This is a genomic window from Bacillus sp. FSL K6-1338, from assembly GCF_038006965.1.
In the GTDB taxonomy this organism is placed as follows: Bacteria; Bacillota; Bacilli; order Bacillales; family Bacillaceae_G; genus Bacillus_A; species Bacillus_A thuringiensis_S.
In genome coordinates this window covers 4,394,555-4,452,225 of the sequence record NZ_JBBOWI010000001.1, presented here as the reverse complement: position 1 = coordinate 4,452,225, position 57,671 = coordinate 4,394,555, and the positions used below count along the sequence as shown (strand labels likewise).

Sequence of the window (57,671 nt, the reverse complement as noted above, 5' to 3'; positions counted from 1 at the left end):
AAAAGCTGAAGAGGACGGCGGACTAGATAATAAAATTATGGCGCAACTTGACAGTATTGGGGAACTGATAAAAAGGCTTCAAAAAGTTCATACTATCGTTAAAGATTTTCTCAAACGAGTGAAAATCAATGGTTGGAAATGGCATACGCAAATTGGAGCAGGCGACGCAGCTAGTACTGGAATTGTCACTGGATATGCATGGGGGACAAAAGGTATGGCTGCTGGAGTTGTCGGACAATATATGCATATTGTCGATGTACCAGAATTTGAAATTACTCCTGTTTTTCAAGGGAAGGGATTTGCATCAAGATGCGAGTTAACAGCATCTTTTCGTATATTCCGCACTATAAAAACAGCGATGAAATTGCTCATATTTATGAGGCAGCAAAAATCTGGTATGACAGAAAAATCTGTTCAAGCATAGGGGGGATATAGAATGGACCATCCAATTCAAGGTTTAATGACAACAGCAATGCAGCATTTAAAACAAATGACTGATGTAAATACAATTGTTGGTGACCCAATTAAAGCGGCAGATGGAAGTGTAATTCTTACTGTTTCGAAAGTAAGTTTCGGATTTGCTGCTGGTGGAAGTGAATTTGGTAGAGTAGAACATTCAGGCCGTCATCCATTTGGCGGGGGAAGTGGTGGAGGAGTTTCTATTAATCCTGTTGCCTTTCTTGTTATAAATGGAGATGGTGTGAAAGTATTGCACTTAGATAAACAAACACACGTCATCGATAAAATAATTGAATTAGCGCCACAAGCTGTTGATAAAGTGAAAGAAATGATGGATAAACGAAAAGAAGATGATCCTGAATTTCAAATTTAACGAATAAAGAAGCTAATCAATAGGTTAGCTTCTTTTATTTTTTTGTAAATAAAGCGATTTTATTTGCATTATCGATAGGGACAAACTATCATTTACATTGTACATATTTTGTTTAAATAAGGGAGGATTTTCAAGTGGCAAACGTAACTTTTAAAGGTAATCCAATGACTTTAGTTGGAACAGAAGTTAAAGTTGGCGATCAAGCGCCAAACTTCCAAGTATTAGCAAACGACTTATCTCCAGTAAGTTTAGAAACATACAAAGGCGAAGTAAAATTAATTAGTGTTGTACCTTCAATCGACACAGGTGTGTGTGATGCACAAACACGTCGTTTTAACCAAGATGCAGCAGGTATTGAAAACGCAAAAGTATTAACAATTAGCGCTGATTTACCATTCGCTCAAAAACGCTGGTGTGCAGCAAACGGTTTAGAAAATGTTGTAACACTTTCTGACCACCGTGACCTTTCATTCGGTGAAGCTTACGGCTTAGTAATGAAAGAACTTCGTTTACTTGCTCGTGCAGTATTCGTAGTAGATAGCAATGACAAAGTAGTTTACGTAGAATACGTAGGCGAAGGTACAAGCCATCCAAACTATGAAGCAGCATTAGAAGCAGCTAAATCTGCAAAGTAATGTGAAGGAAATGACCTCTTATAAAGAGGTCGTTTTTTCTCATATATCGCTACGTAACGGTGCCGATATATGAGAAAAAACGTTATATCATATATAACTTGAGAGGGAGCTCTTTACAGGAGGTCGCTTTTTCTTTTTGGAAAAAATCACTTTGTGGTATGATATAAGTTATGTGTAAAAGAGAGAAGGAGGAATGTACGTGAGTCAGACAGTGGAAACATTATTTTCTATTTTTGATTCTTCTGCGGTAGTTTTACGTAAAGAATTAGATGTGACATATTTAGAGGCGCTTGTAGAAACAGGTGATAACTTGTTTGAGGGAGCGATTTTACAAGAGGAATTATCCGAATCAGCAATTGAAAGGCTGAATCGTGAATATAGTACGTTTAATGAAGAAACATATAAAGGTGAAGAAATTCGTAAAGCATTTCAGTTAGCCATCTTAAAAGGAATGAAAGAAGGCGTACAAGCGAATCATGAAATGACGCCTGATGCAGTTGGGATGTTCATGAGTTACTTATTCCATAAATTTATGCAAGGTCAAAACGAAATTACAGTTTTAGATCCTGCAATTGGAACAGGAAATTTAATGACTACAGTGTTTAATAGCGCCAAAGAAGGACTAACAATGAGTGGATTTGGTGTAGAAGTGGATGAAGTGCTAATTAAACTTGCTTTAGTAAATGCAAATTTACAGAAGCATGCAATCGAATTCTTCCATCAAGATGGACTAGCACCACTTTATATCGATCCAGTTGATGCAGTCGTTTCAGACTTACCGATTGGTTACTATCCAAACGAAATCGGTGCCAGTGAATATAAATTAAAAGCAGATGAAGGAATGTCGTATGCTCATCACTTATTTATTGAACAAAGTGTGAAACATACGAAAGAGGGCGGGTACTTATTCTTCTTAGTACCAAACTTCATTTTTGAAAGTGATCAGGCACCAAAATTACATGCATTTATTAAAGAAACATGCTTTATTCAAGGGTTATTACAGCTTCCTGTTTCCATGTTTAAAAACGAGAAAAATGCAAAAAGTATATTTGTTCTCCAAAAGAAAGGCTCTAATGTAACAATGCCAAAACAGGCGTTATTAGTGGAGTTGCCTAAATTCTCTAACATGAAGGCGATGGAGAACATTATGGATCAATTAAATACTTGGTTTGCAACACATAAATAAAGCTGGGTATATGTAACAGAGTTAGTGATTCATGTAGTACAGTTTTATATAATATGTCATATTTTTAAATATATACTAGATTTAACTGAATTTTTTTGAAATCTGTAATATATATTTTTTCTTGGTGTTACAATTTTTTCACTTGAAATATATGTCGGACGATGTTTAAATTAAAATCGTGAGTATAAAATTTGCTAATGATGAAACGTTTTCATATTTAGTAAATTTGATTAGATAAAATCGAGCGGTTTGTGGAAACATCCACACAACTACCAAGAGAAAAAGGGGCGAAAGACTAGATGTCAAAAATCATCGCGATTAACGCAGGAAGCTCTTCCTTAAAATTCCAATTATTTGAAATGCCAAGTGAAACAGTATTAACAAAAGGTTTAGTAGAACGTATCGGTTTAGAAGATAGTATCTTCACTATTACTGTAGATGGCGAAAAACAAAAAGAAATTACAAACATCCCAGATCACGCAGTAGCAGTTAATATGCTTCTTAAAAAATTAACTGAAAACGGAATCGTTAAATCTCTAGATGAGATTGGCGGTATCGGTCACCGTGTTGTTCACGGCGGCGAAAAATTTGCTGACTCTGTTTTAATTACTGATGAAGTATTAGCTGATATCGAAGAATTAAGCGATTTAGCACCACTTCATAACCCAGCAAACGTTGTTGGTATTAAAGCATTCCGAGAAGTATTACCAAACGTACCAGCAGTAGCAGTATTCGATACAGCATTCCACCAAACAATGCCGGAATCTGCATTCCTATACAGCTTACCATATGAGTACTATGAAAAATTCGGCATCCGTAAATACGGTTTCCACGGAACTTCTCATAAATATGTAACTGAGCGTGCGGCTGAATTATTAGGTCGTCCAATTGAAAGCTTAAGCTTACTTTCTTGTCACTTAGGTAACGGTGCAAGTATCGCAGCAGTAGAAGGCGGTAAATCTATCGATACTTCTATGGGCTTCACTCCACTTGCTGGTGTAACAATGGGTACACGTTCTGGTAACCTTGACCCTGCGTTAATTCCATACATCATGGAAAAAACAGGCCAAACAGTAGAAGAAGTAGTTAACGTATTAAACAAGAAGAGTGGTATGTTAGGTCTTACTGGTTACTCTAGTGACCTACGTGACATCATTGCGAAAGAAGAAGAAGGCGACCACCGTGCGAAAGTAGCACTTGATGTATTCGTAAGCCGTATCCACAAATACATCGGTTCTTACACAGCTCGTATGAAAGGTGTAGACGCAATCATCTTTACAGCTGGTGTAGGTGAAAACAGTGCGATTATTCGTGAGCGCGTATTAGAAGGCCTTGAGTACATGGGCGTATACTTCGATGTAAAACGTAATAACGTATTCGGTGAAGAAGCATTCATCAGCTTCCCACACTCTCCAGTAAAAATTATCGTAATTCCAACTGACGAAGAAGTTATGATTGCTCGTGACGTACTACGTCTTGGAGATATTGGTTAATATATAAAAAGAAAGACGAGATCCTATAGGATTTCGTCTTTTTTCTTTTGGATGTATTTTAAAACACCATCCGGATATAATATTTTTTCTTTCTGAATGAATGCCTTAATAGGAATCCATTTCGCATACGTTACTGCTTGCTCATCTTGTATATTTAATATTTCCATTTCATATAGTGAGGTGTCTAATAAACGCAAAGAATATAGTTGAATGATTTCATGACCAATGCCCCCATCTAGATGAAAGACATTTTCTAAGCAACCTAAATAATTGGTGATTTCTATCTCCGTATGAAGCTCTTCTTTAAACTCCCGAATAACAGTATGTGCTGATTTTTCACCAAGTTCAATGGAACCGCCAAGAGGACGATAATATGTTTCGCCTTCTGTATAATATTCTTGTACGAGAAGGCGATCTTGATGTACAGCAAGACCGAAAGCTTTTGCACGTGGATACATAATAGAATCACTCCTTATTTGTTTTGTATAAGGAAGATTATAATGTATGGTGTGATAAAAGTATTCTGTATTTAAGTGTGCGGTCTAACTGTAATTCCATCAAATAAGTCTTTCCAAAATGCTTCATTGTATTGGTATACATCCATAATCGGGCATTTCATAACGCAAGTATGTTGTAATCCCCAATCTTCTTGAGTGATAGTTGGTATATCGGCAGGAATTAGTAACAGGACAGAGAATGTATGTGTAATTATTTGAGATGAAATTTGTTCTAGGGAACATGCTTCTTCGTATGTTCCTCCAGTTCGAATAAATAATATGGATTCTGCCGTTTCAATTGTAGTTAGAAAACGATTAGTTCGATGTTCGTAGTTTAACTTAATTTCTGTATAAGAAGGCCAAGTAGTTGGTGTGTTTACATCTGTTTTAAAGTCATGACAGGAGTCAATTTCATAAAGGTTGCCCCTTCATCTTAATTTTGCATCATCATCCCAAAATGAGATGAAGGATAAATTTTCTTAATTTAAAAAGCGGTCAAATCGATTTTGGAATAATAAATTTACTTTCGCTAATGAAGGACTTAGCATAAAATCAATAACGCCAAAAAATGGTGATAATTCTAATTGATATAATGCCCAAGTAGGCCAGCAGTTTTTTCCTAAGCTGAATTCTGCGTTATAATTTTGTTTTAGATTGGATAGATTCATGTGAAGCATCTCATCCTTTTTGCTATTATTTTATGTCACTCATAAAGGGTATATAAAAAGAGATATACAAGCATATTTGTAAAGAATAAGCAGAAATATGTTACAATAGAAAAAAATCGAACGAGGTGGTTGTTACGATGCGATCGAAGCGAGAACAAGCCATTTTAGACAATATAAAAGAATGGGAAGCGCAATTAGTTGAGCAAGAAGCGACCGATTTTCAAAAAGTGTTTGATAAATGGTTACATACTACAGTTGCGAAATTACCTGAGAAAAAGCGAAAAGAATTCTTCACGAAAGCAGATGGATGGCTCTTTCATTTGCATGCATTTATTCAAAGTTCACAAGCACAGTTAGATGCACGTAATCGGATTTTAGGAACATCGAGATTATTTGATGAATCGATTGAACAGCTTGAAGATTTGAAAGCATTATCTATTGATCAGTTAACATACATAGCAGAGCAGCAAACAGCACGTCATCGTCTATATTCGTTTGTGCAAGGCGGGGCGACAGGTGCTGGAGGTTTATTATTATTAACGGCAGATTTTCCGGTTATGATCGCGTTAAATGTGAAGGCAGTCCAACTTATTGCAACATCATTTGGGCATGATGTGAACAAGCCTTATGAAATGATGCTTGCGTTAAAGGTGTTTCATGCGTCATTACTACCAGGAAGACTTCAGCAATACGCATGGTACAATTTATTGCAAGAGCTGGAGCAAGAAGATTCGTTCTTTTATGAAGGAGACGAAGCAGTGTTGCAAACAGCTTCTACTGAAGTTGTGTTAAAACAAATTTTGAAGACATTTTCGATTTATGCTCTTCGTCGTAAATTATTCCAAGGTATTCCGGTAATTGGAATGGCAATTGGATCTACAGTGAACTATCGTTTAACAAGAAACGTTACTGAATTTGCAAATAGATTTTATCAAGTGCGCCATATAGTCGAGAAAGAAAAAAGAGCATAAAAAAAGCGAGAGGCCGAAGCCTTTCGCTTTTTTAATTTGTTGCATGTTTTTTGGACATTGGAACAGATACTGGCTGCTTTTCTGCTGTTTTTTCTGTTTTTGGATAATAAATTAAATCCAATGTTTTTGCCTGTACGGCAATCGAAAGAATAGTAAAAGCAATTTCTGTCCAATTTAAATAATATAATGAAAGCGCAAGAACAATCGCGTCAAAGACGAAGAAAATTTGCCCAATTGTAAAACGAGTTCGTTTACTTAATACAATTGTTAAAATATCGTCTCCACCGGTTGCACCGCCAAATCGCAATATAAAACCGAGTCCAATACCAGCTAACGCACCGCCAACTATTGCAGCTATAAATAAATTATTTGATAAATCTACCGTAAATGGAGAATAATTTTCCATTAAGGAATAAAATAATCCGAATGAAATAGAACCTAAGAATGAATAGCCAACCATTTTTCTACCCAAAAATGAAGCACACAGTAAAATAATTGGGATATCCATTAATACAGTTGAAATAGATGGTGAAATATCATAAAAGTTTTGAATGAATAGTGCAATTCCTACAAAGCCACCTTCTGTTAAGTGGTTTTGGAAGTGAATGTGATATAGCGCTGCTGCTAAAATAAATGAACCGATTAAAACCATAAAAATTTCTTTAATAATTTGCCGACTTTGGATGTTCCTCATCGTTATTCCTTCTTTCCGTAGTTAGTAGTCCTTTTTGTGTTGTAAACTAACTACGAGCTCACATGTAGCTTTCAGTTAGTTTACGAAAAAACTAACTACGCTATATGTCGCTGAAGAAATAACGAATAATCCTCTCGTCCATCAATTCTCCCTACCTTCGTTTTAGTTTAAGTCTTAAAACGACTAAACAAAACGTGGAGTAGGATTCGTCATTTAGCAATCCTGCTCTTCTTTGTTTTGTTTAGTTAGTAACAATTAAGTCCTAAACAAAACGCTATGTGTAAGAAGAGTCTTTTTTTTGCCAAATTATCCTTCGGGCAATCATAATTTCCCCACTCTCGTATTTTTTTCGCTAGACTAAAGTATCTGAGCTGAAAAATACGCTACGTGTATGATTCGTCAATACGATGCCACATGCTCCTTCGAGCGATCATGATATCAAAATCCCTTCCTTCAAGATTTATACTATTATATCATACTTTTAAAAAATGTATGCGGATGGAAACCGACAATAAACGGAGGGAATCTACAAAAAATGTTATGTTTAAATATTTTTGTAGCAAAGCCTAAGTTATTTCAGAGGATTGGACAGTTTGTAACGGTTTGTCCAATAAGCAAGAAAAAAAGGGTTTTATTCCGTTGTGTTCTTTTCATCACTTTTATCTTTAAAAAACGCATCCCAACTAATTACACTTAAAAAAGTTAAAGCGATAATAACGAAAGCACGCATAAGCTTTAGACCTCCTTTTGTACATAGTATATGAATCATTCGATTCGAAATGTGTCATTTTTTTACAACTCTTAACTATTATGAGAGTATATTAATATAGATAGATGAAGGGGAGAGTGAAGATATGCTAAAAGACATGTTCAAAAGAAAAGAATTAATATGCGTTTCATGTCAGAAAAAAATTCAATATGAAGAAGAACTTGTTGCTTTTGTAAAGTTGCCGAAAGAAAGAAGTATATTAGTTGGTCCATTTGATGTGTGTTTGGCGAAAACAGCACAAGAGATATATTGTAAATCATGTTACGACAAAAAAGCATGACCCAAAGTAATTGAGGGGCATGCTTTTTTCATTGGTGTGCTTTCCCCTCAGATACATTTTGAGTGAGTCGATACCAAAGCCAAAGGTCATTAATGATGGAAGCAAGATCGGCAATTTCTGAATTTAGTTTACAAGAAACTTCGAAGTCTTCTTCGTTATTTAAATGATGTTGTTTTGTATTAATATAGTGCTCAAGTTCTTTTATACGATCAGGAATTTTCCCGCGAATTTGTTCCCATTTTAGTAAAATAGCATGCTGCATTTTTTCGGGGATATCTTCCCAATCTTCTTGTAAATGCGGAATTTCAATTCCTAGATGATTATCGTATAAGAAATACTTTTCCATAAGTTCACCCCCGTTTTCCTGCTTATATTGTACAGAAAAACAGAAAGAAGTTCGACGAAATTGTTTGAAAAAATTTGAAAATGACTCTTGATACATTTTGTAAAAGGTGTTAAAGTTTGAATTAATATAAAAGAAAATGAATATTTATTCTTTAGGGGGATGCAAAATGGAGAAGAAAAAAGTTGTATTAGCATATTCCGGAGGTCTTGATACTTCCGTTGCAATTAAATGGTTACAAGAGAAGAATTATGATGTTATCGCACTTTGTTTAGATTTAGGGGAAGGAAAAGACTTAGGGTTTGTGAAAGAAAAGGCACTTTCAGTTGGTGCAATTAAATCATATATGGTGGATGTCCAAGAAGAATTTGCGAATGAATATGCATTGATGGCGATGCAAGCACACACATTATACGAAGGGAAATACCCTCTTGTCTCTGCATTATCTCGTCCGCTTATTGCGAAGAAATTAGTAGAAATCGCAGAACAAGAAGGTGCAACTGCAGTTGCACATGGATGTACAGGAAAGGGAAATGACCAAGTTCGTTTTGAAGTTTCTATCCAAGCATTAAATCCTTACTTAGAAGTGATTGCGCCTGTACGTGAATGGAAGTGGTCACGTGAAGAAGAAATTGCATATGCAAAAGAAAACGATGTACCAATTCCGATTCATTTAGATAGCCCGTTTTCAATCGATCAAAACTTATGGGGACGCAGCAATGAATGTGGAATTTTAGAAGATCCATGGGCAGCACCACCAGAAGAGGCATATGAGATGACATTAGCATTAGAAGATACACCGAATAAACCAGAGTTTGTAGAAATCGGATTTGAAGCAGGTGTACCGACGACTTTGAATGGTACTGCATATTCACTTGCAGAATTAATTAAAACGTTAAATGCACTTGCTGGAAAACATGGCGTTGGACGTATCGATCACGTAGAAAATCGTCTTGTCGGTATTAAATCTCGTGAAGTATACGAATGTCCAGCAGCAATGACGTTAATCACTGCACATAAAGAGTTGGAAGATTTAACACACGTAAAAGAAGTAGCACATTTTAAACCAGTGATTGAACAGAAAATAACAGAACTTATTTATAACGGTTTATGGTTCTCTCCTTTAAAACAAGCGCTTCATGCATTTTTACAAGAAACGCAAAAGAATGTAACAGGTACAGTGCGTGTAAAATTATTTAAAGGTCATGCGATTGTAGAAGGACGTAAATCTGAATACTCTTTATACGATGAAAAATTAGCAACATATACTGCTCAAGATGAATTTAATCATGATGCAGCAGTTGGATTTATTTCATTATTTGGTTTACCGACGAAAGTATACAGCCAAGTGAATCAAAAGAAGGTGGAAGCGTGAGCAAACTTTGGGGCGGACGTTTTACGGAAGAAGCGGAAGCGTGGGTTGAAGAGTTTGGAGCATCCATCTCCTTCGATCAACAATTAGTAAATCAAGATATAAAAGGGAGTATTGCACACGTAACGATGCTAGCAAAGCAAGGCATCGTTACGAAAGAAGAGGCAGAGAAAATAAAGATAGGTCTTCAATATTTATTAGAAGAAGCGAAACAAAATAAATTACATTTTTCGATTGAAGCTGAAGATATTCATTTAAATATTGAAAAGATGTTAATTGAAAAAATCGGTGAAGTAGGAGGGAAACTTCATACAGGCCGAAGTCGTAACGATCAAGTGGCGACAGATATGCATTTGTATTTAAAAGAAAAGGTAGAACATATTATAAAGGCTACAAAACAATTGCAAATTGTTCTTGTTCACCAAGCAGAAAATAATATTGAAACTATTATGCCGGGCTATACGCACTTGCAGCGTGCCCAGCCGATTTCATTTGCTCATCATATTCTTGCTTACTTTTGGATGTTAGAGCGTGATGTGAATCGTTATGAAGATTCATTAAAGCGTATTAATATCTCCCCATTAGGAGCAGGAGCGCTAGCTGGGACGACATTCCCGATCGACCGAGAATATAGTGCGGAACTTCTTGGGTTTAATGGAATCTATGAAAATAGTTTAGATGCAGTAAGTGATCGTGATTTCATACTGGAGTTTTTAAGTAACTCATCTATGCTTATGATGCACTTATCACGCTTTTGTGAAGAACTTATTTTATGGAGTAGCCAAGAGTTTCAATTTATTGAAATGAGCGATCAATACGCGACAGGAAGCAGCATTATGCCGCAAAAGAAAAATCCGGATATGGCGGAACTAATCCGTGGTAAAACAGGCAGAGTATACGGTAATTTATTCAGTTTACTTACAGTAATGAAAGGATTACCACTCGCTTACAATAAAGACTTACAAGAAGATAAAGAAGGAATGTTTGATACAGTCAAAACAGTAGAAGGATGCCTTCATATTATGGCGGGCATGCTTGAAACGATGACTGTAAACAAAGAAAAAATGGGGCAAGCTGTGACGCAAGATTTCTCCAACGCAACAGAAATTGCCGACTACTTAGCAAACAAAGGACTACCATTCCGTCAAGCTCATGAAATTGTTGGGAAGTTAGTGCTACATTGCACACAAAAAGGAATTTATTTATTAGATGTCCCGCTTGAAACATATCAAGAAATGAGCTCTTTATTTGAAGAAGATTTGTATGAAGTTCTTTCACCATATGCGGCTGTAAAGCGTCGTAATAGTGCTGGTGGGACAGGGTTTGAACAAATCAAAAACGCTTTGGAGAAGGCGAAGGGGTTAACGAAAGAAGTTATTAAGAATTGAGTTGGGAAGTACGCCAGTCTAGTAAAGTCTGGCGTACTTTATTTTTTACTAGCATTTAAGTTACAATGTAGTAAAAAATAACAATTTAGGGGAAGTCTATGAAAAAAATAGTGTTTATCATTGTACTGTTAATTAGCTTAATTGCAAATACTAAAGTGTTTCTTTTGGACAAATATATGTATGTTGGTGAAAAAGAAAAGCGAGAAGAAGCGATTATCGCAACGATGTGGCATTTGCAAGATAAAGGATATAAAGAAAGTGATATTGCATACATAAAACCAGCCTTTTATAGCAAAATTGGTTCATACGGTATGAATGTGCAGTTTAAAGATGAACCAAATGAATCATATACATATAGAGTTTTAAAAGATGAGAAAACAAATAAACTAACTGTACACCAAGATAGTAATGAGCCAGGTGGTATGGGCGGGAAGCATCAAGAGCTTAAATAAAAAAACGACTGATGGCATTCGCCTGCAGTCGTTTTTCTTTTAATCATACTTATGTCGATCTTCTGTAATTCGAATATACTCAATATCCATCAAATCACGAAGTAATGCACCATTACTTAGTTCAACGCCATGTTTTTCTTTAAAATGAGTGCGAATCTTATCTAGCATTTCAATTTCTTTGCCGTTCACGTCTAAAATAATGCGTTCAGAATCATCCATATAGCATCCTCCTTTTTTACACATATATATTTTGTCCGTCTATTTCTAAAAAATGTATGTTAACGTAATGTTAGGAAATAAGAAAGGGATGAAAAATGAGACGTATTTATCCCGCACTAACGGGCAGTAAGACCCCCACCTCAAAATTTAGCGAGAGCAAAGAAGTTAGGTGGGGATCAACTGCCCGTAAAAGCCCGATTGGTTCAACTAATAATCAGTGGGGGATGAACAAAACCCCCCACTGATTAAAGTTTCACTTTATTTTATAGGGCTAATTTTGTACACGCTAATTGTATTGTATGTTGCATTCCCAAACGTATTTTCATTTGGAAATGTAGAAACAGTACACGTTGCGATATTTATTTTTTCTCTATTTCTAGTAGATTGCTGTATTTCAATATGGCTTTCGAAAAGAAAACATGTACAAGATAAAAAAGAAATGGAACGGAAAAAGAGAAAACGTTCATTTTGGATGATGACGTACTGTTTGTCTTTAGTGCTTACTGCAGCTTTTTTTAGTGAGCATATTCCATTAGAAAGATTAAATATTGGATTTGGAGCGTTCGTATTCGCATACTATTTTTTTATGCACTTTCTTCCTTATATGAAAGAAAAGCGAGGAGAAGAGGAAAATCCGCTTGTAGAAGAAGCGAGAGAACAAGATCATAAGAGAATAGAAGGGGATATAAAGAAACTTGGAGAACAAAAATGGTATTTAAAATCAAAAATCATATATGTTCTTTGCTTCATTACGCCGCCAATTGGCTATTTGTCCGTCTTCTTACTTCGTAAAAAAATGACAGAAGATGCAAAGCAAACGTATTTAACAGTTGCGACGATTATGATGGCATTATGGTCTTTGAAGTTTCTTCCTTCCTATGTATTAGCAATTACTGTTGTTATTGTGGCTTGTCTTGTATTTATAGTGAAATATGTGAAATGAAAAACACCAAGCCCATGTGGACTTGGTGTTTTATCTATAAATTAAAGATCACCTTGCTCCTCATCACCACGAACAACAAGGACATCGCATTTCGCATAGCGAATAATATGTTCAGAGACGCTACCGATTAGGAAGCGTTCAACAGCATTTAAACCAGTCGCACCACACATAATTAAATCTACTTTATGGTTTGGAGCGATTTCTTTTGAAATTTTAGATTTAGGGTTACCAAATTCTAATACAGTTTCAATTTTTTCAAGACCAGCTTCAAGCGCAGTTTTTTTGTAGTCTTCTAATAAGTCTTCTGCAAATAGATTTGCACGTTCAGCAATTGCACGGCTATAAGCCTCTACTGCTGAGTACGCTTTTACATCAACGATATGAGCGATTGTTAATGTTGCATTGTTGCGCTTTGCGACTTGAATTGCTTTTTTAAAGGCTTTTTCTGCTTCTTTAGAACCATCCACCGCGATTAAAATATTTGTATATGTATTATTCATAGTAAATTCCTCCCAATCTGTTTTATAACTGTTTACAACTTAATTATAAAACAAATTTTGGTAACGTGCTTGCCAGAAACGTTACAGAATTTTGAAAACTCTGTTTCAATTCATTTTAGTTGTAATTGGAGCGAGAACTTGTTACATATGAAGTATAGCAATTTAAAAGGAGGCATGTTTGTGAGACACGCGCTCATTACAGCCGGTACGAAAGGTTTAGGAAAGCAAGTAACAGAAAAGTTATTGGCTAAAGGATATTCAGTAACAGTAACGTATCATAGCGATATCACGGCTATGGAAAAGTTGAAAGAAACATATAAAAATATGGAAGAGCGTCTACAATTCGTGCAAGCGGATGTCACGAAAAAGGAAGATTTACATAAAATAGTAGAAGAAGCGATAAGCCGTTTTGGCAAAATTGATTTCTTAATTAATAATGCTGGTCCATATGTATTTGAACGAAAAAAGTTAGTTGATTATGAAGAAGATGAATGGAATGAAATGATTCAGGGAAATTTAACAGCGGTATTTCATTTATTAAAACTTGTCGTTCCGGTCATGAGAAAACAGAGCTTTGGCCGTATTATTAATTACGGATTTCAAGGGGCGGATAGTGCACCGGGATGGATTTATCGTTCAGCTTTTGCAGCGGCCAAAGTAGGACTTGTTTCATTAACGAAAACAGTTGCTTATGAAGAAGCGGAGTATGGTATTACTGCGAACATGGTATGTCCTGGTGATATTATTGGCGATATGAAAGAGGCAACTATTCAAGAAGCACGTCAGCTAAAAGAGCATAACACACCGATTGGTAGATCTGGAACAGGTGAAGATATTGCAAGAACCATTTCGTTTTTATGTGAGGACGATTCCGATATGATTACCGGTACAATTATTGAAGTGACTGGTGCAGTGGATGTTATTCATAGACATCGATAGAATAAAATAAGATGAAGTTTCAAATAATTGGACAGTTTATCCATTGTGCTGAGAGGTGCGGATAATACTGTCTTTTAATATAAAATTAAATCTATCGGAAAACTTGTATTATTTTTTTGTCAAATATTGAGATATTATGTTAAAATATAAGAGCGTAGAAAGCGCTTTAAAAAATGATTCAGGGGTCATTTCATAACTCAAGGGGGAACTAATCATGCGTATCGGTATTCCAACAGAAATTAAAAACAATGAAAACCGTGTGGCAATGACGCCAGCGGGAGCAGTACATTTAGTACAAAATGGTCATGAAGTTTTTGTTCAAAAAGGAGCAGGTTTAGGATCTGGTTTTACGGATGAAGAATACGTACAAGCTGGTGCGAAACTTGTAGAAACTGCTGAAGAAGCATGGAATCAAGATATGGTTATGAAGGTAAAAGAGCCAGTAGCAAGTGAATACGGCTATTTCCGTGAAGGTTTAATTTTATTCACATACTTACACTTAGCTCCAGAACCAGAATTAACGAAAGCATTAATCGATAACAAAGTTGCATCAATTGCATACGAAACAGTACAATTAGACAATCGTTCTTTACCATTACTTGCACCTATGAGTGAAGTAGCTGGTCGTATGTCTGCACAAATCGGTGCACAATTCCTTGAGAAAAACAAAGGCGGTAAAGGTATTTTACTTGCAGGCGTTCCAGGGGTAAAACGCGGCAAAGTAACAATCATCGGCGGTGGTCAAGCTGGTACAAATGCAGCTAAGATTGCAGTAGGTTTAGGTGCAGATGTAACAATCATTGACTTAAGTGCAGAACGTCTTCGTCAATTAGATGATATTTTCGGTAACCAAGTAAAAACATTAATGTCTAATCCATACAACATTGCAGAAGCTGTTAAAGAATCTGACCTTGTTATTGGAGCAGTATTAATTCCAGGTGCAAAAGCGCCAAAACTTGTAACTGAAGAAATGATTCAATCAATGGAACCAGGTTCTGTCGTTGTAGATATTGCGATTGACCAAGGTGGTATTTTCGAAACAACTGATCGTATTACAACTCATGACAACCCAACTTACGAAAAACATGGCGTTGTTCATTATGCAGTTGCTAATATGCCAGGTGCGGTTCCACGTACGTCAACTCTTGCATTAACCAACGTAACAGTACCATATGCAGTACAAATTGCTAACAAAGGCTATAAAGATGCTTGCCTAGGCAACTCTGCATTATTAAAAGGTATTAACACATTAGATGGATATGTAACATTCGAAGCAGTTGCAGAAGCTCACGGCTTACAATACGCTGATGCGAAAGAGTTACTTGAAAAAGCTCCTGCTTTATCATAATAGAAATACAATTGAGACCTTCCTTTTCATAAGGAGGGTCTTTTTTATATGGGGAAATAACATGTGAATAATTGTTATTTATTGGTGTAAATCGATTTTTATTATGATAATTTAGAATTATATAATAAAAGAGGGGATTCAATGGGGAGTAAAAAAAGGAAGCAAAAGCAAGCTAAAAGACAAAAGTACATAAAGAAAAAACAGGAACAGAACATACCTTTTTCACAAAAAGTAGTCATTATGATAGAAAAAACATTCCGGTATATTTGTATGGCTCTGTATGTAATTTTGTGTATGTATTCATTTGGAGTGTTTTACAGTTTTGGGATAACTCCCAATATTATTGAGAGCATTCTAGAATTTATACTTGTTGTAATAGAATTAGCCTTATTCGTTATACTCTTTGCTACAGTATGGCCTAGTCATGAAAGTAAAAAAGATAGAAAAAGAAGCAAAAAATCTTCATACGCTTCAAGCTCATCAAGTGGATTCGGTCACTACAATAGCAGTGATTGTAGTAGCTCAAGTGATGGTGGAGATTAAGTTAATTTTTCAGAAGAACGACTAACGAAAGGATGGGATGAAATATGGAAACTGTGAACTTAATAGAATTAACAAAAGACATTCAAGATCAACATAAAAACTTCGTCGTTTCAAATATAAACAGTCATTGTTTACGAATCGCTGTATTTACTGGTGAATATGATTGGCACTATCATTCTAATTCGGATGAATTATTTATTGTGCTAGAGCGAGAATTACTTATTGATTTTGAAGATGGAGAAACAGCGGTTTTAAAGCCAAATAATTCTATTTTAATTCCAGCATGTACGATTCATAGAACAAGAGCATTAAAGAGAACGGTAAATCTTTGTTTTGAACATATAGAGGCTGATACGATTAAAGTGGAGCAATTATGAAAAAATTATCTGTAGCCGATTATAGAAAAGTTCTTCCGGTTTTAGAAGGTAATACAAGAACGACGACGTTTGCTTATGCGGTATGTGATCAAATGATAGATGGTGAGGTTTTTATAAACGGGCAATTAACAGCAGGATTAATTATTACAGCTAATGGTATCTATTATTTATTTGGTGATACGGATGATCAAAATTATAACGAAGAGTTATTTTCATATTTAAAAACGGCTATTGAAAAAACAGAGAAGAGATTTACACTGTTCACTTCGAGTGAAGAGTGGGAAATGATGATAGAAGAGCGTTTTAGTAATGTACTTCGGAACATCCCGCGAATGAAATTTCAAAGCGTAGCCTTTGAAGAGAGTCAACGAGATTTTAACAAAAATACATATGAAGTGAAGCGTATTGATAGAAGAGATATAGAGCGCAGCAGTGAATTTAAAGAGGAGTACTACAAAGAGTATTGGGGATCAAAAGAAACGTTTTTGAACAGTGGTTTTGGATTTTGTATAGAACAAGATGGGATAATTGTAGCTGAATGTGTCTCAATATTTAACGGGAATGGTTTTGCTGAAATAGATATTGCAACACATGAAGCGCATCAAGGGAAAGGATTAGCTCAAGCTGTTGCGACAAGGTTCATTGAACATTGCATGCAAAATGACATTATACCGAGCTGGGATTGTTATGTAGACAATATTCCTTCGCGAAAATTAGCTAGTAAATTAAGTTTTTATCATCCAATAGAATATAGTTTGTTTGTACGTAAGAAAACGGGGGAATAAAAATGAATGTAGAATTAACAAGATTTAAAGTTAAGCCTGGTAAGAGTCATCGAGTAGATGAATGGATGCAGCTTCTTAATGACAATTTGAAAGAAGTGCTTTTGACATTAAACGACGAAAAAATGTACGTTGAGACAATTTTCCGGGAAATAAGAGATGGAGAAGAGTACTTATATTGGTATTCTGTGCAAGGAGAAGGTGGTATTTTTGTCGAAAATTCGCATCATGAAATTGATAAAAAGCACTTAGCATTTTGGTATGAATGTATCGATGAAGAAGCACCGTCTATTGATATGAAAACAGAAGTTGTTATGATTCAAGATGTTGTGAAGGAAGCGATGAAATAATAGATTGTTATTTTATAACCGTAAAATGATCTTCTTTTTTGTTGTAATATATATTATTGGAGATGCTGTAGGATGAAAATTAGTAATAAATATATCACTCTCGGTGAAATAGAAATAATAAGAGAACCTTTAAATAAATTACATGAATATCATAATAATAAATCAAAACATTTTTCTGGTGATTATCCAAGAATGACATTTGAGGAACGTATTGAAAATTATAAACAGAATTCAAATTACGGAGAATATAGAATTGAATTATTAGTTGAGGCGGAAACAGATGATATATTAGGGTTTTGTATAGCGTATAGTAAAAGTGTAAGCGGAAAGATTGAAGTTTTATTCGTTGATGAAAAATACCGAAGAAACGGATTTGGCTTAAAATTAATGAATAGTGCAGTGGAATGGTTTAAAGCGAAGAAGATAGATGAAATTGAATTAACAGTAGTGTATGGAAATGAAGCTGTATCGTTTTATGAAAAGTTGGAGTTCTATCCTCGTTCAATTATTATGGCAACTAAGTCATAACGATAGTATGGGGAGAGAGGAGTGGGAGTTTTTGCTTCAAAAAAATGATTCATATTTTACTAAAATATATGTGAAAAGCGCATCAAAATGGATGTGCTTTTTATTATGAAAAAATTTATAAAAGCTGCATTTGAATATCTTTAAGTGAAAATAAAGAGGGATATCGAGAATATTTTAGGATAAACTATAAAGTGAAACTTTAATCAGTGGAGTGGTTCATCCCCCACTGATTATCAGCCCTCACCAATCGGGCTTTTACGGGCAGTCCGCCCCCCACCTAATTTCTTTGCTTCCGCTGAATTTTGATGTGAGGTCTTACTGCCCGTTAATGCGGGATAAAGAAATAAAAAACACCAAACCAAAAGACTTACCAATATACGGTATAGTCGTAACAGGAAAAACAGAGGATTTACAAAGTTTACAAGGGTCACCGTATATTAAGGCTGCTGTAAGAGGTGTAACAGTTGAGAAATATTGATTACAAGTAATTAATGTGAATAATCAGAAAATTTATGTTATAATATGGGAAAAGGAGGTTTATATGAGGCAAATACATGGAGCAATTTATATTTACATAACAATGTTTTTCGTGGCGATATCCTATGGATTGGGGCACGTGTATTCGCATCCTATACTAACTTTTTTAAGTGGAGCATGTATGGCGTTTGCGCTTCTTGTCCACCTTTTCTCAGTTTGGATCGTGAAATTTCAATTAAATATTAGTGAAATAGAAGAAGGCACTTTTTGAGTGGCCTTCTTTTTTAATAATATTTTGGAAGCTCTTGTAGCAATTTTTCAATTTCGTATTCAGTTTCTTTACATATAGACATTGTACGTAATCTGAAAAATAAGCTACGTAAGAAAGATTTTGTATTTCCATATAGAAACTCGTACGATTCAATAGGTAGTACTTGTTTTTGGACCGGTAATTGAGCTGCTAAGTCACGAAGGGCTAATATGAGTATTTCTTCTTTTAGGTCATTTTGCAGCATTGCGACAATCGGATAAACGAGACGCTCGTCTTCTTCATATTTGTAGTAGATAGAATGGACAAAAACTTTGTTTAACAAAGTTTTTAATATCTCTTCGTAATGTAAAGTTTCTAGTTTAGGATTATGAACAAGCGCCTCAAATGTATCGGAAGCATGAGCGATACTATGTGCCCAGCCGTGGTCTGGAACATATCCGCGGAAATCATGTTCATTGTTCATATATAGAATTAATTGATCTTTTACATTTGAAATATCAGTTTGTGATAAGAAATTATGATTTGTATCTGCATCTATAATGAGCGCAATTAATAAGGTGGTAAATGCGCGAGTAAATACAGCATCTTCGTCATCTGAATGAATTTTATACAATAAATATTTTTCACCGATGCTTTCTAATAATAGTTTCTGTAATTGTGTGTGTGAAAGGTAGTCCTTCTTGATGAGATGATAAAAAGTAGAGTAGATGAGTTTGTCCCTTAAATAGCTATCAGTATCGCCAATATGTTCAAGCATATTAGAACTTAAAGAATCAATGTTAAGTGTGTTATCCAGTATGTAATTATTATTACGAATTTCTTCTAATTGTTGTTGTAACATATAAACCCTCCTATTTTAGAAAATTCTGTATTTAAATAGTATAATAAAAGGAAGGAATAGGCAATGAAGTGAAACTTTAATCAGTGGGGGATTCCCCACCTAACTTCTTTGCTTTCACCGAAGTTTGATGTGGGGATCTTACTGTCCGTTAATACGGGATAAATAAGTGTTTTTGAATGGAGGGGGCATTATGAAGAGAGCATTATTCTTTTTCATTAGTATTTTCTTTTTAGGGAGTTGTTCGATTTGGTATGTTACTTTTTCTAGCGAGGGCAAAAGTTGGACGGGACAATATAAGGGCCATATTAAGGACGACAGTGAAGATGGAGTGTTTACGTTTCAGTACAAAGGCGGAGATGGGAATACAGAATTTAAAAATTTAGAGATTGCTATTAATGGAGCCTTTAGCACAATGACACAAACGTCAGAAAATCATAAAGGAGCAAAGATTGAAATGAAATCATCTTGTGTAAGTTGTGCGCCTTTATCTAAAGATGAACCGATAGAGGTTTTGATTAAATGGGATGATAAGTATGAGGAGAAGATGGTGTTAAATTTGAAATAGCCTAGAGTAAGGAGTTAAAAATGAATAGGCATATGAAAAAATTAATGTTTATAAGTGTATTTCTAATCATATTATCAGCTTGCACTACAAAACAAGTAGAGGTAAAAAAAGTACCTAAAGAAGGGTATATCATATTAAGAAATGACACGGTGTTTTTTGCCGATGATAAAACGTTTGAAACAAAAGTAGAGTTGCAACATTATATAGAACAACAAATGAATAAAGAGCATCCATCACATATAGTCTTGAGCTTTAAGGACAAAGACGCATATAAACAGTTAAAAACAGGGGATAAAATAAAAGTATGGTTTTCTCAAATACTTGAAAGTTATCCAGCAAAAATGATTGTAGAGAAATTTGAAATAGTAGAGAAATAGAAAAAGGCAGCAACCAAGCTGCCTTTTTTGTTATTTTACAAATTGTAATTCTTTCGGGAACTTCGTTAAAATTTCTGATCCGTCTTTTGTGATGTAAATATCATCTTCAATACGAACGCCACCTACGTTTGGTACGTAAATACCTGGCTCGATTGTGAAGACCATACCTTCTTTTAATGGAGACTCGTTGCCAGCTTTTACATCTGGATATTCGTGTACGCTAATTCCAAGTCCGTGACCAAGGCGGTGCGGGAAGAAGTCACCGTAACCTGCATCTGCGATAACAGAACGAGCAGCGTTGTCGATTGCGCCAAGTGTAACACCTGGTTTACATGCTTCAACTGCTTGTAGTTGTCCAGCAAGTACAGTGTTGTAAATGCGAGTTTGTTCTTCAGAAATCTCGCCGAATGCTACTGTACGTGTAATATCAGAGCAATAACCTTCAATGATTACACCTAAATCAAATAGTACGAAATCACCGCGCTTCATTTTGTTTGCACCAGGAATACCGTGTGGAAGAGCAGAGTTTGCACCCGCTAATACCATCGTATCAAATGACATTTTATGTATGCCTTTTGTTTTTAATTCGTGTTCAATAATTGCTAATACTTCTAGCTCGCTACGGTTTTCTTTAATTGCATTTACACCAACTTCAACAGCGTAGTCCGCCATTTTAGCTGCTTCGCGTAAAATAGAAAGTTCTTTTTCATCTTTAATTAAACGAAGTTCGCGAACTTTTTCCTCAGCTGATTTGAAAGCTGCATTTGGGAATAATTTCGTTAATTCTTCGTAGCGCTCTACGTTTAAATGTTCTTTTTCAATTGCAACTGCATTTGCATTGATGCCGCGGTCTTTAATTGCTTTTGCAATCATATCCCATGGTCTGTCAGTATCAGTAAATCCGATAATTTCATGTGCCCAGCCAGCGTTACGTGCTTGACCTTCTTCCATTTTAGGACAAATTAAAATAGGTTCTTTTTCTTGGAATACAAACATACCAAGTAATCTTTCATGCGGTTCACAGTAGAAGTTCGTCATGTAGAAGACGTTCGGTGTAGAAGTTAAGAACGCAGCTTCTACGTTTTTTTCTTTTAGCCATTGCATTAAATTTTCTAATCTAGCATTCATCGATTGGCACCCCCGAGATATTTAATTACAAATATAACTTTAACTCGGAAGAAAGCGTTATGACAAGTAAATAGATGTTAGAAAAGACAGGGAATAGAGAAATCATGTAGAATAAAAAGTGAGAATGTGAATAGGGGAGGAATGTAATAATGAAAGTATCTTATCATGGACATTCAGTTGTGAAAATTGAGGCGAATGGAAAAGTTATTTTAATTGACCCGTTTTTAACAGGTAATCCGAAAACAGATTTAAAAGCTGAAGATGTAAAAGTGGATGCAATCCTTTTATCGCATGGACACGGTGATCATGTTGGAGATACAGTAGAACTTGCGAAGAAAAATAATGCAGTTGTTGTAGCGCCATTTGAACTAGCAACATTTTTAAGTTGGCAAGGTGTAAATACACATCCGATGCATATTGGTGGTTCACATGAATTTGACTTTGGAAAAGTGAAGTTTACACAAGCATTCCACGGCTCTAGTTATATTGATGAAGCAAATAAGACGATTACATATACAGGTATGCCAGCAGGTATTTTATTTACAGCAGAAGAGAAAACAGTGTACCACGCAGGAGATACTGCACTATTCTCTGATATGAAGTTAATTGGGGAATTAAATAAAGTTGATCTAGCATTTTTACCAATTGGTGATAATTTCACAATGGGACCAGAAGATGCTGTACTAGCGGCAAAATGGATTAATTCGAAAACTGTTGTACCGATGCATTACAATACGTTCCCAGTTATTGAACAAGATCCATATCAATTTGTAGAAAAGCTACAAAATTGTACAGGGAAAGTATTAGAAGCTGGAGAAAGTATTACACTATAGAAAAGAAACCCTTCATTTGAAAAGAAAAGTGAAGGGTTTTTTACGTGTGTAGGACAGCTTTTAATGCTTGTATTTGTTTTGGTGATTCTTTTCTTTTTGTACGTGGTTGTTCAGGTGTTTCATTCAATTCCATTGCAACTTTTTTCCCATCTACGAAAGCTAAAAATATAGCACCTACAACCTCTAAAAATTTTTTCATCATGTGTACGCTCCTTTGTTTTATTTCTTGTCTTCATTGTATAGGGAATCAAGTGGGCGAACTATCGAATGAGATGACAATAGCATTACATTGTTGTAATAGAATGACTAGTGGAATGTAAGGGTCATTTTGTTATAAAAAAAATAGTACAGGTATGCAAAGAGAGAGTGTAACAGTTTTGAAAATATAGTATACTGAAAGTACAACACATGAAGAATTTAGGGAAAAGAAAGTATGGTGAAACCATTTGGCTACCAAGCATAACCAAATTTTAGAACATATTAATAGCCTGCCAGTAGGCCATAAAATTTCTGTAAGACAAATTGCGAAAGATTTGAGTGTAAGTGAAGGGACAGCTTACCGTGCAATTAAAGATGCAGAAAATAAAGGATATGTTAGTACAATTGAACGTGTCGGAACAATTCGAATTGAACAAAAGAAGAAAGAAAATATCGAAAAACTGACATATGCAGAAGTCGTTAACATTGTCGACGGTCAAGTACTTGGAGGCAGAGAAGGACTACATAAAACATTAAATAAATTTGTAATCGGAGCTATGAAATTAGAAGCGATGATGCGCTATACAGAAGCTGGGAATTTACTCATTATTGGTAACCGTACGAATGCACATCAATTAGCGCTAGAAACTGGAGCCGCTGTATTAATTACGGGTGGATTTGATACGGAAGATCATGTGAAGAAATTAGCAGACGAATTAAAGCTGCCGATTATTTCAAGTAGCTACGATACATTTACGGTCGCAACGTTAATTAACCGTGCAATTTATGATCAACTGATTAAGAAAGAAATTGTACTTGTTGAGGATATTTTAACACCAATTGAAGAAACGTTATATTTAAAGCCACATGATACAGTACAGCAATGGCATGCATATAACGAAGAGACAATGCACGGAAGATATCCAATTGTCGATGAAAATAAAAAAGTGCTAGGAATCGTAACTTCAAAAGACATGATCGGTGTAGCGAAAGAAACACCAATTGATAAAGTAATGACAAAACACCCAATTACAGTGAATGGTAAAATGTCTGTCGCAGCTGCGGCACGTATGATGGTGTGGGAAGGAATTGAATTACTTCCTGTCGTTGAGGAAGGAAATAAACTGCAAGGTATCATTAGCCGTCAAGATGTACTTCAGGCACTGCAAATGATTCAACGTCAGCCACAAGTTGGAGAAACAATTGATGATATCGTAACGAATCAATTTATGACGCCAAAAGAAGCGAAAAATGAGCATCTATATCAATTTTCGGTGACGCCGCAAATGACGAATTCAATCGGAACGTTATCGTACGGTGTATTTGCAACAATTGTGACAGAAGCGACAAATCGCGTCATTCGTGCGCAAAAGAAAAGCGATTTAATTGTTGAAAACTTAACAATTTATTTCGTGAAGCCGGTTCAAATTGATAATGTTGTATCCGTTCATCCGAAAGTATTAGAAATCGGGCGTAAATTTGGTAAGGTCGATGTAGAGGTGCATCATGAAGGTAATGTCGTTGGAAAAGCATTACTTATGGTTCAGTTAATTGATAAATAAAAAGATGGAACAAATCGTTTTGATTTGTTCCATTTTTTTTGTTGTTTTAAATTTGAAAGGCATGATTTTAGATGAGAGTTTTAGTGAAATATGTATGGGATGGAGTGGAAAAGTAACACGATAAAAGACAGAATAGTAATTTAATTTTGGTATATATTGTGTTATGATTATATTGTAAGAAAATGGATTTCTGGAAGGTGGTATACATTATGTCGTCAGCCGTACTCTTTTTTGGTAGTATCGCACTATTTTACTTTCTTGTAATGATACCGATCCAATATTTATATTTACAAGGTTTACATGAAAAAAAGGAAAAGACAGGATTATCTCAGCGAGAGCTATATGAAAAAATGTCTTTTGGAGAAGAACAATTACATTTTCACGTACAAGGTAACCCATTTAATATACCATCTGCGTTTGTTGCATATATGATTTTGAAAGTTAAGGGTCGTAAAAAAGCATCACAATATTGATGCTTTTTTTATGTTGCTTCATAGACTTCGGCTTCTTTAACTGCTAATGGTAAGAAGTGTTTGTATTGGCGAAACCCATTAAATACACTTGCACTACCAAATAGAACGAATAAAATACCAACGATAATACGAGCGGTTGAAAGTTCTAAAAAGAATTGGTTTACCCCGAAAAATAAAACGAATGAACCGAGTGCCATTGCGGATTTTCCTGAGAGCCAACCTTTTTCCATTGGGCGGTTTGTACGAAAGTATTTTGTTTTGTAAAAGAGGTACAACATAAATGAGACGATAATACAGAAGACTAATACTGGCATAATGAACACTCCCATCGCTTTGTGAAAAATAATAGAAAAGAAAAAGAAATATCTAAACTTTCTAACTTCTATTATAAAGCAATTGTTCGCATGTATGAAATACTTTCCGTTATAATGGAGGATAAAGCGAAGAAGTTGATTAAAAAGGAGATTATACATATGCATGAGCAAATTTTAGGAGCAATTAAAGAGTTTGATACAATTATTATTCATCGCCACGTGCGTCCGGACCCAGATGCATTAGGTTCACAGGGTGGCCTTGGTACAATTCTACAAGAATCGTTTCCAGAGAAAAATATTTATACGGTTGGGTACAATGAACCGTCGTTAGCGTACTTAAGAGTAATGGATGATATTGAAGATAGTGTATACGAAAATGCGCTTGTTATCGTTTGTGATACTGCGAATCAAGAACGTATTGACGATCAACGCTATACAAAAGGGAAGATGTTAATTAAAATTGATCATCATCCAAATGAAGATCCATATGGAGATATTACGTGGGTAGATACGGCAGCGAGTTCTACAAGTGAAATGATTTATGAGTTTTACACGTATGGAAAAGATAAAGGATTAAAAATAACAAAAGAAGCAGCTCGCCTTATTTTAGCTGGAATTGTTGGGGACACAGGTCGTTTCTTATTCCCGAATACAACAGCAAAAACACTTCGTTACGTAAGTGAGCTTGTTGATATGGGTGTGAAATTCACAGATTTATACAATGAAATGTATAAGACAAAAGAAAAAATTGCTCGTTTAAACGGTTATATTTTACAAAACTTTACGATGGTAGAAGAAGGAGCAGCTTACATTAAATTAACGAAAGAAGTATTAGAAGAGTTTGATGTACTTTCTTCTGAAGCATCTGGTGTTGTTGGAGCACTTGGCAATATTGATGGATTAAAGGCGTGGGTTCTATTTTTAGAGGAAGACGACGTAATTCGTGTTCGTCTTCGTTCAAAAGGACCAGTTATAAACAAATTAGCAATGCAATATAACGGCGGAGGACACCCGATGGCTTCTGGTGCGAAGGCATCTTCTTGGGAAGAAGCGGATCGTCTTTTTGCTGATTTACGTGAGATTTGTAAATAAGAGAGTATATGTTAGAACGAAAAGAAGGAGCGGCGCTAAAGCCCTCCTTCTTTATTTTTCTTTCTCTATAGTAATGCTAATTTCAAGCACTGTATCAAAAGATATTGTATCGACTTTAAAACGGTATAGCCGATCGTAATGTTTGTACGTCTTGTTTTCGATTACCTTTTTGAGTAGGTCTTTATTTTTTGCGATACTTTGAATGTTTTTCGTTAAAAGATGCTGGAGATCATTATGGATAGATGTAGTCATATTTTCGAGTGTAAGATTGTCTAAATCGTATTTTTCTCGATTGATAAGTTTTATTTTAATCTCTTGAATGGTTAAGAGCCGTTTATTTTCAGTGTTCAATTTTTCTTGATCTTCGAGAAGGACGTGGAGTTTTGCTTCTTGTTTTTCTATAATTTCTCTTTGTTCTGCTATTTTACTAGCTTGTTCTTCTTGAAAAACACCGTATATGTACAAAAAAATAAACCAGCTCAACACGCCTCCAACAGCAGCACCAGCTAATACTAAGTACCATCTTTTTGCTGTATTGGCACTTGGTACTCTCATACATGTTCCTGCGTTAGCCATTTAATAATAATGAGACCTGTTTGCATACCACCAGTTGCGAAAAAAATAAGGAGAATTTGTTTTACGATATCTTTCATATCTCCGCCAAAGAAACTTCTTTCAAAGCTATAAAAGGTATCGAATGTTCCGCCGATTGCTGCAACGAGTGCCCAAATTCTTAAATTTTGGGCGAATTGATTAATGTAAGTTAGAGCTGGTTTTCCGATAAGAAACGCACCAAATCCACCAATTAATGAACCGCCAAGTATAACCCCAAAGGCAATAAAATAACTAATAATAAGCAGAGAGAAAAAAGTATGTTCTCTTACATCCATCGTCATTCCCCTTTCTTCTTCATATATATGGACAAAGTATAAGAAGTATGTTTTGATTTCCGCTTTCCTCATCACCTATAATAAAAGTAGTCAAATAGGTAAAGAGAGGGTACAACAGTGAAGTTTGTGCATTTACAATGTCAAACCGTTTTTAGTTTATTAAAAAGTGCTTGTAAAATTGATGAGCTTGTAGTCAGGGCGAAAGAACTTGGTTTCTCATCGCTGGCTATTACGGATGAAAATGTTATGTATGGCGTTATTCCGTTTTATAAAGCATGTAAGAAACATGGTATACAGCCTGTTATTGGATTAACCGCTTCTATTTTTAGTGAAGAAGAAGAAAGGTCTTATCCGCTTGTATTACTTGCTGAGAATGAAATAGGCTACCAAAATTTATTAAAGATTTCTAGCAGTATTATGACAAAGTCCAAAGAAGGTATCCCTAAGAAGTGGCTTGCGCATTATGCGAAAGGATTAATTGCTATTTCACCAGGTAAAGATGGCGAAATTGAGCAATTATTACTAGAAGACAATGAGAGTCAGGCTGAAGAAGTAGCTCGAACATATCAAAATATGTTCGGCCATTTTTATATGAGTTTGCAGCATCATGCAATTCAAGATGAGTTGCTTTTACAAGAGAAGCTACCTGAATTTATTAGTAGGGTTAATATTCCAGTCGTTGCAACAAACGATGTGCGTTATATCAATCAAAGTGACGCACTTGTTCACGAATGTTTACTATCTGTTGAAAGTGGAACGAAAATGACTGATCCAGATAGGCCGAGGCTGAAAACAGATCAATATTATTTAAAATCATCGGATGAAATGGAAGCACTATTTTCCCATGCGCCGGAAGCAATCCAAAATACAATAAAAATTGCAGAGCGTTGCCAAGTAGAAATACCGTTCCATGTAAATCAACTTCCGAAGTTTCCTGTTCCGTCTAACGAAACGAGTGATATATACTTGCGTCGTGTTTGTGAAGAAGGTTTGCGGAAACGATATGGTGCGCCGAAAGAAGTGCATATAAAGCGTTTAAATCATGAATTAAATGTTATTTCTCGTATGGGATTTAGTGATTATTTCCTCATCGTATGGGATTTTATGAAGTATGCACATGAAAATCATATTTTAACAGGACCAGGTCGTGGATCAGCAGCTGGTTCACTCGTCTCATACGTATTAGAAATTACAGATATTGATCCGATTGAATACGATCTATTATTTGAAAGGTTTTTAAATCCTGAACGTGTGACGCTTCCCGATATTGATATTGATTTTCCAGACATAAGACGTGATGAGATGATTCGCTATGTGAAAGATAAATACGGTCAGCTTCGTGTTGCGCAAATTGTAACGTTTGGTACGCTTGCAGCAAAAGCAGCAATTAGAGACATTGCCCGCGTAATGGGGCTTCCGCCACGAGATATTGATATATTTTCAAAACTTATCCCATCAAAGCTCGGTATAACGTTAAAAGATGCATATGAAGAATCACAATCACTTCGTGAGTTTATACAAGGGAATCTTCTGCATGAGCGTGTGTTTGAAATCGCAAAACGTGTAGAAGGTTTACCACGTCATACGTCTATTCATGCGGCTGGCGTTATTATGAGTCAAGAACCGTTAACAGGCAGTGTAGCAATTCAAGAAGGACATAACGATGTTTATGTTACGCAATATCCAGCTGATGCGCTAGAAGAACTTGGGTTGCTTAAGATGGACTTTTTAGGGTTACGTAATTTAACGTTACTTGAAAATATTATAAAATTTATCGCGAACAAAACAGGGAAAGAAATCGATATAAGAAACTTACCTCTTCAAGATGAAAAGACGTTCCAATTATTAGGGAGAGGGGATACAACAGGTGTATTCCAGCTTGAGTCAGGTGGTATGCGAAATGTACTTCGCGGGTTAAAACCGAATGAGTTTGAAGATATCGTAGCTGTTAACTCGTTATACAGACCGGGGCCGATGGAACAGATACCAACCTTTATTGAATCGAAACATGGAAAAAGAAAAATTGAATATTTACATCCGGATTTAAAGCCAATTTTAGAAAGAACATACGGCGTCATTGTATACCAAGAACAAATTATGCAAATTGCATCGAAGTTAGCAGGGTTTTCGCTCGGAGAAGCAGATTTACTGCGCCGTGCAGTGAGTAAAAAAAATCGTGATATTTTAGATCAGGAACGTAAGCATTTTGTTCAAGGGTGTTTGCAAAATGGTTATGATGAGACGTCTGCTGAGAAAATTTATGATTTAATTGTAAGATTTGCGAATTACGGTTTTAACCGAAGTCACGCTGTAGCTTACAGTATGATCGGATATCAGCTTGCCTATTTGAAAGCGAACTATACGCTGGAATTTATGACGGCATTATTATCAAGTGCAATTGGAAATGAAGATAAAATTGTACAGTATATACGAGAAACGAAGCGGAAAGGCTTTCACGTTTTGCCGCCGTCTCTTCAGAGAAGTGGTTACAACTTCCAAATAGAAGGGAATGCGATACGTTACAGTTTACTTTCGATCCGAAATATTGGAATGGCTACAGTGACGGCATTATTAGAAGAACGAAAGAAAAAAATGTTCGAAGATTTGTTTGAATTTTGTCTCCGTATGCCGTCAAAGTTTGTGACGGAGCGCAATTTAGAAGCTTTCGTCTGGTCCGGATGTTTTGATGATTTTGGTGTTTCGAGAACGAATTTATGGAAAAGTATTAAAGGGGCATTAGAGTACGCGAATCTCGCACGTGATTTAGGAGATGCTGTTCCAAAATCAAAATACGTACAAGGAGAAGAGCTATCTTTTATTGAACAACTAAATAAAGAGAAGGAAGCACTTGGCTTTTATTTATCAAGTTATCCGACAGCGCAGTATGTAAAGTTAGCAAAAGAATTAGAAATTCCATCTCTCGCTCAGGCGATGCGACACAAGAAAAAAGTACAAAGAGCTATTGTGTATATAACAAGTGTGAGAGTGATTCGTACGAAAAAGTTTCAAAAGATGGCATTTATTACATTCTGTGATCAAAATGATGAAATGGAAGCAGTCCTCTTCCCGGAAACGTATATACATTTCTCGGACAAGTTACAAGAAGGAGCAATTGTTTTAGTTGACGGTACGATTGAGCTAAGAAATCATAAGCTGCAATGGATTGTAAATGGTCTATATCCGCTAGAGGAAATGGATGTTTATGAAGAAAAGAAAGACGCATCTGTTTACGTGAAATTGCCGTCTCAGTATGAGAAAAAGCTTTTAAATCAGGTTACGAAAATATTGTTCGACTATTCAGGTTTTGCGAAAGTACTAATTTATTATGAAAAGGAACATAAAATGGTACAATTATCTCGGAGTTTATCGATTCATCCAAGTGAAGAATGTTTAGGAGCACTTCGTGAAATTGTCGGGGAAGAAAATGTAGTTGTGAAAATATAATGGACAATTTCCCTACACTTCGATTATTATAGTAGTAGTGTTCGTGGTCAGACCACTTGGAGAAATTGATATCAGCAAGAATAATTTGAGGAGAGTGGATAGTTTGTCAACACTTCGTGAAGAAGCACTTCACATGCATAAAGTGCATCAAGGAAAATTAGAAACTGTATCAAAAGTAAAAGTAGAAAATGCAAAAGATTTAAGTCTTGCATATTCTCCAGGGGTTGCAGAACCTTGTAAAGAAATTTATGACGATAAAAGTAAGGTATATGAATATACGATGAAGGGAAATATGGTAGCAGTTGTGACAGACGGAACAGCTGTACTTGGTCTTGGTAACATTGGACCTGAAGCATCTCTTCCAGTAATGGAAGGTAAAGCTGTATTATTCAAGAGCTTTGCTGGTGTAGATGCATTCCCGATTGCCTTAAATACAAACGATGTAGATAAAATTGTTGAAACTGTAAAATTAATGGAGCCAACTTTTGGCGGCGTTAACTTAGAAGATATCGCAGCACCAAACTGCTTCATTATTGAAGAGCGTTTGAAAAAAGAAACAAATATTCCTATCTTCCATGATGATCAACACGGAACAGCTATCGTAACAGTAGCAGGTCTTGTAAATGCACTGAAATTAGTTGGAAAGAAAATGTCTGACATTAAAGTTGTCGCAAATGGCGCAGGTGCAGCAGGTATTGCAATTATTAAACTTTTATATCGCTATGGTGTACGCGACATTATTATGTGTGACCGTAAAGGGGCAATCTATGATGGTCGTCCTACAGGTATGAATCCGGTGAAGGATGAAGTTGCAAAATATACAAATAAGAATCGTATAGAAGGTTCTTTAGCTGATGTTGTACATGGTGCGGACGTATTCATTGGTGTATCTGCAGAAGGTGCATTAACAGAAGAGATGGTTCGTACAATGAATGACGATGCGATTATTTTTGCAATGGCGAATCCGGTTCCAGAAATTATGCCAGAATTGGCAAAAGCAGCGGGCGCAGCTGTTGTTGGAACAGGTCGTTCTGACTTCCCGAACCAAGTAAATAATGTACTGGCGTTCCCTGGTATTTTCCGCGGTGCACTTGACGTACATGCGACGCAAATTAACGAAGAAATGAAGATGGCAGCTGTACAGGCTATTGCTGAGCTTGTAGCAGAAGATGAGTTGAATGCAGATTATATCATTCCGGCACCATTTGACGCGCGTGTAGCGCCTCAAGTAGCGGCTTACGTTGCAAAAGCAGCAATGGAAACAGGAGTAGCTCGCCGTCAAGTAGATCCAAATGAGATCGCTGAAAAAACAAAACAATTAGCGCTGATTGGTAAAGAATAAGCGAGGAATTTCCATTGACATCATCAAATACAAAAGTATATCTCGAAATTGTAAAAAAAATCCGTTCCATTATGGAAGAGGATGGATTGGTAGCGGGGGATCGTTTGCCGTCTGAGCGTGAGTTAAGTTCACGCTTAAACGTAGGACGTTCCTCTGTAAGAGAAGCATTGCGTGCTTTAGAACTGGTAGGATTGATTGAAACGAGACGTGGTGAAGGGACATTTATTCGAAACTTTTATGATAACGGCCTTGTACAATTAATTGCTCCGTTCTTACTGCAAGATGAGAAAACAATTCGTGATTTATTACAAACGAAACGATTGCTTGAGAAAGATATGATTCGAATTGTATGTAATTTACCGAAAGAAACGTTTTCTAAAGTACTAAGTAGATTACACCAAGTACTTGAAGGAAATGAAAACTCAATCCCAACGCTTCATCAAACGTTCTTTAAAACACTTATTGAACAAGTCGATAATTATTTACTATATCGCATTTGGATGATCGTAAATGATTACGTAGCAACTCTTTCTTGTAAAGTTTCAAGAAATTCTATCGATATGTATAGAAAGCTTTATGCTACTTTGGAAGAAAAACAAGAAAATGATGCACTAAAAATTTACGATGAATTAGTAGAGAATATACAGTTTCACTCGTAATGTATAAAATTTGTCGAAATGACCATGACACGTTATGACAAACATTCTACCGCTTAGCGGTTAAAGTTAAACGTAAAGAGTGAGGTTATTAGACAGATTGAGAAGATAAGGCTAACATCAAACTTTGGTGTTAGCCCCATTTTCTTCTTACGCTAACCTTAGCTCTCAACGAAGGGGGTCAAATTGTGCTAAGAGATTTATTCGTGAAAAAGAAAAAGTACGCTGCAATACCTTCAGAACAAGTACGAAAAGATGTACCAGATGGCGTTATGACAAAATGTCCGGAATGTAAAAAAATCATGTATACGAAAGAACTTCTAAAAAATTTAAAAGTATGTGTGAATTGTGGATATCATCATCCTATGAATGCATGGGAACGTCTTGATAGTATATTGGACGAAGGGTCATTCCGTGAGTATGACAAAGAAATGGTTTCATTAAATCCACTCGAGTTTCCAGGTTATGAAGAGAAACTAGAGAGCGATCGTAAGAAGACTGAATTAAACGAAGCGGTTGTAACTGGTGAAGGAACAATTGATGACATGCTTGTTGTTGTTGCAGTAATGGATTCTCGTTTTCGAATGGGGAGCATGGGCTCTGTGGTAGGAGAAAAAATCGCCCGTGCGGTTGAAAAGGCGTACGACTTACAAGTTCCATTTATTATCTTTACTGCTTCGGGTGGTGCCCGTATGCAAGAAGGGATATTAAGTTTAATGCAAATGGCAAAAACAAGCGTAGCTTTGAAAAAGCATAGTAATGCAGGAGGATTATTTATTTCTGTTATGACTCACCCAACGACGGGCGGGGTTTCAGCGAGTTTCGCTTCACTTGGTGATTATAATCTTGCAGAACCAGGTGCACTTATCGGATTTGCTGGTAGACGTGTAATTGAACAAACGGTGCGTGAGAAACTACCGGAAGATTTCCAAACGGCAGAATTCTTACTAGATCATGGTCAATTAGATGCGGTGGTGCATCGTGATGATATGAGAGAATCGCTTCGCAAGATTTTAGAAGTTCATCAAGGAGGGGGAATGGCTGTATGGCAGAGCTAGAATTTGAAAAACCAGTTGTTGAGCTAAGAAATAAGATTCGTGAACTGAAAGACTATACGAAAAACAGCCAGATGGACTTCAGTGAGGAGATTCGTATTTTGGAAGACAAGCTAGAAAATTTAGAGGAAGATATATACGGTAATCTGAAAGTATGGGACCGTGTTCAAATTGCTCGTCATGCAGAACGACCGACAACGCTCGATTATATTGAGCACTTATTTACTGATTTTTTCGAATGTCATGGAGATCGTCTATTTGGCGATGATGCAGCGATTGTCGGCGGCATTGCGAAATATAAAGGGATGCCTGTAACTGTAATTGGGCATCAGCGCGGAAAAGATACGAAAGAAAATATTCGCCGTAACTTTGGAATGCCTCATCCAGAAGGATATCGAAAAGCATTACGCTTAATGAAGCAGGCGGAAAAGTTCAATCGTCCTATTATTTGTTTCATTGATACGAAAGGGGCTTATCCTGGTAAAGCTGCTGAAGAACGTGGTCAAAGTGAAGCTATCGCCCGCAATTTATTTGAAATGGCAGGTTTAACTGTACCTGTTATTTGTATCGTTATCGGTGAAGGTGGTAGTGGCGGTGCGCTAGGCCTTGGAGTGGGAGATTACATTCATATGCTAGAAAATTCCACTTATTCTGTTATTACACCAGAGGGTGCAGCGGCAATTCTTTGGAAAGATGCAGGAAAAGCAAAGGAAGCTGCAGAGGCAATGAAAATTACAGCAGCAGATTTGAAAGAATTAGGTGTAATTGATGAAATTATTCCAGAGGCAAAAGGTGGAGCTCACCGTAATCTTTCGAAACAGTCAGAAAATATAGATTTAATGATTAGAAAAACTTTTGAACAATTAAACGGAATTTCGAAAGATGAATTAATCGAAAAACGTTATGAAAAATATATGAAAATTGGGCAAGTTTCGTTTTCAAACGCTTCCATTGGGATAAAATAAGAAAAGCGTGCGTTCCTCTTCGCGAATGCACGTTTTTATTATGAAAAGACACATCTTCTCCATTGTGTTTTTATATTTTTTCGTGTTATTTTATTATAAGGCAAATAATCTTTATGAGGTGAGTACAAATGAAACGTATTGGTGTATTAACAAGTGGTGGAGATTCACCTGGTATGAATGCTGCCATTCGTGCAGTTGTTCGTAAAGCGATTTTCCATGATATTGAAGTATATGGTATTTACCATGGATACGCTGGATTAATTTCTGGTCACATTGAAAAATTAGAACTTGGTTCTGTTGGCGATATTATCCACCGCGGTGGTACGAAATTATATACAGCAAGATGTCCTGAGTTTAAAGACCCAGAAGTACGACTAAAAGGTATCGAGCAATTAAAGAAACATGGTATCGAAGGACTTGTTGTTATTGGTGGAGATGGTTCTTACCAAGGCGCTAAAAAATTAACTGAACAAGGATTCCCGTGTGTTGGTGTACCAGGTACAATCGACAATGATATCCCTGGAACAGACTTCACAATTGGTTTCGATACAGCTTTAAACACTGTTATTGATGCAATTGATAAAATCCGTGACACAGCTACATCTCATGAACGTACATATGTTATCGAAGTAATGGGACGTCACGCTGGTGATATCGCATTATGGGCTGGTTTAGCTGATGGTGCAGAAACAATCTTAATTCCAGAAGAAGAGTATGACATGGATGATGTTATCGCTCGTCTGAAGCGTGGTAGTGAACGTGGTAAAAAACACAGTATTATCGTTGTAGCTGAAGGTGTTGGAAGTGCAATTGACATCGGTAAGCACATTGAAGAAGCAACAAACTTTGATACTCGTGTAACTGTATTAGGTCACGTACAACGTGGTGGATCACCAAGTGCACAAGACCGTGTATTAGCAAGTCGTCTTGGCGCAAGAGCAGTTGAATTATTAATTGCTGGTAAAGGTGGACGTTGTGTAGGTATTCAAGATAACAAACTTGTTGATCATGATATTATCGAAGCGTTAGCTCAAAAGCATACAATCGATAAAGATATGTATCAATTATCTAAAGAATTATCCATCTAATTGACGTAATGTCAGATATTTGGGAACGGTTTCATAATTTTCGGAGGTGCAATATGCGTAAAACTAAAATTGTATGTACTATAGGTCCTGCTAGTGAAAGTATTGAAAAATTAGAGCAATTAATCGAAGCAGGTATGAACGTTGCTCGTTTAAACTTCTCTCATGGTAGCCATGAAGAGCACGGAGCTCGTATTAAAAACATTCGTGAAGCTTCAAAGAAAACTGGTAAAACAGTTGGTATCTTACTTGATACAAAAGGTCCAGAAATCCGTACTCACGACTTCGTAGACGGACAAGCTGAGCTTGTAACAGGTGCAGAAGTAGTTCTTTCTACTGAGCAAGTATTAGGTACTGCAGAGAAGTTCTCTGTATCTTATGCTGGTCTTTATGACGATGTAGACCCAGGTTCTCGCATTCTAATCGATGACGGTCTTATCGAACTAGAAGTAATCGAAAAAGCTGATGGAAACATCCGTACAAAAGTTCTTAACAGCGGAACTGTAAAAAATAAAAAAGGTGTTAACGTACCAAACGTAAGCATTAAGCTTCCTGGTATCACTGAAAAAGACGTAAAAGATATCATCTTCGGTATCGAGCAAAAAGTTGATTTCATCGCAGCTTCATTCGTACGTAAAGCGTCTGACGTATTAGAAATCCGTGAATTATTAGAAGAGCATGGTGCTCAATACATCCAAATCGTACCGAAAATCGAAAACCAAGAAGGTATCGACAACATCGATTCAATCTTAGAAGTTTCTGACGGTTTAATGGTAGCTCGTGGTGATATGGGTGTAGAAATTCCACCAGAAGAAGTACCATTAGTACAAAAACGTCTAATCAAAAAATGTAACGTGTTAGGTAAACCAGTTATTACTGCGACACAAATGTTAGACTCTATGCAACGTAACCCACGTCCAACTCGTGCGGAAGCAAGTGACGTAGCTAACGCAATCTTCGATGGTACAGATGCAATCATGCTTTCAGGTGAAACAGCTGCTGGTCAATATCCAGTAGAAGCAGTAACAATGATGGCTAACATTGCAGTACGTGTTGAAAAATCATTACAATACGAAGATATGTTCAAAAAACGTATTAAAGAGTTCACTCCAACAATTACAGATGCAATTAGCCAATCTGTTGCGCATACAGCACTTGCTCTTGATGTAGCTGCAATCGTAGCTCCAACAGAAAGTGGACATACTGCGAAAATGATCTCTAAATACCGTCCAAAATCTCCAATTGTAGCTGTAACATCTGACGAGCAAGTAGGACGTCGTCTTGCGCTTGTTTGGGGTGTACAAGCGTTTATGGCTGAGAAGCGCGCAGCTTCAACTGACGAAATGTTAGATACAGCAATTCAAACAGGTATGGATGCAGGTCTAATCGGACTTGGAGATACTGTAGTAATTACTGCTGGTGTTCCAGTTGCTGAAACTGGAACAACAAACTTAATGAAAATCCACGTTGTTGGTGAAGAAGTTGCTAAAGGACAAGGAATCGGTCGTAAAGCTGCAAAAGGTAAAGTAGTTGTAGCAAAAACAGCTGCTGAAGCTGTAGCGAACGTAAACGAAGGTGATATCCTTGTTACAACAAGTACTGATAAAGATATGATTCCTGCAATCGAAAAAGCTGCTGCTTTAGTTGTAGAAGAAGGTGGCTTAACAAGCCATGCGGCTGTTGTAGGCGTATCAATCGGTATTCCTGTTATCGTTGGTGTAAACGGCGTAACAGCAACTTTAAAAAATGGCCAAGAAGTAACAGTTGATGCAGCACGCGGAATTGTTTATAATGGACATGCGGAAGTGCTATAAGTAATACGGAGAGAAGGATCGGAGTCCTTCTCTTTTTTTTACACAAAAACGAGATAGAATTAGTTTAAAGCGCCTAGAATTGCTTTTAAAAGCGGTTTGTTATGAGTTTTAGTATGAAAGGGTATCTATATTTCGTATGATGTATATAGGCGTTGTGAGGGTGTTAAAAGTGAGTTGTGAGAGGGGGGTAGAACTATGAAGTGGTTACTATTCTTGTTTATTTTAATACCGGCGATTGAGATTACGGTCTTAATTGGATCAAGTCATGTAATAGGTTTATGGTCTACGTTCGCTATGATTGTATTTACAGGTGTTGTAGGTGTGTATTTGGCGAAAAGACAAGGATTTAAAGTGCTTGGAGAGATTCAATCTAAGTTGAATAGAGGGGAAATGCCAGGTGAGGCAGTACTAGATGGTATTTTTGTATTTGTAGGAGGTATTCTCTTGGTGCTTCCTGGGTATGTGACAGATGTGCTAGGGTTTATCTGCGTGATCCCTATTACGAGAGCTTTATTGAAGCCGCTTGTTATGAAGTGGATGGAATGGAAATTTAGAAAGAACTCTACTATTATCATTCAGAAGTAGCACTTAGATTATAACGATCTAAGTGCTATTTTTTTGTCTTGTAAGAGGAGAGGGGTTTTCTGATTGAGGCTTCGCTTTACTGCGCTATTTGTGGGGGATTTCTATCTCAAAGTTGGGTTGCTCGTAAGTGTCTGATGTGGGGGCGAATGATGAGTGGGGATGAACAAAACGTCCGCTTATTATATTTGCTATATAATTTTCGTTTGAACTCTTGTTGTGCTTCGATTAAACGTGTAATTTTTAAATGCTATTAATTTGGATGAATAAGATGGAGAGAAATGCAGCTAAATTAAAGTTTTGCTTTCATATAAAAGGTGGGGATTGTTAGTTGAAGCCTTATTATATGTAGTTTTGTATATTTATTCATTTACATAAAAAGTAATAAATGTAAGTAATAAATATATATAAAATAGAATAAAAATGTATTTTTGATTAGAAAATGTGTTTTTTATGCAAAAAAACAAGAGGATTATCCTTTTTCTGGGTAATGCTCTTGTTACATGTGAGTAGTGTGAAAAAATAAGTGAAAGGAATAATCAGTGGGAAATTCCCACTGATTACAGCTTGTTTTTTATATGAATTAGAAACTTTTATTTTGAAGGTGAACCTTTAATATATTTCCACAAGTCATGGAAGACATTAGCTTTGTGTAATGTATTAAGTAGTACTAAGGTGACTGGACCGATGATTAATCCTAAAAAGCCAAAAAGCTTAAAGCCGACAAATAGAGCGACGAGTGTTGCTAATGGATCGAGACCGATGTTAGATGAAAGTACTTTCGGTTCCATAATTTGTCTTTGGACAATCACGACGATGTATAAAATGAGAAGACCAATGGCGAATGCGGTATCGCCAGTGAAAAATACGTATATAACCCATGGAACGAAGACTGCGCCTGTTCCTAAATATGGTAGTAAATCTACAACTCCTGTAATAATCGCAATAGTAATGGCGTATGGTACGCGTAATATTAAAAGTCCGATCAGTACAATGACGGTTGTCATAGATACGAGTGTAAGTTGTGCTTTCACAAAACCAAATAAAGCTTTTTTTAAGTCGACAAAAATAGTTTTTCCGTAGCCATGTACACGATTTGGTAGTAATTTTCTTGTTTTTTGAGCAAGACGGTGCCAATCGTAACTAATGAAGAAAGTGGCTAATAAAATGAATACAAGGACAGTTAACGTTGTTGGCAGTGCACTAATGAAATTTGTTAATCCGCTTATAATGGCGGTTAAAAGTTCTTTCATTTGTGTTGTTGCTTCTGTTCCTAAGTTTTGAATGTTTTGTGTAATTGTATAGCGCTGTGGTTCTCCAAGATGATTAAATTTAGAGATTAAATCATCGTAGAGAGGCATAATATGATTAAGTGCAAATTGCTGAGCGAATGTAACGATATCCGGAAACTTTACTGTAACAAGTTGGAGTAAGTATGTTGTGGCAGATATTGCTTCAGTCACAAGATATGTAACAAGTCCAACGATAGCTCCAAATACGAGAATTAAGCTAACGAGTACTGCTAGTGCGCGAGGAAATTGTAGTTTTTGATTAAGGAAATTGACGACAGGATTAATCAAATAAGCAAATGCAAAAGCGATAATAAAAGGATAGATAAGCCCTGACATGTATAGTAATACATAGAACCCAGCTATCGTTGCTACAATGACAAATATGAGTCGCAATATCATATATAGTAAGTTTCGGTTCAAAGATGTATACCTCCCATTCCGATTTGGATTATCCTAATTCGTTCAACTTATAACTAGCGTGCTCTGCTGATTAAAGTCTTACTTTAGCGGCAGTAAATCTCCCGCCAAAGCCCAATTGATGAAGGCCAATAATCAGTGGAAGATGCCCAACTGATTAAAGTGTTACTTTATGTTATAGTGGAATGATGGATTTAGCCTGCTTTTTTCGGTATATGAATGGCTGTGAAAGCCTATTCGTGATGCTACTACTATATGGTAAAAACTTCATTTTCTCTTCTTTTTATTTTACCTGTTTCTTATTAGAAAAGAAAGAAGAGACGACTGTTTTCAAAAATGTATACATGCTTAAATTTTTTTGGTGAAAGTCTCTTTTTAGAATGTATAAAAAATTGAAGGTGTTATCGATAAATAGGCATCTGTATAGCATGTATAACGATAGGTTTAAAGGTATTTTTGTTTGGAAATGAGTTCATTATTTTCAGAAAGGAAGTGTAAACATGATTAGTCAGTCAACGTTATTTTTATTCATACTACTTATTATAGGACTTATTGCTAAAAACCAATCGCTTACTGTAGCTATTGGGGTGTTATTTCTATTAAAATTTACGTTTTTAGGAGATAAGGTCTTTCCTTATTTACAAACGAAAGGAATTAACCTAGGTGTAACGGTCATTACAATAGCGGTGCTCGTACCGATTGCGACGGGGGAAATAGGTTTTAAACAACTTGGAGAAGCGGCGAAATCGTATTATGCGTGGATTGCTTTAGCTTCAGGTGTAGCAGTCGCTTTGTTAGCGAAAGGCGGCGTGCAATTGTTGACAACGGATCCTCATATTACAACTGCGCTTGTTTTTGGGACAATTATAGCGGTTGCGTTATTTAATGGGGTTGCTGTTGGTCCGTTAATTGGGGCTGGAATTGCCTATGCGGTTATGAGTATTATACAAATGTTTAAATAAGGAATTTTATAGTAATATAAAATTTTTGAATTCTTTCTGTTCACAAAAGTCAGATAATTGTTTATAATAGGATTAGAAACTTTGAAAAGTTACATAACAGCAGAGACTTTACACCAGATAAAATAAAAACAACATAAAACAATTTTATAATGATATTGTTTTATGTTGTTTTTATCATAAAACTCTTCGGAATGTATTTTCCTCACTAACTTGTTGTTTTGAGCGTGAGGATTCGGGGAGACATTCACGCTCATGCTTTCCATGTAAACCATGGACAATAAGAGGGGAACATCGCAACAAATTTGCATGATCGTGCATTTTGCTTGCCTAAAGAGTGAACGGGCGTTCATAATTCATAAGGGGAGTAAATAGATATAAGGAGCAAGGTTGGGAGAATTTTCAGGAAAAGGAGAGAATGTCATGACTGTTATTCGAGGTTTAGAAGGGGTAGTAGCAACAACATCATCTGTGAGCTCTATTATTGATGATACATTAACTTATGTTGGGTATAATATTGATGATTTAGCTGAGAATGCTACGTTTGAAGAAGTAGTGTACTTATTATGGCACCGCAAGCTTCCTAATGAAAAAGAACTAGCGGAATTTAATGAAATTGTATCTGAATACTATAAAGTTCCAGGTGAGATTTTAACATATTTGAAACAAGTAGATTTAAAAATTGCACATCCGATGTCTGTTTTACGAACTGCAATTTCCATGCTATCATTATACGATGAGAGCGCTGAAATTATGGATGAAAAGTCTAATTATTTGAAAGCGGTTAAATTACAGGCTCAAGTAGGAACTTTAGTTGCTGCTTACGCGAGAATCCGTAAAGGTTTAGATATTGTTGAGCCAAGAAAGGATTTATCATTAGCTGCAAACTTCTTGTACATGTTAAATGATCGCGAGCCAAATGAAGTTGAAATTGAAGCTTTTGATAAGGCACTTGTACTTCATGCAGATCATGAGTTAAACGCTTCTACATTTACTGCACGTGTTTGCGTAGCTACACTTTCAGATGTATATTCTGGTATTACAGCAGCAATTGGTGCATTAAAAGGTCCTCTTCACGGTGGGGCAAATGAAAATGTAATGAAGATGTTAACTGAAATTGGCGAAGAAGAAAATGTAGAATCATATATTCATAATGCTCTTCAAAATAAAGTGAAAATCATGGGCTTTGGCCACCGTGTGTATGAGCAGGGTGATCCACGTGCAAAACACTTACGTGAAATGTCTAAGAGATTATGCGTGCTTTTAGGAGAAGACAAATGGTATAATATGTCTATCAAAATTGAAGACATTGTAACAAAAGAAAAAGGTCTTCCACCAAATGTTGATTTCTATTCAGCTTCTGTATACCATTGTTTAGGAATTGACCATGACTTATTTACACCTATTTTTGCAATTAGCCGTATGTCAGGCTGGTTAGCTCATATTCTAGAACAATATGAAAATAACCGTTTAATCCGTCCACGTGCTGATTATAATGGACCAACGCATCAAGTGTATGTTCCAATCGCACAAAGATAAGCAAAAAACACTATTTTGATAGTGAAAATACGCTTTCAAAAGTCTGATTTTTTCGGAAAGATGTAATGATTAGAATATTTTAATTTGACTAACGGTTTGAACTGAGGGGTTATTCCCTCAGTTTCATACATATGAAATTTCAAACATGGGGGTTATCACATTGACGACAGGTGAAAAAATTACTGTAACTAATGGTGTTATGAATGTACCAAACAATCCGATTATTCCATTTATTGAAGGAGATGGAATTGGTCCTGATATTTGGGCAGCTGCATCTCGCGTAATAGAAGCAGCAGTTGAAAAAGCTTATGATGGTGAGAAGAAAATCGTTTGGAAAGAAGTGCTTGCAGGGGAAAAAGCATTCAACCAAACAGGCGAGTGGTTACCAGAAGAGACTTTAAATTTAATCCGCGAATATTTAATCGCAATTAAAGGTCCACTTACAACTCCAGTTGGCGGTGGTATTCGTTCTCTAAACGTAGCACTTCGTCAAGAATTAGATCTATATGTATGTCTACGTCCAGTTCGTTATTTTGAAGGTGTTCCTTCACCTGTAAAACGTCCGGAAGATACTGATATGGTTATTTTCCGTGAAAATACAGAAGACATTTATGCTGGAATTGAATATGCACAAGGATCTCCAGAAGCAGAAAAAGTTCTTGCTTTCTTAAAAGAAGCAATGGGTGTTAATAAAATCCGCTTCCCAGAAACATCTGGTATTGGTATTAAACCAATCTCAGAAGAAGGGACAAAGCGTCTTGTTCGTGCTGCAATTCAATATGCAATTAACGAAAAACGCTCTTCTGTTACATTAGTTCATAAAGGAAACATTATGAAATTTACAGAAGGTGCTTTCAAAAACTGGGGTTACGAAGTAGCGGAACAAGAATTCGGCGACAAAGTATTTACTTGGGCTGAATATGATCGCATTGTTGAAAAAGATGGTAAAGATGCAGCGAATAAAGCGATGGCAGACGCTGAAGTGGCTGGAAAAATCATCGTAAAAGATTCTATTGCAGACATCTTCTTACAACAAATTTTAACTCGTCCACGTGAGTTCGATGTTGTTGCAACAATGAACTTAAATGGTGACTATATCTCTGATGCACTTGCTGCACAAGTAGGTGGAATTGGTATTGCACCTGGTGCAAACATTAACTATGTGACTGGACATGCTATCTTTGAAGCTACACATGGTACAGCTCCAAAATATGCAGGTTTAGATAAAGTAAACCCATCTTCAGTTCTTCTTTCAGGTGTATTATTATTAGAACACTTAGGATGGAACGAAGCTGCGAAATTAGTAACAGATTCAGTTGAGAAAACAATTGCATCAAAAGTAGTAACATATGACTTCGCTCGCCTAATGGAAGGCGCAACAGAAGTGAAATGTTCTGAGTTTGCTAATGAGCTTATTAAAAACATGGATGTAGCGATAATCAAAAACGCATAATTAAAGCGGGGGGTAAATTATGACAATCAAACGCAAGAAGGTTTCAGTCATCGGTGCAGGATTTACAGGAGCAACAACGGCATTCTTATTAGCACAAAAAGAACTTGCAGATGTTGTATTAGTGGACATTCCACAACTGGAAAATCCAACAAAAGGGAAAGCGTTAGATATGTTAGAAGCGAGCCCAGTACAAGGTTTTGATGCTAACATTATTGGAACATCTGATTACGCAGATACTGCTGATTCTGACGTTGTCGTTATTACAGCAGGTATTGCACGTAAGCCTGGTATGAGCCGTGATGACTTAGTAGCAACGAACTCTAAAATTATGAAAAGTATTACGCGCGACATTGCAAAACATTCACCAAATGCAATTATTGTTGTGTTAACAAATCCAGTTGATGCAATGACATATTCTGTATTTAAGGAAGCAGGATTCCCGAAAGAGCGTGTAATCGGCCAATCGGGCGTATTAGATACAGCTCGTTTCCGTACATTCATCGCACAAGAATTAAATCTTTCTGTAAAAGACATTACAGGATTTGTTCTTGGTGGACATGGTGACGACATGGTACCTCTTGTGCGTTATTCTTATGCAGGCGGTATTCCGTTAGAAACGTTAATTCCGAAAGAGCGTTTAGAAGCAATCGTAGAACGTACACGTAAAGGTGGCGGTGAGATTGTAGGCTTATTAGGAAACGGTAGTGCATATTACGCACCAGCAGCTTCTTTAGTTGAAATGACAGAAGCAATCTTAAAAGATCAACGCCGTGTATTACCAGCTATTGCGTACCTTGAAGGTGAGTATGGTTATAGTGACCTTTACTTAGGGGTACCAGTAATTCTAGGTGGTAACGGAATTGAAAAAATTATTGAATTAGAACTTCTTGCAGATGAAAAAGAAGCGTTAGATCGCTCTGTAGAATCTGTACGTAACGTAATGAAAGTTCTTGTTTAATAATTGAATAGTAGTGAAAAAGATTCGGGATTCCGAATCTTTTTCTACTATTTACCGAATTGTTTTTTTGAAATAATATGAAAACGCTATCATTTGTAATATCCTATAATGAAACTGTAGATTTATACTATACATTGCCCTCATCATAGTAAATTTCGGATAAGGTATCGCTTTTAGTAGGATAATAAGGTGAAAAAATCGGAGGGGGTTGTAACATGTTAAAGAAAAAAGTTCAAATTGGTCGTAAAATGGATGAAATTACAGTAGGAGAGAAATTATCTATCACTGAAAAAATTGAGGATAAAGATTTGTTATTGTACTTAGGGTTAACGAATGATGCCAATCCATTATATATTCAGCATGATTACGCATCCCAAACTCCGTATGAAAAGCCGATTGTACCAAGCATTATGCTAACGGGAATGATTACAACGGCAGTTACGAAATATTTACCGGGTCCAGGAAGTCATATTACTAGGAAGGACCTTACGTTCGTGAAGCATGTTCACCATTATGAAACGTTACAAATCCACTTTGAAGTTGTGGCTGTTTCTGAGGAGGAACATACAATTGATATGCTTGTATCTGCTCATGATGAAAAAGGAGAAACTGTTGTAAAGGGTTCATTAACAGTAACGCCACCTTATAAATCTGTTTCCATTATGGAAAAAGCATTAGATAATTTTTAAAAGATGAAAATATGAATAGCGCTAGCATACCTTGAATAAGGATGCTAGCGCTATTTTTAGTTGAAGAATCCTTCTTTGAACCCTTCAGCAAATTCTGAGCAACCCGTTTTAATCGTATCCCAGCTCGGAGCGTTGAAAGCAAGGATACATGTGACTGCTAAAGATAGAATGGGTAGTATTAGTCGCATAATAGACCTCCTGATTGTATTAATTTATATATTAAGATTAATGATATAAATATCGGTAATTGAAGTCAATGAAAGGAGTGATTCTTTTAAGTGAGGTGGAAAAAAGAAGAAGTTATCTTTGAAACGATACGAGAAACTGAAGTGTGGGGCGATTCGATCGCGAATGAAATGTACGGGAGATTATTTGATGGATATGAAACGCTAGATTATAAAATAGCGTATGCTCTTTCGTTTTTCCTAGCACAAAATCAAGATTTTATCCCGCATTAACGGGCAGTAAGATCCCACCTCAAAATTCAGCGAAAGCAAAGAAGTTAGGTCGGGAATCAACTGCCCGTAAAAGCCCGATTGATTCAACTAATAATCAGTGGGGAATGAACAACCCCCACTGATTAAAGTTTCACTTTATAGTTCATACGGAAGTGAGCTTTAAAGAAGAGAGAGCAATCTATAAAGTTTGGCAAAATCCTGTGTAGTTGCAGGTGAAGCGTAATTACGTCTACTTTCTCAATTCTACACAAACGATCTCCATGAATAGACAATTATATTGAGAGGGACCTTGTTTTCTAGTATGATGAGAATAACGGGGGAAATACTAGGATGAAGAAGGTTTCAAGTCTATAACTTGGAGGAAAAGAATGAACAATCGTATTTTAGTAGTTGATGATGAGGAATTTATCTTAACTTTAATTGAATTTAATTTACAACAAGCTGGGTTTGAAGTTATAACAGCGATGGATGGAGAAATGGCGCTTCAAAAAGCGACAACAGAACGCCCAGATTTAATTATATTAGATTTAATGCTTCCGAAAATGGATGGTATGGAAGTGTGTAAAGAATTACGATTGCAGCGCGTTATGACGCCGATTTTAATGTTAACGGCAAAAGATGATGAGTTTGATAAGGTGCTAGGTCTTGAACTTGGGGCAGATGATTATATGACGAAGCCATTTAGTCCAAGAGAAGTTGTTGCTCGTGTGAAGGCAATTTTGCGCCGCACGAAATTACAACAAGAAGAACAAGTTGCAGAAGCGCCAGATGAAGATAGCATTACAATTGCAGAACTTAAAATTTTACCGGAGTTTTATGAGGCTTATTTCCAAGGAAGAAAGCTTGAATTAACACCAAAAGAATTTGAACTACTTGTGTATCTCGCGAAAAATAAAAGTCGCGTGTTGACGCGTGATCAATTATTAAGTGCTGTATGGAATTACGATTTTGCTGGTGATACACGAATTGTTGATGTTCATATTAGCCATTTGCGCGATAAAATTGAACAAAATACGAAAAAACCGACGTACATTAAAACGATACGTGGTTTAGGATATAAATTAGAGGAGCCAAAAGGGAATGAATAAATTTCGTTCCAGGCTTCTTTTTACATTTGTTTCTCTTATTGTATTTATTTTAGTTGGACTAGGCTTATTGCTAGAAACTGTGTTTGAAAACTACTATATAGATCATGCTAAAGAGAGAATGGTAAAAGAGACGGAGTATGTTGCGGCGTTAGCAGAAGAGCAAGGTTTTGATAAGGTCCTAAAAAATCCATACGTATTTGAAAAGTTAGAAGAAAAAATACCAGCTTCTATCGTATTTGTGAATGAAAAAAAGAAAGTTCAATATAGAAAAGGACAAGAATTGGCATTTAGTCCAGAGACGATTCAAGAACTTTCTTCGGAAGTGGCAAAACAACGAAGTAAAGTGATTACGAAAGAGACAGATCGAAAGAATCAATTTTATCATACGGTGTTCGTTCAAGATGTAGAAGGAAAACAAGGATACATTTTGGTGAAAAGTACAATCGATCCTTTAAGAGACGTACATCAAAAAACGTGGGGATTATTAATTATCGGATTTGTCATTGCTTGTCTCGTAGTTGTATTTTTAGGTATGAAAATTACAGGGCAATATATTAGGCCGATTGAATCAGTTACGAAAGTTGCAATTGAATTGGCGAAGGGTAATTATAAAGCACGTGCATACGAAAGTCATTCGGACGAAACAGGAATGCTGAGTAAAGCAATTAATATTTTAGCTCGTAACTTACAAGAGATGACACTGGAACAAGAAATGCAGCAAGATCGTCTGCATACGTTAATTGAAAATATGGGAAGCGGAATGATTTTAATTGATAGCCGCGGATATATAAACCTTGTAAACCGCTCTTATAAGGAAACTTTTCACGTAACAGATGAAGAATATTTAGATCGCTTATATTATGAATCGTTTCATCATACAGAAATTATTGAGCTTGTAGAAGAAATCTTTATGACAGAAGTGAAAGTGCGTAAACAAATGTTATTGCCACTTGGAATTGAGCGGAAGCACTTTGAAGTATATGGAGCACCGATTATCGGGACAAACCATGAATGGAAAGGGATTGTTCTCGTATTCCATGACATAACAGAGTTAAAGAAATTAGAACAAATGAGAAAAGACTTTTTAGCGAATGTTTCTCATGAATTAAAGACACCGATTACTTCTATTAAAGGTTTTTCAGAAACACTCTTAGACGGAGCGATGGATAATAAAAAATTCTGCGAACATTTCTTGCACATTATTTTAAAAGAAAGTGAGCGCATGCAAGGGTTAATTGAAGATTTATTAGATTTGTCGAAGATCGAACAACAAGGATTTAAATTAAATATGGGAACCGTTGATATGAAGGGGCTGCTTGAAGATATTCATATGGTGCTTGATAATAAAGCAGGAGAAAAAGAAATCTCTTTACAAGTGAATGTATTAAAACGTGTCTCTGTTATTGGAGATCCAAGTCGTCTGAAACAAATCTTTATTAATTTAATTAATAACGCGATCGTATATACACCGGCTGGAGGCGTTGTTTCAGTAGAGTTAGCGGAAGATAAATATAATGCTTATATAAAAGTATCGGATACTGGAATTGGTATTAGTAAAGAGGAAATTCCGCGTATTTTTGAACGCTTTTACCGAGTGGATAAAGCGAGAAGTAGAAATACTGGTGGTACAGGCCTTGGATTATCAATTGTAAAGCATTTAGTAGAGGCGCATCAAGGTACGATTACAGTAGATAGTGAAGTTGGAGAAGGGACAACGTTTACAGTTGTTTTACCGAAATCAGCAACTGAAAAATAGGATGAAGGATGTTTACAATATATTAACAATGTCTTAATTAAATATTAATAAAGCTCTGTTAATATAATACATGAAAACCCCTTCATCCAAGGAGTAATTTTGGACGAGAATAGTTAAACTGTTCTCGTCACTTCCCTTTATGCCAATATAAGTCTGTTTTATATATGAAAGAAAAGAACCGTTATTTTTCTTCTCTCTATTAGTCATGTTAATATAGAGAGAGGAAAGGAACGGTTTTTTTCTGTGAAAAAAATCATTTCAAATTTGCATGGGGAGGTTTCTGATTTGGAAAAAAAGGTCGTATTAGTAGATGGTAATAATATCGCGTATCGTGCTTTCTTTGCACTACCGCTTTTAAATAACGACAAAGGTATACATACGAACGCAATTTACGGTTTTACAATGATGTTAATGAGAATATTAGAGGAAGAAAAACCGACGCATATGTTAGTAGCATTTGATGCGGGTAAAACGACATTCCGTCATAAAACATATAGTGAGTATAAAGGCGGACGTCAAAAGACCCCACCTGAATTATCAGAACAATTCCCGTTTATTCGTGAGATGCTTGATGCATTCAACGTACCGCGTTATGAATTGGAAAATTATGAAGCGGATGATATTATGGGAACGCTAGCAAAAGAAGCAAGCGAACAAGGAGCAAGTGTAAAAGTTATTTCAGGAGATAAAGATTTACTTCAACTTGTTTCTGATAACACGCTTGTATGTATTCCGCGAAAAGGGATTACGGAAGTAGATGAATATACGAAAGAAGCTTTATTTGAGAAATATAGCTTATCACCAAAGCAAATTATCGATATGAAAGGTTTAATGGGAGACCAATCAGATAATATTCCGGGTGTACCAGGAGTTGGTGAAAAAACTGCGATTAAATTGTTAACACAGTTTGGAACGGTTGAAGAAGTGTATGACAATCTAGATCAAGTAAGCGGGAAGAAATTAAAAGAAAAACTGGAAGCAAATAAAGACCAAGCTCTTATGAGTAAAGATCTTGCAACTATCATTACAGATGCGCCGATTACAGTGCATGTGGATGATATGGAATATAAAGGATATGAAGCAAGTGATGTCGTTCCAATGTTCGAGAGTTTAGGATTTACATCTCTTTTAAATAAATTAGGTGTTACGCCAGAAGAAACGGCTCCAGCTGAATTAGATGATATTACATTTGATATTGTGGAAGAAGTTACCGAAGAAATGCTTCAGCAAGATAGTGCGCTTATTGTTGAAGTACAAGAAGATAACTATCATAAAGCAGATATTCAAGGTTTTGGTATTCAAAATGAAAATGGTTGCTACTTTATTCAAAAGGACATTGCTCTTAAGTCAGATGCATTTAAAGACTGGCTTGCAGATGGAGAGATGAGAAAGCATACATTTGATGCGAAGCGTGCAATCGTTGCACTGAAATGGAACGGTATAGATATACAAGGGGTTGACTTTGATCTATTAATCGCTGCTTATTTACTTGATCCGGCTGATACAGATAAAGATTTCCGTACTGTAGCGAAAATGAAAGAAACGCATGCTGTGAAATCTGACGAAGAAGTTTATGGAAAAGGCGCGAAGCGTGCTGTTCCAGAGTTAAAAGTAGTAGCGGAGCATGTAGCTCGTAAAGTGCATGTATTATATGATGTAAAGCAAACATTCGTTGAAGAGTTAGAGAAGAATGAGCAATATGAACTGTTTACAGAGTTAGAATTACCACTTGCGCGTGTATTAGCTGATATGGAAGTAAAAGGTGTAAAAGTTGATACAGAGCGTCTTCGTAATATGGGAGAAGAACTTGCAGGCAGATTAAAGGAAATGGAACAGGAAATTTATAAGCTTGCGGGAACAGAATTTAATATTAATTCACCGAAGCAGCTAGGTGTTATTCTGTTTGAGAATTTAAACTTACCGGTTATTAAAAAGACGAAAACAGGTTATTCTACGTCAGCTGATGTACTAGATAAGCTTATGGATCACCATGAAATTATTCCAAACATTTTACATTATCGTCAATTAGGGAAACTAAATTCAACTTACATTGAAGGTTTACTGAAAGTTGTACATGAAGATTCATCTAAAATTCATACTCGTTTTAATCAAGTGTTAACACAAACAGGTCGATTAAGTTCGACGGATCCGAACTTGCAAAATATCCCGATTCGATTAGAAGAAGGAAGAAAGATTCGTCAGGCATTTGTTCCATCAGAAGAAGGTTGGATTATGTATGCGGCTGATTATTCACAAATCGAGCTGCGTGTATTAGCTCATATTGCAAATGATAAAGGGCTAGTTGAAGCATTCCAACATGACATGGATATTCATACGAAAACAGCTATGGATGTATTTGGCGTTGAAAAAGATGAAGTAACTTCAAATATGAGACGACAAGCGAAAGCTGTTAACTTCGGAATTGTGTATGGTATTAGTGATTATGGTCTTTCGCAAAACTTAGGGATTACAAGAAAAGCAGCAGCGGAATTTATTGAAAAGTATTTAGAAAGTTTCCCTGGTGTACAAGAATACATGGAGGACATCGTAAAAGATGCGAAACAAAAAGGATATGTGGCCACATTATTAAATCGTCGCCGTTATATTCCAGAAATTACGAGTCGTAATTTCAATTTACGTAGCTTTGCTGAGCGTACAGCGATGAATACACCAATTCAAGGTACTGCAGCAGATATTATTAAAAAAGCGATGATTATTATGGCAGATCGTTTAGAAGAAGAAGGCTTACAAGCGCGTCTTCTTCTACAAGTACACGATGAATTAATATTTGAAGCACCAAAAGAAGAAATTGAAAAATTAGAGCAGCTTGTACCTGAAGTAATGGAGCATGCAATTGAACTCGCAGTTCCGCTGAAAGTTGATTATTCTTACGGTCCAACTTGGTACGACGCAAAATAAGGAAGTGATGAAATGCCTGAATTACCAGAGGTTGAAAACGTCAGACGGACACTTGAAAATCTTGTAACAGGAAAAACGATTGAAGATGTTATTGTTACTTATCCAAAAATAGTGAAACGACCGGATGATGCAGAAATCTTTAAAGAAATGCTAAAAGGCGAGAAGATTGAAAATATAAAGCGAAGAGGAAAGTTTTTGCTTCTATATGTAACAAATTATGTTATTGTTTCACATTTGCGTATGGAAGGTAAGTTTTTACTACATCAAGAGGATGAGCCGATTGATAAACATACGCACGTCCGTTTCTTATTTACAGATGGAACTGAATTACATTATAAAGATGTGAGAAAGTTTGGTACGATGCATCTCTTTAAGAAAGGTGAAGAGATGAATCAAATGCCTCTTGCTGACTTAGGTCCGGAGCCGTTTGATGCTGAATTGACACCGCAGTATTTACAAGAAAGATTGCAAAAGACAAATCGTAAAATAAAAGTTGTGCTATTGGACCAGCGTCTTTTAGTAGGGCTTGGAAATATATATGTTGATGAAGTTTTATTCCGTTCTCAAATTCATCCGGAACGGGAAGCTTCTTCTTTAACAGTAGAAGAAATTGAGCGGATTTATGAGGCTACCGTTACAACGTTAGGTGAAGCGGTAAAACGTGGCGGAAGTACAATTCGGACGTATATCAACTCACAAGGGCAAATTGGTTCATTCCAAGAACTCCTAAATGTATATGGAAAAAAAGGAGAGCCGTGTGTAACTTGTGGTACGATATTAGAAAAAACAGTAGTTGGCGGGCGAGGAACGCATTACTGCCCAATTTGTCAGCCTAGAATATAGAAAAGAGATAACATCGGATAGGCATTTGTCATATACATACAGCAGAGCTATGTATAAGGGAGGAGCTTACCGATGTACCTTTATTTATCTCTTATTTTATTAGCTTTTACATTAAGCTTAGATAGCTGTAGTGTAGGGCTAACATATGGGTTAAGAAGCGTAAGAATTCCACTAAAATCAATTATAATTATCGGAATCTGTTCAGCGGCTGTTATGCTTGTTTCAATGGGAATTGGACATATGATCGCGAAAATATTTTCACCTGTTATCGCAACGCGTATCGGTGGGCTTGTTCTTATTGGAATAGGGATTTGGGTGTTATATCAATTTTTTCGAAGTGAGAAAAAAGAAGAACCGAAGCAAGAGGAGAAGGTCTGGAAATTAGAGATTGCCTCGCTAGGGCTAGTAATTCAAATTTTACGGAAACCGACTGTAGCAGATTTTGATAAATCAGGCACCATTTCTGCAGGAGAAGCATTACTTCTTGGTATCGCTCTTTCTGTAGATTCATTTGGTGCCGGAATTGGTGCATCTTTATTAGGGTATGCACCCGCTATGATGGCGATATTAGTTGCAGTTATGAGTTCTTTGTTTTTGTTTATTGGAATGAAACTTGGGACGGTTTTATCGAATATGAAGTGGTTACAAAAATTTACATTCCTGCCTGGAGTATTACTCATTATTATTGGAATTTGGAAAATGTAAGTATGGGCGTGGAACATTAGTTTCGCGCCTTTTATTATGAGGAGGATTATGATGACAGTAGTAATTGGATTAACAGGAGGCATTGCAAGTGGAAAAAGTACAGTGTCTCAAATGTTTCGTGAATTGAGCATACCAGTTATTGATGCAGATATTATTGCGCGAGAAGTTGTAGAGCGAGGAAAACCAGCATATAACAAAATAGTAGAAGTATTTGGAACGGAAGTGTTGCAAAAAGACGGAGAACTGGATCGGCCGAAATTAGGGAGTGTCGTTTTCTATAATGAAGAAAAACGATTGCAGTTAAACAAAATTGTTCATCCTGCAGTACGTGAGGAAATGAATAGACAAAAGGAAATGTACATAAAAGAAAGTATGCAAGCGATTGTGTTAGATATCCCTCTTTTATTTGAAAGTAAATTAACAAGTCTCGTTGACCGTGTTTTAGTTGTAGCAGTTACTCCTGATACACAATTAGAACGTTTGATGAAACGAAATGGTTTTTCCGAAGAAGAAGCAACGGCGCGTATTCAATCTCAAATGCCGTTAGCGGAAAAAGTGAAAAATGCAGATGAAGTGATAAATAATGATGGCACAATTATGGGAACGAAAACACAATTGCAGGTGATTTTAAAGAAATGGAACATTATTGACTAAAAAATTGTGAAATTAATGAAAATGCTTAGTGACATATCTCCTTTTTGTGTTATACTATTATTGGGATTGGAGATAAATAGTATAACGCATTCAAGGGGGATAACATATTATGACTCGTGTGGCAATTAATGGATTTGGACGTATTGGGAGAATGGTATTTCGTCAAGCAATAAAAGAAAGCGCATTCGAAATTGTAGCAATCAATGCAAGCTATCCATCTGAAACGTTAGCACACTTAATTAAATATGATACAGTTCATGGTAAGTTTGACGGAACAGTAGAAGCATTTGAAGATCACTTATTAGTTGATGGAAAAATGATTCGCCTTTTAAACAACCGCGATCCAAAGGAATTGCCTTGGACAGATTTAGGTGTTGAAGTTGTAATTGAAGCAACTGGTAAATTTAATTCAAAAGAAAAAGCAATTCTTCACGTTGAAGCTGGAGCAAAAAAGGTTATTTTAACAGCGCCTGGTAAAAATGAAGATGTAACAATTGTAGTTGGTGTGAATGAAGACCAATTAGATATTACAAAACATACTGTTATTTCAAATGCATCTTGTACAACAAACTGTTTAGCGCCTGTTGTAAAGGTGTTAGATGAGCAGTTCGGAATTGAAAACGGTTTAATGACGACTGTTCACGCTTATACAAATGACCAAAAAAATATTGATAACCCACATAAAGATTTAAGAAGAGCGCGTGCTTGCGGACAATCAATCATTCCGACAACGACAGGTGCCGCGAAAGCGCTAGCAAAAGTTCTTCCGCACTTGAACGGAAAACTTCATGGTATGGCACTTCGTGTACCAACGCCAAACGTGTCTCTTGTTGACTTAGTAGTAGACGTAAAACGTGATGTGACAGTTGAAGCTATTAATGAAGCTTTCAAAACGGTTGCAAACGGTGCGTTAAAAGGTATTGTAGAATTCAGCGAAGAGCCTTTAGTATCTATCGACTTTAATACAAATACACACTCAGCTATCATTGATGGTTTATCTACAATGGTAATGGGTGATCGTAAAGTGAAAGTACTTGCTTGGTATGATAACGAGTGGGGCTACTCTCGTCGTGTTGTAGATCTTGTAACGTTAGTTGTTGAAGAGTTAGCGAAACAAGAAAATGTGCAACACATTTAAGTGAATAAGGGGGAGGGCAAGGCAATATTTGCCCTCTTTTTTTATTTTTTTCTGAAAAGGAAAAAAATTATATGAGTATATTTTAAAAAGTGGACATACCACGAAACGTTGTGATTACTGCATTTGTGAATCGTTTATTTTTTTAGGGAAAAGTAAAGAGGAAAATATGACAGAAAATCGAAAAAACTGTTGTTGCAAAATGAAAATAAACAAAGTATACTAACACTCGTAAACTTAAGAGCTGAGGTACGTAGTCACTACTTAAAGGGTTAGGACCTCTCTGGACTAACTTTCCCCCGTGGTAGTGGAGCAAGCCAAATTGCAAATTAGTTTTCAATTCGAACAGTTAGAATAAATTTACAAGGGGGAACTGTAGAATGGATACTATGGATACGATGGGTCGTCACGTGATCGCTGAACTTTGGGATTGCGATTTCGACAAGCTTAATGACATGCCGTATATTGAACAATTATTTGTGGATGCAGCACTAAGAGCTGGTGCTGAAGTGCGTGAGGTTGCTTTCCATAAATTTGCACCACAAGGTGTAAGTGGAGTAGTAATTATCTCGGAATCACATTTAACAATTCATAGCTTTCCGGAGCACGGTTACGCGAGTATTGATGTTTATACTTGTGGGGATCGTATTGATCCAAATGTTGCTGCAGAATATATTGCAGAAGGTTTAAACGCGAAAACGCGTGAGAGCATCGAGCTTCCTCGAGGCACTGGTAGCTTCGAAATTAAGCAGAGAGAAACAAAAGCTCTTTAAAAAAGAACATAATTGATTTAAAATGTAAAGAGGTGTATAATGCACCTCTTTTTTAGTTTATAAAAAAGAGGTAATATAACGTACTGGTTAGTTGAATAAATTGTACTCTTGCAAATGAGGTAGTGCCCTATATACCATCTTATTTTTAAGGATGAGATGATAAAGTGATGCGCTGAAACTTAAAGTGGTAAGAGAGTTAGAATGAGTTATATAATATTGTATATATATTTTAGGTGAAGTGAGTAGAGAAAAATAAAGAGTATAGTGTAAAGGAGTGAATGAATTGCGTTGTCCATCCTGTTCTCATAATGGTACAAGAGTGTTAGATTCGCGTCCGGTAGACGAGGGGCGCTCTATTCGAAGAAGGAGAGAGTGTGAAAGTTGCTTAAGTCGCTTTACGACCTTTGAAAGGGTAGAAGAGTCACCTCTTATCGTTGTAAAAAAAGAAGGCACACGAGAAGAGTTTAATAAAGAAAAGATTTTACGTGGTTTAATTAAAGCGTGTGAAAAAAGACCAGTATCTTTAAGACAATTAGAAGAAGTAACACAAAGCGTGGAACGTGAACTGCGTAATTTAGGTATATCAGAAGTGAAAAGTGATATGATTGGTGAAATTGTTATGGAAGAACTTCGCGATATTGATGATGTTGCTTACGTACGCTTTGCTTCTGTATATCGTCAATTTAAAGATTTAAATGTATTTATTGAAGAATTAAAAGATATACTGCAAAAAGAAAGAGAGTAGAAGTTGTATTTTATTCTCTTTACATACCGTAAGTAATAGGATAAGAGAGCTAGAAGCGTAAGCTAATAGCTCTTTTTCACTAAGAATTTATATAATGAAGATAGAACGAATGAAGTAGAGGATAGATTGGATGAGAGAAAGGAAAAGCAATAATGGAAAAACAGTCATGGATGGAGCTATTGCCGATTGATCGTTATAAAGTAAGTGCGAAAGGGCTACTGCATAATTACGACCGAAAAGTATTAACGATGTTGTATCAGCCGTTAATAGGTAGTAGAGCTTTTAGCTTATACATGACACTATGGGGGGAGCTAGAGCAAGATCGTGTATTTGGAAAAGAGAATACACATCATTCCCTTATGGTGACTATGCAAATGCAACTTCCTGAAATATATGAGGAACGAGTAAAGTTAGAGGCAATTGGGCTTTTGAAGGTATATATTAAGAAAGAAAAAGATATTCGAATGTTCATATATGAGTTGCAACCACCTTTATCTCCAAAGCAGTTTTTTGATGATATTGTTTTAAGTATCTTTTTATACAATCGATTGAGTCGGACAAAATATAATCAAGTAAAGCAATATTTCTTAGAAGAAGAATTTGATTTTGCTTCTTATGAAAATGTTACGCGCTCTTTCAATGATGTGTTTGGTTCGTTTAATCCAGGACAGCTTGAGCATGCGCAAGAAGATCTTCGTATCCCAAAAACGACAACTATGCCAAGTAACGAGAAGGGAGACGCTCCGAAAGTTTGGAATGATTTCTTTGATTTCTCTTTATTTGTAGATGGATTGTCCGCTCTTGTTCCTAAAAAGTCGATTACAGGTCAAGTAAGAGACTGCGTTATAACACTTGCTTACGTGTATGGTGTAGATGTGTTATCGATGCAAAATATCGTTCTTGGTGCGGTGACAGAGATGCAAACAATTGATATGGAAAGGCTTAGAAAAGGAGCTCGCGATTGGTATCAATTTGAAAATGGTCAAGCATTACCGGTATTAAGTGAAAGAGTACAGCCTCATGCTGCACGTACGATGAAAGAGAAAGAGCCTTCATCGCAAGAGGAGATGCTAATAAAGCAGCTAGAGGAAATCTCGCCAAAACAATTATTGAAAGAGATTTCTGGTGGTGCAGAGGCAACGAAAGCGGACTTGCAAATCGTTGAAGATGTCATGATTAATCAAAAATTGACACCAGGAGTTGTGAATGTACTTA

At 36.2% G+C, this 57,671-nt stretch carries 62 protein-coding genes and 2 pseudogenes (2 of these 64 running past the window's edge); 50 read left to right on the top strand and 14 right to left on the bottom strand.

Annotated features, from left to right (window positions below):
- The 5 genes from NZ044_RS22820 to ackA all read left to right on the top strand — a co-directional run.
- Positions 1–424 carry the 3' portion of a DUF2953 domain-containing protein gene (locus tag NZ044_RS22820; protein ID WP_000620652.1) on the top strand. Its footprint begins 215 nt before the window's first position, so 424 of the gene's 639 nt are visible here — the last part of the coding sequence; its start codon lies off the left edge, out of view; its stop codon occupies positions 422–424.
- Between the two features lie 12 nt (positions 425–436).
- Positions 437–832, top strand: a complete 396-nt coding sequence (gene ytfJ, locus NZ044_RS22815; protein ID WP_000350007.1) for a GerW family sporulation protein — start codon at positions 437–439, stop codon at positions 830–832.
- Positions 833–966: 134 nt separating this feature from the next.
- On the top strand, positions 967–1,467 hold the full coding sequence (tpx, locus tag NZ044_RS22810) for a thiol peroxidase (RefSeq protein ID WP_000024527.1): 501 nt from the start codon (positions 967–969) through the stop codon (positions 1,465–1,467).
- A 199-nt stretch (positions 1,468–1,666) separates the two neighbouring features.
- Positions 1,667–2,653 (top strand): class I SAM-dependent methyltransferase, encoded by a 987-nt coding sequence (locus tag NZ044_RS22805; RefSeq protein WP_000084365.1) that lies wholly within the window; start codon positions 1,667–1,669, stop codon positions 2,651–2,653.
- A 299-nt stretch (positions 2,654–2,952) separates the two neighbouring features.
- Positions 2,953–4,146, top strand: a complete 1,194-nt coding sequence (gene ackA, locus NZ044_RS22800) for an acetate kinase (protein ID WP_000034583.1) — start codon at positions 2,953–2,955, stop codon at positions 4,144–4,146.
- Between the two features lie 23 nt (positions 4,147–4,169).
- Here the strand turns inward: ackA and NZ044_RS22795 are convergent, their stop codons facing one another.
- Both NZ044_RS22795 and NZ044_RS22790 read right to left on the bottom strand, forming a co-directional pair.
- Positions 4,170–4,604, bottom strand: coding sequence for an NUDIX hydrolase (locus NZ044_RS22795; RefSeq protein WP_000283506.1), 435 nt, complete (start codon positions 4,602–4,604; stop codon positions 4,170–4,172).
- Between the two features lie 71 nt (positions 4,605–4,675).
- Positions 4,676–5,311 (bottom strand): annotated as a pseudogene (locus NZ044_RS22790) (DUF1796 family putative cysteine peptidase).
- 137 nt (positions 5,312–5,448) lie between these two features.
- Here NZ044_RS22790 and NZ044_RS22785 point away from each other — a divergent pair.
- Positions 5,449–6,282, top strand: coding sequence for an EcsC family protein (locus tag NZ044_RS22785; RefSeq protein ID WP_001256853.1), 834 nt, complete (start codon positions 5,449–5,451; stop codon positions 6,280–6,282).
- A 31-nt stretch (positions 6,283–6,313) separates the two neighbouring features.
- Here the strand turns inward: NZ044_RS22785 and NZ044_RS22780 are convergent, their stop codons facing one another.
- Positions 6,314–6,976 (bottom strand): YitT family protein, encoded by a 663-nt coding sequence (locus tag NZ044_RS22780; protein WP_001244514.1) that lies wholly within the window; start codon positions 6,974–6,976, stop codon positions 6,314–6,316.
- Between the two features lie 854 nt (positions 6,977–7,830).
- On the opposite strand from NZ044_RS22780, the gene NZ044_RS22775 reads away from it, so the two are divergent.
- Positions 7,831–8,025, top strand: a complete 195-nt coding sequence (locus NZ044_RS22775; RefSeq protein WP_000910278.1) for a hypothetical protein — start codon at positions 7,831–7,833, stop codon at positions 8,023–8,025.
- A gap of 28 nt (positions 8,026–8,053) precedes the next feature.
- Here NZ044_RS22775 and NZ044_RS22770 read toward each other — a convergent pair whose 3' ends face one another.
- Positions 8,054–8,371: a hypothetical protein gene (locus NZ044_RS22770; protein ID WP_000417222.1), complete on the bottom strand. Its 318-nt coding sequence runs from the start codon at positions 8,369–8,371 to the stop codon at positions 8,054–8,056.
- 166 nt (positions 8,372–8,537) lie between these two features.
- On the opposite strand from NZ044_RS22770, the gene NZ044_RS22765 reads away from it, so the two are divergent.
- From NZ044_RS22765 to NZ044_RS22755, 3 genes are all read left to right on the top strand, one after another.
- Positions 8,538–9,743, top strand: a complete 1,206-nt coding sequence (locus NZ044_RS22765; protein ID WP_000412339.1) for an argininosuccinate synthase — start codon at positions 8,538–8,540, stop codon at positions 9,741–9,743.
- On the top strand, positions 9,740–11,128 hold the full coding sequence (argH, locus tag NZ044_RS22760) for an argininosuccinate lyase (protein ID WP_086403239.1): 1,389 nt from the start codon (positions 9,740–9,742) through the stop codon (positions 11,126–11,128). The genes NZ044_RS22765 and argH overlap by 4 nt, the downstream gene beginning before the upstream one ends.
- Positions 11,129–11,226: 98 nt before the next feature.
- Positions 11,227–11,580 (top strand): DUF3139 domain-containing protein, encoded by a 354-nt coding sequence (locus NZ044_RS22755; protein ID WP_063675826.1) that lies wholly within the window; start codon positions 11,227–11,229, stop codon positions 11,578–11,580.
- 39 nt (positions 11,581–11,619) lie between these two features.
- On the opposite strand, the gene NZ044_RS22750 is transcribed toward NZ044_RS22755, so the two are convergent.
- A complete protein-coding gene (locus NZ044_RS22750; RefSeq protein ID WP_000342753.1) occupies positions 11,620–11,799 on the bottom strand; it encodes a hypothetical protein in 180 nt (59 codons plus the stop codon).
- 244 nt (positions 11,800–12,043) lie between these two features.
- Between NZ044_RS22750 and NZ044_RS22745 the strand changes: the two genes are divergently transcribed.
- Positions 12,044–12,742, top strand: a complete 699-nt coding sequence (locus NZ044_RS22745) for a hypothetical protein (RefSeq protein ID WP_098505948.1) — start codon at positions 12,044–12,046, stop codon at positions 12,740–12,742.
- 41 nt (positions 12,743–12,783) lie between these two features.
- Here the strand turns inward: NZ044_RS22745 and NZ044_RS22740 are convergent, their stop codons facing one another.
- Positions 12,784–13,242, bottom strand: coding sequence for a universal stress protein (locus NZ044_RS22740; protein ID WP_001066672.1), 459 nt, complete (start codon positions 13,240–13,242; stop codon positions 12,784–12,786).
- 147 nt (positions 13,243–13,389) lie between these two features.
- On the opposite strand from NZ044_RS22740, the gene NZ044_RS22735 reads away from it, so the two are divergent.
- The 9 genes and pseudogenes from NZ044_RS22735 to NZ044_RS22695 all read left to right on the top strand — a co-directional run bounded on the left by NZ044_RS22735 (position 13,390) and on the right by NZ044_RS22695 (position 18,857).
- On the top strand, positions 13,390–14,181 hold the full coding sequence (locus NZ044_RS22735) for an SDR family oxidoreductase (RefSeq protein WP_003280286.1): 792 nt from the start codon (positions 13,390–13,392) through the stop codon (positions 14,179–14,181).
- 214 nt (positions 14,182–14,395) lie between these two features.
- Positions 14,396–15,529 carry an alanine dehydrogenase gene (gene ald / locus NZ044_RS22730; RefSeq protein WP_001219401.1) on the top strand — a complete coding sequence of 378 codons (1,134 nt, stop codon included), beginning with the start codon at positions 14,396–14,398 and terminating at the stop codon, positions 15,527–15,529.
- A gap of 141 nt (positions 15,530–15,670) precedes the next feature.
- Positions 15,671–16,072: a hypothetical protein gene (locus NZ044_RS22725; protein ID WP_000534952.1), complete on the top strand. Its 402-nt coding sequence runs from the start codon at positions 15,671–15,673 to the stop codon at positions 16,070–16,072.
- Between the two features lie 44 nt (positions 16,073–16,116).
- Positions 16,117–16,449, top strand: coding sequence for a cupin domain-containing protein (locus NZ044_RS22720; RefSeq protein ID WP_098505939.1), 333 nt, complete (start codon positions 16,117–16,119; stop codon positions 16,447–16,449).
- Entirely contained in the window at positions 16,446–17,234 is a 789-nt protein-coding gene (locus tag NZ044_RS22715; RefSeq protein WP_098505937.1) for a GNAT family N-acetyltransferase, read from the top strand. Before NZ044_RS22720 ends, NZ044_RS22715 begins: the two co-directional genes overlap by 4 nt.
- Positions 17,235–17,236: 2 nt before the next feature.
- A complete protein-coding gene (locus NZ044_RS22710; RefSeq protein ID WP_001100204.1) occupies positions 17,237–17,581 on the top strand; it encodes a DUF6176 family protein in 345 nt (114 codons plus the stop codon).
- 72 nt (positions 17,582–17,653) lie between these two features.
- Positions 17,654–18,109 carry a GNAT family N-acetyltransferase gene (locus NZ044_RS22705; protein WP_000703677.1) on the top strand — a complete coding sequence of 152 codons (456 nt, stop codon included), beginning with the start codon at positions 17,654–17,656 and terminating at the stop codon, positions 18,107–18,109.
- Positions 18,110–18,446: 337 nt separating this feature from the next.
- Positions 18,447–18,587: pseudogene (locus NZ044_RS22700) on the top strand (anti sigma factor C-terminal domain-containing protein); the annotation flags it as partial.
- A 63-nt stretch (positions 18,588–18,650) separates the two neighbouring features.
- The gene (locus NZ044_RS22695; protein WP_001248905.1) at positions 18,651–18,857 is read left to right on the top strand and encodes a hypothetical protein; all 207 of its coding nucleotides are present in this window, start codon (positions 18,651–18,653) and stop codon (positions 18,855–18,857) included.
- Positions 18,858–18,870: 13 nt separating this feature from the next.
- On the opposite strand, the gene NZ044_RS22690 is transcribed toward NZ044_RS22695, so the two are convergent.
- The gene (locus NZ044_RS22690) at positions 18,871–19,698 is read right to left on the bottom strand and encodes a DUF2785 domain-containing protein (RefSeq protein ID WP_000941471.1); all 828 of its coding nucleotides are present in this window, start codon (positions 19,696–19,698) and stop codon (positions 18,871–18,873) included.
- A 190-nt stretch (positions 19,699–19,888) separates the two neighbouring features.
- Between NZ044_RS22690 and NZ044_RS22685 the strand changes: the two genes are divergently transcribed.
- Complete coding sequence (locus NZ044_RS22685; protein ID WP_000816722.1) at positions 19,889–20,263, top strand: hypothetical protein; 375 nt, start codon at positions 19,889–19,891, stop codon at positions 20,261–20,263.
- Positions 20,264–20,283: 20 nt separating this feature from the next.
- The gene (locus NZ044_RS22680; protein WP_001079383.1) at positions 20,284–20,640 is read left to right on the top strand and encodes a DUF3221 domain-containing protein; all 357 of its coding nucleotides are present in this window, start codon (positions 20,284–20,286) and stop codon (positions 20,638–20,640) included.
- Positions 20,641–20,670: 30 nt separating this feature from the next.
- Here the strand turns inward: NZ044_RS22680 and pepQ are convergent, their stop codons facing one another.
- The gene (gene pepQ / locus NZ044_RS22675; RefSeq protein ID WP_000994053.1) at positions 20,671–21,768 is read right to left on the bottom strand and encodes a Xaa-Pro dipeptidase; all 1,098 of its coding nucleotides are present in this window, start codon (positions 21,766–21,768) and stop codon (positions 20,671–20,673) included.
- A 149-nt stretch (positions 21,769–21,917) separates the two neighbouring features.
- Here pepQ and NZ044_RS22670 point away from each other — a divergent pair, with 149 nt between their 5' ends.
- On the top strand, positions 21,918–22,601 hold the full coding sequence (locus NZ044_RS22670) for a metal-dependent hydrolase (protein WP_000868923.1): 684 nt from the start codon (positions 21,918–21,920) through the stop codon (positions 22,599–22,601).
- A gap of 40 nt (positions 22,602–22,641) precedes the next feature.
- Here NZ044_RS22670 and NZ044_RS22665 read toward each other — a convergent pair whose 3' ends face one another.
- Positions 22,642–22,800 carry a hypothetical protein gene (locus NZ044_RS22665; protein WP_170952453.1) on the bottom strand — a complete coding sequence of 53 codons (159 nt, stop codon included), beginning with the start codon at positions 22,798–22,800 and terminating at the stop codon, positions 22,642–22,644.
- A 247-nt stretch (positions 22,801–23,047) separates the two neighbouring features.
- On the opposite strand from NZ044_RS22665, the gene NZ044_RS22660 reads away from it, so the two are divergent.
- Positions 23,048–24,361 carry a CBS domain-containing protein gene (locus NZ044_RS22660; RefSeq protein WP_000201579.1) on the top strand — a complete coding sequence of 438 codons (1,314 nt, stop codon included), beginning with the start codon at positions 23,048–23,050 and terminating at the stop codon, positions 24,359–24,361.
- Positions 24,362–24,570: 209 nt separating this feature from the next.
- On the top strand, positions 24,571–24,834 hold the full coding sequence (locus NZ044_RS22655) for a DUF3949 domain-containing protein (RefSeq protein WP_000093045.1): 264 nt from the start codon (positions 24,571–24,573) through the stop codon (positions 24,832–24,834).
- Positions 24,835–24,842: 8 nt separating this feature from the next.
- On the opposite strand, the gene NZ044_RS22650 is transcribed toward NZ044_RS22655, so the two are convergent.
- Positions 24,843–25,148: a YtpI family protein gene (locus NZ044_RS22650; protein WP_001144782.1), complete on the bottom strand. Its 306-nt coding sequence runs from the start codon at positions 25,146–25,148 to the stop codon at positions 24,843–24,845.
- 159 nt (positions 25,149–25,307) lie between these two features.
- Between NZ044_RS22650 and NZ044_RS22645 the strand changes: the two genes are divergently transcribed.
- Positions 25,308–26,240 carry a DHH family phosphoesterase gene (locus NZ044_RS22645; protein WP_098505934.1) on the top strand — a complete coding sequence of 311 codons (933 nt, stop codon included), beginning with the start codon at positions 25,308–25,310 and terminating at the stop codon, positions 26,238–26,240.
- A 51-nt stretch (positions 26,241–26,291) separates the two neighbouring features.
- Here the strand turns inward: NZ044_RS22645 and ytrI are convergent, their stop codons facing one another.
- Together ytrI and NZ044_RS22635 are read right to left on the bottom strand one after the other, a co-directional pair.
- Complete coding sequence (ytrI, locus tag NZ044_RS22640; RefSeq protein WP_001265736.1) at positions 26,292–26,795, bottom strand: sporulation membrane protein YtrI; 504 nt, start codon at positions 26,793–26,795, stop codon at positions 26,292–26,294.
- A complete protein-coding gene (locus NZ044_RS22635) occupies positions 26,792–27,205 on the bottom strand; it encodes a YtrH family sporulation protein (protein WP_002005839.1) in 414 nt (137 codons plus the stop codon). Before NZ044_RS22635 ends, ytrI begins: the two co-directional genes overlap by 4 nt.
- A gap of 42 nt (positions 27,206–27,247) precedes the next feature.
- On the opposite strand from NZ044_RS22635, the gene dnaE reads away from it, so the two are divergent.
- From dnaE to NZ044_RS22595, 8 genes are all read left to right on the top strand, one after another.
- Entirely contained in the window at positions 27,248–30,574 is a 3,327-nt protein-coding gene (gene dnaE / locus NZ044_RS22630; protein WP_000673723.1) for a DNA polymerase III subunit alpha, read from the top strand.
- Positions 30,575–30,707: 133 nt separating this feature from the next.
- Positions 30,708–31,916 carry an NAD(P)-dependent malic enzyme gene (locus tag NZ044_RS22625; RefSeq protein ID WP_161635086.1) on the top strand — a complete coding sequence of 403 codons (1,209 nt, stop codon included), beginning with the start codon at positions 30,708–30,710 and terminating at the stop codon, positions 31,914–31,916.
- Positions 31,917–31,930: 14 nt separating this feature from the next.
- On the top strand, positions 31,931–32,575 hold the full coding sequence (locus NZ044_RS22620) for a FadR/GntR family transcriptional regulator (RefSeq protein WP_000204446.1): 645 nt from the start codon (positions 31,931–31,933) through the stop codon (positions 32,573–32,575).
- 185 nt (positions 32,576–32,760) lie between these two features.
- Complete coding sequence (accD, locus tag NZ044_RS22615; RefSeq protein ID WP_000942858.1) at positions 32,761–33,630, top strand: acetyl-CoA carboxylase, carboxyltransferase subunit beta; 870 nt, start codon at positions 32,761–32,763, stop codon at positions 33,628–33,630.
- Complete coding sequence (gene accA, locus NZ044_RS22610; RefSeq protein WP_000818789.1) at positions 33,618–34,592, top strand: acetyl-CoA carboxylase carboxyl transferase subunit alpha; 975 nt, start codon at positions 33,618–33,620, stop codon at positions 34,590–34,592. The genes accD and accA overlap by 13 nt, the downstream gene beginning before the upstream one ends.
- 128 nt (positions 34,593–34,720) lie before the next feature.
- On the top strand, positions 34,721–35,680 hold the full coding sequence (pfkA, locus tag NZ044_RS22605) for a 6-phosphofructokinase (protein WP_000821157.1): 960 nt from the start codon (positions 34,721–34,723) through the stop codon (positions 35,678–35,680).
- 53 nt (positions 35,681–35,733) lie between these two features.
- A complete protein-coding gene (gene pyk / locus NZ044_RS22600; RefSeq protein WP_001232667.1) occupies positions 35,734–37,491 on the top strand; it encodes a pyruvate kinase in 1,758 nt (585 codons plus the stop codon).
- A gap of 195 nt (positions 37,492–37,686) precedes the next feature.
- Positions 37,687–38,076 (top strand): FxsA family protein, encoded by a 390-nt coding sequence (locus NZ044_RS22595; RefSeq protein ID WP_000871631.1) that lies wholly within the window; start codon positions 37,687–37,689, stop codon positions 38,074–38,076.
- 590 nt (positions 38,077–38,666) lie between these two features.
- On the opposite strand, the gene ytvI is transcribed toward NZ044_RS22595, so the two are convergent.
- The gene (gene ytvI, locus NZ044_RS22590) at positions 38,667–39,785 is read right to left on the bottom strand and encodes a sporulation integral membrane protein YtvI (RefSeq protein ID WP_001081375.1); all 1,119 of its coding nucleotides are present in this window, start codon (positions 39,783–39,785) and stop codon (positions 38,667–38,669) included.
- 497 nt (positions 39,786–40,282) lie between these two features.
- Between ytvI and NZ044_RS22585 the strand changes: the two genes are divergently transcribed.
- The 5 genes from NZ044_RS22585 to NZ044_RS22565 all read left to right on the top strand — a co-directional run bounded on the left by NZ044_RS22585 (position 40,283) and on the right by NZ044_RS22565 (position 45,380).
- On the top strand, positions 40,283–40,744 hold the full coding sequence (locus NZ044_RS22585; RefSeq protein WP_000625507.1) for a DUF441 domain-containing protein: 462 nt from the start codon (positions 40,283–40,285) through the stop codon (positions 40,742–40,744).
- A 387-nt stretch (positions 40,745–41,131) separates the two neighbouring features.
- Complete coding sequence (gene citZ / locus NZ044_RS22580) at positions 41,132–42,280, top strand: citrate synthase (protein ID WP_000503651.1); 1,149 nt, start codon at positions 41,132–41,134, stop codon at positions 42,278–42,280.
- 160 nt (positions 42,281–42,440) lie between these two features.
- On the top strand, positions 42,441–43,733 hold the full coding sequence (gene icd / locus NZ044_RS22575) for an NADP-dependent isocitrate dehydrogenase (RefSeq protein ID WP_000206893.1): 1,293 nt from the start codon (positions 42,441–42,443) through the stop codon (positions 43,731–43,733).
- Positions 43,734–43,752: 19 nt separating this feature from the next.
- On the top strand, positions 43,753–44,691 hold the full coding sequence (mdh, locus tag NZ044_RS22570; RefSeq protein WP_000153232.1) for a malate dehydrogenase: 939 nt from the start codon (positions 43,753–43,755) through the stop codon (positions 44,689–44,691).
- 215 nt (positions 44,692–44,906) lie between these two features.
- Positions 44,907–45,380: a MaoC family dehydratase gene (locus tag NZ044_RS22565; protein WP_000914181.1), complete on the top strand. Its 474-nt coding sequence runs from the start codon at positions 44,907–44,909 to the stop codon at positions 45,378–45,380.
- A gap of 56 nt (positions 45,381–45,436) precedes the next feature.
- Here NZ044_RS22565 and NZ044_RS22560 read toward each other — a convergent pair whose 3' ends face one another.
- Entirely contained in the window at positions 45,437–45,568 is a 132-nt protein-coding gene (locus tag NZ044_RS22560; protein ID WP_001237011.1) for a hypothetical protein, read from the bottom strand.
- Positions 45,569–45,658: 90 nt separating this feature from the next.
- On the opposite strand from NZ044_RS22560, the gene NZ044_RS22555 reads away from it, so the two are divergent.
- The 11 genes from NZ044_RS22555 to NZ044_RS22505 form a co-directional block, all read left to right on the top strand.
- Positions 45,659–45,838: a hypothetical protein gene (locus tag NZ044_RS22555; protein WP_086390961.1), complete on the top strand. Its 180-nt coding sequence runs from the start codon at positions 45,659–45,661 to the stop codon at positions 45,836–45,838.
- Between the two features lie 368 nt (positions 45,839–46,206).
- Positions 46,207–46,926, top strand: coding sequence for a two-component system response regulator PhoP (phoP, locus tag NZ044_RS22550; protein WP_001065220.1), 720 nt, complete (start codon positions 46,207–46,209; stop codon positions 46,924–46,926).
- On the top strand, positions 46,919–48,682 hold the full coding sequence (gene phoR, locus NZ044_RS22545) for a sensory box histidine kinase PhoR (RefSeq protein WP_098505931.1): 1,764 nt from the start codon (positions 46,919–46,921) through the stop codon (positions 48,680–48,682). Before phoP ends, phoR begins: the two co-directional genes overlap by 8 nt.
- A gap of 285 nt (positions 48,683–48,967) precedes the next feature.
- Positions 48,968–51,601, top strand: coding sequence for a DNA polymerase I (gene polA / locus NZ044_RS22540; RefSeq protein ID WP_000412808.1), 2,634 nt, complete (start codon positions 48,968–48,970; stop codon positions 51,599–51,601).
- A gap of 12 nt (positions 51,602–51,613) precedes the next feature.
- Positions 51,614–52,444, top strand: a complete 831-nt coding sequence (gene mutM / locus NZ044_RS22535) for a DNA-formamidopyrimidine glycosylase (RefSeq protein ID WP_001114475.1) — start codon at positions 51,614–51,616, stop codon at positions 52,442–52,444.
- Between the two features lie 72 nt (positions 52,445–52,516).
- Positions 52,517–53,149 carry a sporulation membrane protein YtaF gene (gene ytaF, locus NZ044_RS22530; protein ID WP_000281729.1) on the top strand — a complete coding sequence of 211 codons (633 nt, stop codon included), beginning with the start codon at positions 52,517–52,519 and terminating at the stop codon, positions 53,147–53,149.
- A gap of 51 nt (positions 53,150–53,200) precedes the next feature.
- Entirely contained in the window at positions 53,201–53,803 is a 603-nt protein-coding gene (coaE, locus tag NZ044_RS22525) for a dephospho-CoA kinase (RefSeq protein WP_000219323.1), read from the top strand.
- Between the two features lie 109 nt (positions 53,804–53,912).
- Positions 53,913–54,941 (top strand): glyceraldehyde-3-phosphate dehydrogenase, encoded by a 1,029-nt coding sequence (locus NZ044_RS22520; RefSeq protein ID WP_000198979.1) that lies wholly within the window; start codon positions 53,913–53,915, stop codon positions 54,939–54,941.
- Between the two features lie 386 nt (positions 54,942–55,327).
- Entirely contained in the window at positions 55,328–55,711 is a 384-nt protein-coding gene (gene speD / locus NZ044_RS22515) for an adenosylmethionine decarboxylase (RefSeq protein ID WP_002003660.1), read from the top strand.
- 283 nt (positions 55,712–55,994) lie between these two features.
- On the top strand, positions 55,995–56,456 hold the full coding sequence (gene nrdR / locus NZ044_RS22510; RefSeq protein ID WP_001203687.1) for a transcriptional regulator NrdR: 462 nt from the start codon (positions 55,995–55,997) through the stop codon (positions 56,454–56,456).
- Positions 56,457–56,608: 152 nt separating this feature from the next.
- A protein-coding gene (locus NZ044_RS22505; protein ID WP_000415033.1) for a replication initiation and membrane attachment family protein crosses the window boundary here: on the top strand, positions 56,609–57,671 show its 5' portion. 347 nt of this gene lie beyond the right edge of the window; the window shows 1,063 of its 1,410 coding nt (coding positions 1–1,063); the start codon lies at positions 56,609–56,611; its stop codon lies off the right edge, out of view.

What these genes read in the sequence shown, in the direction of transcription:
- ytaF (WP_000281729.1), top strand. Translation starts at nt 52,517, where the DNA reads ATGTACCTTTATTTATCTCTTATTTTATTAGCTTTTACATTAAGCTTA.
- accA (WP_000818789.1), top strand. Translation starts at nt 33,618, where the DNA reads ATGGCAGAGCTAGAATTTGAAAAACCAGTTGTTGAGCTAAGAAATAAG.
- ackA (WP_000034583.1), top strand. Translation starts at nt 2,953, where the DNA reads ATGTCAAAAATCATCGCGATTAACGCAGGAAGCTCTTCCTTAAAATTC.
- pfkA (WP_000821157.1), top strand. Translation starts at nt 34,721, where the DNA reads ATGAAACGTATTGGTGTATTAACAAGTGGTGGAGATTCACCTGGTATG.
- speD (WP_002003660.1), top strand. Translation starts at nt 55,328, where the DNA reads ATGGATACGATGGGTCGTCACGTGATCGCTGAACTTTGGGATTGCGAT.
- NZ044_RS22720 (WP_098505939.1), top strand. Translation starts at nt 16,117, where the DNA reads ATGGAAACTGTGAACTTAATAGAATTAACAAAAGACATTCAAGATCAA.
- NZ044_RS22735 (WP_003280286.1), top strand. Translation starts at nt 13,390, where the DNA reads ATGAAGTATAGCAATTTAAAAGGAGGCATGTTTGTGAGACACGCGCTC.
- NZ044_RS22780 (WP_001244514.1), bottom strand. Translation starts at nt 6,976, where the DNA reads ATGAGGAACATCCAAAGTCGGCAAATTATTAAAGAAATTTTTATGGTT.
- NZ044_RS22585 (WP_000625507.1), top strand. Translation starts at nt 40,283, where the DNA reads ATGATTAGTCAGTCAACGTTATTTTTATTCATACTACTTATTATAGGA.
- NZ044_RS22645 (WP_098505934.1), top strand. Translation starts at nt 25,308, where the DNA reads ATGCATGAGCAAATTTTAGGAGCAATTAAAGAGTTTGATACAATTATT.
- NZ044_RS22705 (WP_000703677.1), top strand. Translation starts at nt 17,654, where the DNA reads ATGAAAATTAGTAATAAATATATCACTCTCGGTGAAATAGAAATAATA.
- NZ044_RS22770 (WP_000417222.1), bottom strand. Translation starts at nt 8,371, where the DNA reads ATGGAAAAGTATTTCTTATACGATAATCATCTAGGAATTGAAATTCCG.
- NZ044_RS22625 (WP_161635086.1), top strand. Translation starts at nt 30,708, where the DNA reads ATGCATAAAGTGCATCAAGGAAAATTAGAAACTGTATCAAAAGTAAAA.
- NZ044_RS22795 (WP_000283506.1), bottom strand. Translation starts at nt 4,604, where the DNA reads ATGTATCCACGTGCAAAAGCTTTCGGTCTTGCTGTACATCAAGATCGC.
- NZ044_RS22725 (WP_000534952.1), top strand. Translation starts at nt 15,671, where the DNA reads ATGGGGAGTAAAAAAAGGAAGCAAAAGCAAGCTAAAAGACAAAAGTAC.
- pyk (WP_001232667.1), top strand. Translation starts at nt 35,734, where the DNA reads ATGCGTAAAACTAAAATTGTATGTACTATAGGTCCTGCTAGTGAAAGT.
- mdh (WP_000153232.1), top strand. Translation starts at nt 43,753, where the DNA reads ATGACAATCAAACGCAAGAAGGTTTCAGTCATCGGTGCAGGATTTACA.
- NZ044_RS22560 (WP_001237011.1), bottom strand. Translation starts at nt 45,568, where the DNA reads ATGCGACTAATACTACCCATTCTATCTTTAGCAGTCACATGTATCCTT.
- phoP (WP_001065220.1), top strand. Translation starts at nt 46,207, where the DNA reads ATGAACAATCGTATTTTAGTAGTTGATGATGAGGAATTTATCTTAACT.
- phoR (WP_098505931.1), top strand. Translation starts at nt 46,919, where the DNA reads ATGAATAAATTTCGTTCCAGGCTTCTTTTTACATTTGTTTCTCTTATT.
- NZ044_RS22595 (WP_000871631.1), top strand. Translation starts at nt 37,687, where the DNA reads ATGAAGTGGTTACTATTCTTGTTTATTTTAATACCGGCGATTGAGATT.
- NZ044_RS22755 (WP_063675826.1), top strand. Translation starts at nt 11,227, where the DNA reads ATGAAAAAAATAGTGTTTATCATTGTACTGTTAATTAGCTTAATTGCA.
- NZ044_RS22775 (WP_000910278.1), top strand. Translation starts at nt 7,831, where the DNA reads ATGCTAAAAGACATGTTCAAAAGAAAAGAATTAATATGCGTTTCATGT.
- NZ044_RS22665 (WP_170952453.1), bottom strand. Translation starts at nt 22,800, where the DNA reads ATGAAAAAATTTTTAGAGGTTGTAGGTGCTATATTTTTAGCTTTCGTA.
- ytfJ (WP_000350007.1), top strand. Translation starts at nt 437, where the DNA reads ATGGACCATCCAATTCAAGGTTTAATGACAACAGCAATGCAGCATTTA.
- NZ044_RS22680 (WP_001079383.1), top strand. Translation starts at nt 20,284, where the DNA reads ATGAATAGGCATATGAAAAAATTAATGTTTATAAGTGTATTTCTAATC.
- NZ044_RS22655 (WP_000093045.1), top strand. Translation starts at nt 24,571, where the DNA reads ATGTCGTCAGCCGTACTCTTTTTTGGTAGTATCGCACTATTTTACTTT.
- NZ044_RS22785 (WP_001256853.1), top strand. Translation starts at nt 5,449, where the DNA reads ATGCGATCGAAGCGAGAACAAGCCATTTTAGACAATATAAAAGAATGG.
- ytrI (WP_001265736.1), bottom strand. Translation starts at nt 26,795, where the DNA reads ATGAGAGTACCAAGTGCCAATACAGCAAAAAGATGGTACTTAGTATTA.
- NZ044_RS22670 (WP_000868923.1), top strand. Translation starts at nt 21,918, where the DNA reads ATGAAAGTATCTTATCATGGACATTCAGTTGTGAAAATTGAGGCGAAT.
- pepQ (WP_000994053.1), bottom strand. Translation starts at nt 21,768, where the DNA reads ATGAATGCTAGATTAGAAAATTTAATGCAATGGCTAAAAGAAAAAAAC.
- NZ044_RS22710 (WP_001100204.1), top strand. Translation starts at nt 17,237, where the DNA reads ATGAATGTAGAATTAACAAGATTTAAAGTTAAGCCTGGTAAGAGTCAT.
- NZ044_RS22685 (WP_000816722.1), top strand. Translation starts at nt 19,889, where the DNA reads ATGAAGAGAGCATTATTCTTTTTCATTAGTATTTTCTTTTTAGGGAGT.
- mutM (WP_001114475.1), top strand. Translation starts at nt 51,614, where the DNA reads ATGCCTGAATTACCAGAGGTTGAAAACGTCAGACGGACACTTGAAAAT.
- NZ044_RS22650 (WP_001144782.1), bottom strand. Translation starts at nt 25,148, where the DNA reads ATGCCAGTATTAGTCTTCTGTATTATCGTCTCATTTATGTTGTACCTC.
- coaE (WP_000219323.1), top strand. Translation starts at nt 53,201, where the DNA reads ATGACAGTAGTAATTGGATTAACAGGAGGCATTGCAAGTGGAAAAAGT.
- ald (WP_001219401.1), top strand. Translation starts at nt 14,396, where the DNA reads ATGCGTATCGGTATTCCAACAGAAATTAAAAACAATGAAAACCGTGTG.
- NZ044_RS22750 (WP_000342753.1), bottom strand. Translation starts at nt 11,799, where the DNA reads ATGGATGATTCTGAACGCATTATTTTAGACGTGAACGGCAAAGAAATT.
- NZ044_RS22690 (WP_000941471.1), bottom strand. Translation starts at nt 19,698, where the DNA reads ATGTTACAACAACAATTAGAAGAAATTCGTAATAATAATTACATACTG.
- NZ044_RS22715 (WP_098505937.1), top strand. Translation starts at nt 16,446, where the DNA reads ATGAAAAAATTATCTGTAGCCGATTATAGAAAAGTTCTTCCGGTTTTA.
- NZ044_RS22765 (WP_000412339.1), top strand. Translation starts at nt 8,538, where the DNA reads ATGGAGAAGAAAAAAGTTGTATTAGCATATTCCGGAGGTCTTGATACT.
- NZ044_RS22520 (WP_000198979.1), top strand. Translation starts at nt 53,913, where the DNA reads ATGACTCGTGTGGCAATTAATGGATTTGGACGTATTGGGAGAATGGTA.
- NZ044_RS22740 (WP_001066672.1), bottom strand. Translation starts at nt 13,242, where the DNA reads ATGAATAATACATATACAAATATTTTAATCGCGGTGGATGGTTCTAAA.
- NZ044_RS22695 (WP_001248905.1), top strand. Translation starts at nt 18,651, where the DNA reads ATGAGGCAAATACATGGAGCAATTTATATTTACATAACAATGTTTTTC.
- NZ044_RS22565 (WP_000914181.1), top strand. Translation starts at nt 44,907, where the DNA reads ATGTTAAAGAAAAAAGTTCAAATTGGTCGTAAAATGGATGAAATTACA.